This is a genomic window from Alphaproteobacteria bacterium LSUCC0396 (genome assembly GCA_041228345.1).
GTDB lineage: Bacteria > Pseudomonadota > Alphaproteobacteria > Puniceispirillales > Puniceispirillaceae > UBA3439.
Map to the genome: position 1 here is coordinate 1814045 of CP166131.1, position 57671 is coordinate 1871715.

Sequence of the window (57671 nt, forward strand, 5' to 3'; positions counted from 1 at the left end):
CCGACAGTACCCATGTGATTTTATTCAAATCGACGCCATGTTCGGATTGCAAAAAGCCGCGCGCCCAAACGCCGGTGGTAACGGTATAGCCGCGATTAACGCCAACCCGGCGGCCCATCAAATCCTGTGGTGTCTTGATGCCGGAATTCACATTATAGCGGATTGCCTTATGGTGAAAATCGCGAACTAGAAAAATTGGCAAGGCGGTAAATTTCACACCATGTTCACGTGCGCATAGATAGGTGGTTGCCGCCATTTCACTGATATCGAATTCGAGATTACGCACCATTTTACGAAAGCCATGAACAAGTACCGGCATATCAATAAATTCGAGGTCAAAGCCATTGGGTTTGACGATGCCTTCCTTTAATGCGTGATTATTGCCTTGGGTACGGGTAACAGTTGTGTAGACAGGACGGGACATCTTCAAAACTCCATTTTCAGTGGCTCTAATTGGGGGTCGTTAACAACAATCTGGGTCGCCATCATCAATAAAGGCGGATAATAACCAGCCAACGGGCAAATCACTTTCATTGATTTCGGCGGCCGGTTTGAACATCTGTAACTTATAGCGATTGACGATATTGGTTGCCGGATCGTGCCGCCAAAACAGGATTTGGGTTTCTAAATCAGGAAAGCCAGGCAGCCATCCCCGACGTTCACTGACCAGCACAATATTATCGCTTTCGAGGCTGAAATGGCCGCGGATACAGCGTTCAACCTTTTCCAGCGACTGACCGTCAGTTTTATGATTCAGGCGCAGTCCGAACATGCGTCATTATAGCAGCCTATGGATAAATGTCGCTAGTGTTTGTTCTTTTATTCGGAACTATGTTCTTGAAAAAGGAATGGTGCATTGATAGGTTTTTATGATGTTTTCTTGACCGGTTGCGGGCAATTCAAAATTGTCAGCCGGTCATCTCATTTGTTACCAAGGAGACCTTGCGTTGGCGGAAAAAGTTCAGGCGGCGGTTCGCACCGGCCCGCATAAAACCGAATATCGGGAATATGATATGCCGGATGTGCCCGAGGACGGCGCGCTGCTTAAGATGGAAGTTGCCGGGATCTGTGGTACGGATGTGAAATTCTATGCCAAGCCGCCGATTGAAGAACCGGTGATTATGGGGCATGAAAATATCGGTTATATTGCCAAAGCTGGCAAACAGTTCATGCAACGTAAAGGCGTCAAAGAAGGCGATCTGGTTTTCGTTGAACATTATGTGCCGTGTTTTCAATGCGAATGGTGTCATCAGGGGGATTACCGGCTTTGCATGGGAACCGACTGGCGCAAAAACCCTGATGGGTTGCGTTATGGCTATACTTCGGCAAGTCGTGCGCCGCATCTGTGGGGCGGTTTTGCAGAATATATGTATCTGCCATGGAACGCCGTGTTGCATAAGGTGCCAACCAGGCTTTCGCCTGAGCTTGCCGGCATTGTTACGCCGATGGCCAATGGCATTCAATGGGCGTTGTTTGATTGTGGTGTTGGCTATAATTCCTCGGTTTTGATTCAAGGGCCGGGCCAGCAGGGCCTGTCGCAGGTCATTGCCTGTAAACAGGCCGGCGCGTCGCTGATCATTGTTACCGGAACGGGCAAGGATGTGTACCGGCTTGAGGTTGCCAAGAAACTTGGTGCGGATGTGGTCATTAATGTTGATGCCGAAGACCCGCTTGCCAAGGTTCGCGAGGCAACGGGTGGTCTTGGGGTTGATGTGTCACTTGATTGTACTGCGGGTGCTGGCACCATTCCGGTGCTGTTTGGCCTTGAGGCGTTGCGGCGCAAAGGCGGCACTATGCTGATCCAAGGCGAAACCGCAACATTCCCGAATTTTCCGTTGGCGCAGGTCGCCAATAAATATGTCACGATTAAAGCGGCGCGCGGCCATAACTACCAATCATGCGAACTGGCGCTTCAACAGCTCGCCTCTGATCGCTTTGCGCTTGATTTGATTGCAACGCACCGCTTTGGCCTGAAAGATGTCGATGCGGCAATTAAGGCTGTGGGTGCGAGTGACGGCGTTATTCATGTCTCGCTAATGCCGTGGCAATAGGGCGGCCAGGGGCGGCAGCGTTATGACCCAAGGTCAGCATGATCGGGCAGTGACAGAAAATCCTGTCGTGCCGGTGACGCTGATTACCGGCTTTCTTGGTGCTGGCAAAACCAGCCTGATTAATCATGTATTAGCGGGCGACAATGGTCAAAAATTTGCCGTGATCGTCAATGAATTTGGCGCCATCGGTATCGACCATGATTTGATTGTCAGCAGTACGGAAACCCTGCTCGAACTCAGCAATGGCTGCGTGTGCTGTACCATTCGTGGTGACCTTGTGACAACGTTGCGAGACTTGCTGGCGCGGTCTGAAGATTATGACGGTATCTTTATTGAGACCACCGGTCTTGCCGATCCGGCGCCGGTGATCCAGACCTTTATGTTTGATCAATTATTGGCGTCAAAGGCCTATCTTGACGCGGTTGTGACGGTGATTGACGCGCATCATTTTACCAGTCAGGTCGAGCGGTTCCCCGAGGCCTTGCATCAATTGCTTTATGCTAATGTCGTGATCGTCAATAAAACCGAATCTTGCAGCGCGTCTGCATTGGATGCGCTGACGCAGAATCTGCGGGCGCTTAATGCGCATGCGTTGTTGCATTTTACCGAGAATGCCGCCGTGCCATTTGGCAGCATCACCGGACAGAACGCGTTTGATATGAAACGGCTTATTGATGAGTTTGCCGGTGCGGGGAAAATTGACGCTGGCGATGGGGCTGCTGAACGGCCAGCGCATGATTTTGCGCATGATGATGCAGCAAAATCGCAGGCCAGCGCCCATAACGTTACCAGCCAGTCATTTGCCAGTGCGGCGCCGCTTGATCTGGCGCAACTTGAGGCTTGGCTTAATGGGCTGTTGCAGAAACACGGCCAAGATATTTTGCGGATGAAAGGCATTTTTCAGATTGCTGGCCGCGAAGAAAAACTCGTTTTTCAGGCCGTTCATATGATGTCGGATGCGCGCTGGGTTGATGTTTGGGCACCCGGTGAACTGCGGCAATCGCGGCTTGTGATTATCGGGCAACAGCTTGATCAGCTGGCGTTAGCGGATTTTGATTTGGGCTTGCTGGTGACACAAAACAGATAGCGTGTTGAACGCAGATAGCGCGTTAAATAGACCGACAATAGATTAACTGGGAGATGAAGATGAGCGTAGTTATTCAAAATATCAAACGGGCAGCGGCAGATACAGTTGCCGAACTTGGCCGGTATGGCGTTGCCACAATTCATGAGGCGCAGGATCGCACTGGCCTGATGGCGCCCTATATGCGGCCCATTTGGACCGGTGCGCATATCAGCGGCACTGCCGTCACAGTCAGTGTGCCGCCTTGTGACAATTGGATGATCCATGTTGCGATCGAACAGTGCCAGCCGGGCGATATTATGGTGATTGCGCCGACGTCTTTTTCGGATGCTGGCTATTTTGGTGATTTGCTTGGGGCGTCGTTAAAGGCGCATGGGGTCAGCGGCGTTGTGCTTGATGCTGGCTGCCGCGATATTGCCGTTTTGCGAGAAGCAGGATTTCCTGTCTGGTCAAAGGCGATTTCAGCGCAAGGGACGGTCAAGGAAACCTTGGGCGATGTGAATATTCCGATTGTTTGTGCTAGTCAGATCGTTCATCCGGGCGATGTGATTGTCGCCGATGATGATGGAATTGTTGTGGTGCCACGATTGCAGGCTGACGAAATTGCCAAAAAATCAGCTGCGCGTGAAGCCCGCGAAGATCAGATCAGAGCCAGATATGACGCCGGCGAGCTGGGCATTGATATCAATAATATGCGGCCGCGCCTTGCCGAAAAGGGGCTTGTTTATAAAGACATGGAATAGGTGCTTGGCTGTTTTCGGGGGCTAGAAACGCCAGCTCAGCAAGCCGGTGAGTTCTGGCCCCAGATCAAGCCAGTCAAGCGCAGTCTTTGTATCAACACCAAGCGCTGCCGCGCCAAATATTGACAAGATAATCCCGACGATCACCATCGGATCCAACCGCTCATCCTTGCGGTTTAGCATCGCATTGAACAAAAGCCGGAAGATCGCCGAGAGCCGCTGAATTGGCACAACCACCGATACCGGTGCGACGACCAATGCCATGTAGCGAAACAGCTGGGATAATGCGACCAGAACGCTGGAGAATAGATACCAGTTCAATCCGCTTTTTGGGATTGAGCGCACGACCTTTATCCCGCCAGCCATCATAATAACGCCGATTACCATAACGCTGGCGCAGCCATAAGACACAAATAGAACGCCAATCGCATTACCGAACGGTGCCTCAACCGGCCCTGCGCTACGCAATGCCAACGCAACAAATAGCGGGCTACTGCCATAGCCGAAAGCCGATACCAGCCCCCAGATTAGGCCAGAGCGAAAATTGGGTTCAAAATCTGAACCGGCGCGTTTGCCGGCGTTTTTCTTGCGGCGACTTAACATCACCATTGGGCCAAAAATCACCAGACCGATGCCAACGAAATTTAGGCCGCTGATGCTTTCCTGCAGGAACAAGACTGCCAGTACCAGCGCAACAATAACGCTTAATTGCTGGATCGGAGTTGATAGCGTGCCGCCCAGCGCCTGTGTGGCGTGGTAATTGCCAAACCGGCCAATGACAAAATGGATAATGCCAGCAACACCTGCCCAAAGCCAAGTGCTGGCCGGCCAGCCCGGCATCGCATCAAAGCCGCCAAAAAACAATGCCAGCGCGGCAAATAATGGCACGCCTGATGGCACGGTAATCGCCATGCCCTGAAGCGGGCTGGAGCTGGTCACCGCGCGGCGTACAGCGGCGCTTTGCAGGCCAAATAACGCCGCCGATGCCAGCGCAAGAAGTGCGCCTAGCATTAGTCGCGGTTCTTGATAAAGTCGGCGACGATTTCAGGTGTCAGCGTCATACCCTCGACATATTCGGGCGCATCTTCGATTTGTTCCAGATCATTCAATCCCGAATGTTTGAAAATACGGTTGATGACTGAAATGAGCCGCGCCGGCCGTTTTGGGTCTGCGTTGAAATGCTGATGGATTGTGTTCGGCGGAACATAAATCAAATCGCCAGCTTCCCACTCAAATTTCTGGATTTTGTCCTGCGGTTTCCAATGGTAGTCATCGGTGATTTCAACATCGCAATCTTGGTGCAAATCATAACCATTGCCTTCGACCACATAAAGACACTCTTCGGCCAGATGGCGATGCTTGCCCGAATGTGACCCGGGCGGGATGATCTGCATATAGGCGTCAACCGTTTCCATGCGGGTGTTCATCTGTTCGTTCAGCAAATGCTTGAGCAGTCCCTGACGCGACATTTCCCATGGCATTTCGTTGGGGTGAACAACTTTTTTCCGACCAGCATTGCGCACTGGCGCCGCCTCGGCATCGTCCAAAAGCTGCTGATAGAGGTTCTTATTTTCCAGCCCATCGAGCCAGACTTTGCTTTCTTTCCAGGCCATTCTAATAGCCCCCTTCCGGATGATTGAAATCTTCTTCTTCTTCACGAACGACAAAGTTCTCACCGCCCGGTGCCGGGTCTGCTGAACGCGGTTCGACTTGTTTTTGGAACAGCATATTCATGAACAGGAACATCGGTTTGGTTTTCAGGACAAGGGCGCGCGCTGGCTTGGTGTCGCTAGCGTTAAAATGCTGATGAACGCAGTTATTGTGGACAATCGCCACGTCACCTGCGGTCCAGTCATAGCGGATACCATCATGGATTTCATAGCCATCGCCATCCAGAATATAAAATGCGGCTTCGTTCACATGGCCATGCTTTTGCGATTTGCCGCCCGGGCCATATTCTTCCAAATGGATGTGAAATAGCTGCGTAACCCCGTCTTTTGGCTGCATGTAATGGCGGGAATAGGCTTGTGGGCCATCAACGAATTTGATTTCCTTCGCCTTTTTGACGCGCGGCATCGACCGCAGCCTCTCCAGCTCTTCGGTCAGGTTATACGCACCTTGGATCGACCTTACAAAAATACGGTCTTTCTGGCTGTGATAGTGACCGGCAGGACTCTCTGCACTGTCGGTTTTGGTCTCATTTGCCGGTTTTTTCTCGTCCATTACGCACCCTTTCAATCAATAAGGCATGATCATAGATAATTTTCTATAGAAGAACAATATTCCTATATGCGGAACTGGAATTTGTTTTCTCGAACAAGCTGGATTAGTATCTTGCTCCGATGTGGCGCCTCGGCTAGGAATGGGCGTTCAATTGTAATCTATCGCGGTTTTGAGGGTTTGAAATGACAGGTAGCACAGAGGTTTTGACCGTTTGTCGTAAAGACGAAGTGGCTGAAGGATCAGTGATCCAAGTGCAAAAGGATGGTCTTGATTTGGCAGTCTATTGTGTCGAATCGGTATTCTATGTCACCGATAATTTATGCACGCATGGTCCGGGCTATATGAATGAGGGTTATTTGGACGGGCATGTGATCGAATGTGATTTCCATAATGGTGCATTTGATATCCGTACCGGCGAGGTGGTGTCGCCGCCATGTATGGTGCCGCTGAAAACCTATGCTGTATTGGATGATGCCGCCGAGGTGAAAATAGCAATTTTGTGATCCGAGGCATCCCGAAAGGGCTAGGCCTTTTATGCGGTGTTTAACCTGATGGTTGGGTTTCGGTCTGGCCTGCCAAGATGTGAGTGATATGGATATTAACGCAGATCAATCATTGGATAAAACCGCCGCCGGGCGAAGCGAGGATCGCCGGTTCATTACCGGCACTGGTCAATATACCGGAGATACGCTTCCGGATAATGTGTTATTTGCCGAATTTTATCGTGCGCCGATCGCCCGTGGCCGGCTTGTCAGGCTGGATTGCGGCGCGGCGCGAACGCATGCGGGTGTTCATGCCGTCTTGACGGCTGATGATGCGGCTGATGATGGGCTGGCGTTTATGCCATGGACAGGCACGCCAAAGCGGGATGATGGCGGTGTTCCAATCCAATCGCAAAAACCGGTTCTAAGTGGCGATTTGATCCGCCATCTTGGCGAGCCGGTGGCGATGGTGATTGCCGAAAGCAAACAGGCGGCCTGTGATGCGGTTGAGATGATCATCGCTGAATTTTCAGGTGATAAAATTGCCGCGCTTGCAACCGATCCCAATCTTGACAGCCCGCTCGTTTGGGATAGCGGCACCGATAATATTGCCGCCATGCACATGGTTGGCGACAAGGCCGCTGTTGACGCCGCATTGGACGCATCGGTGCATGTGACCACGCTAGAATTTGATATATCGCGGATTTTGGCCTGTCCGATGGAGATGCGTAACTCGCTTGGCTATGTTGATGATGCTGGCCGGTCCTGCCTTCGTACCAGCGGCCAGAGCCCGTTTGCGTTGCGCAATGAGGTGGCAAGCTATCTTGGTGCCACCACCGCTGATGTGCATGTGACAACGCCCGATGTGGGCGGTTCTTTTGGGATGAAAGGCGGCCTGTTCCGCGAAGATGCTGCACTTGTCTGGGCGGCGCGGCGTCTTGGGCAACCGGTCTATTGGGCGGCCAGCCGCAGCGAGTCCTTCCTTAGTGATGACCATGCGAGAGGCGTTTGTGGCACGGCGCGCCTTGGGCTTGACGGTGACGGCAATTTCAGTGCCCTTGACGTCGATCTGAATGTCGATGTCGGTGCCTATTTATCGCGGCGCAGCATGGGAATGCTGAATAATCTTGGCGGTATCGCTGGTCAATATCGTACACCCCATATTGCGGCGCAGTTGAAATTCATCCATACCAATACCGTTTCTACGGCGCCTTATCGCGGTTTTGGGCGGCCAGAGGCAACCTATATCATCGAGCGATTGATCGAAAAGGCGGCGCGTGAAACTGGCCGCGATAAAATGGCATTGCGCCTGCAAAATTTGATCACGCCTGATATGATGCCGTACAAGACTGGCCTGACCTTCAATTATGATTGTGGTGATTTTCCGCAGGTGATGACGGCGGCATTGGCGCTGGCTGATTATGACGGCTTTGCCAAGCGTCAGGCAGATTCGGCGGCGCGTGGCCGGCTTCGCGGGATTGGTGCGGCAAATCCGATTGAGGTTGCGGGCGGTCCTTTGCGACAGGTGAAAAAAGATATAGCGCGGATCACCGCCCGTGCAGATGGGTGTATCGTGATCGATCCCGGTCTGATGTCGGTGGGTCAGGGGCACGAAACCGCACTGAAACGAATGGCGCAGGAACGATTGCAAATCGCCGCCAGCCAGATTGTCTATCGGCATGGTGATACCGATCTTTTGGCGTCTGGGCGCGGTAATGGTGGTTCGGCTGCAACTGTGGTTGCCGGTGCGGCGGTCTCGCTTGGGCTTGATCAATTATTGGCTGAAGCAACGGCGCTGGCGGCTGAAATTATGCAATCGCCGGTCAGCTATGCCGATGGGTATTTTACCGCCGGATCGCCAGATACGCCAGACGCTGGGCAAACAATGTCTTGGGCGGAACTGGTTAGTCATAGTAATCAGCTGGGCGGGCTGCGTGTTGATAGCGAGTTTCTGCCGGATGCGCCGACCTATCCAAATGGCTGTCATATTTGTGAGGTTGAAATTGACCCTAAAACCGGCCGTGTTGAGATTGTCGATTATGTTGGGGTCGAGGATGTTGGTACGGTTCTGAACCGCGATCTTGTTGAAGGGCAAATGCAGGGCGGGATTGTGCAAGGCATTGGTCAGGCGCTTGGCGAAATTCTGTATTACGATGTTAGCGGTCAGCTGCTAACCGGTTCGTTCATGGATTACCAAATGCCGATTGCAGCCGATATCCCGTCGATTAGGCTGGCGACAGTGACGGTGCCAACAAAGGTCAATCCACTTGGGGCAAAAGGTGTTGGCGAGGCTGGAACCGTCGGGGCATTGGCGGCGGTTATGAACGCTGTTGAGGATGCGCTGGCAAGTGCGGGTGTGACGCATTTTGAGATGCCTGCCAATCCCTACCGCGTCTGGAACGCACTACAATTGGTGAAATAATTTCCCGAAATCCAAATGCCCCGAAATCAATAGCTCTTCGCCAATCGGGGGATAATCTGCTTGGTTGGGCCAGTGTGGAAAATTTTCTGTGCCGCTATGCGAGACACTGTTCCATCTCGCTTGACCCGCTCCTGTTTTTTAGTCATCTTAAAAATAACAATGAAATTTAAGGAAATCCACAATGCCGCATGATATAGATAACATGGTCCATTGGCACGAGCCAAAGCCTGGTGAAAAAGCCGGTTATGGACGCTTTGACCTGCCAAAATCTGACTATGATCAGTTTATGGAATCCGATGGTATTCCGATTGTAAGAGGTGTTGGTGTTTCCAAAGTGCAGAATTTGCCGCTTGTTGACTGGCCCCGCATGGGCGGTCGTGGCACCTATATCCAGCTGCATGGCACCGAGGGCAAATGGGGCAATTATGTTGTCGAAGTGCCCGCCGCTGGTGCGCTGAATGTTGAAAAACATATTTACGAAGAAATTTATCTTGTTGTGGAAGGGCGTGGCTCGACCGAGGTTTGGCTAGAAGAAAACGGCCCAAAACATGTTTTTGAATGGCAAACCGGATCAATGTTCTCAATTCCGGTCAATGCCTATCATCGGATTGTGAATGCAACATCGTCACCGGCGCTGCTGCTTGGAGGTACAACCGCGCCGAATTTGATGAATCTAATTGGCAATCGTGATTTTATTTTCAATTGCCCTTACGAGTTTACCGACCGATTCTCGCCCGCAGCCGATTTTTACAAGCCGAATGATGATGTCGAGCCAGATCCGATTCGCGGTCTTGCTATGCGCCGCACAAATCTGGTGCCTGATGTGATGAATTGTGATTTGCCGCTTGATAACCGGCGCTCTCCTGGCTGGCGGCGTGTCGAACCGTTCATGACCGGCAATAAATTCTATCTTTGGATTGGTCAGCATGAGACTGGCAAATATTCCAAAGCACACGCCCATTCGTCAGCCGCGGTTTTGGTATGTATCAAAGGGCGCGGCTACACCTATACATGGCCCGAAGAATGCGGTGTCAACCCGTGGCAGGATGGTCATGCTGATAAGGTCAAGCGGGTCGATTATGAACCGGTTGGCTTGGTCAGTGCCGCACCGGGCGGTGCGCGCTGGTATCACCAACATTTTAATGCATCTGATGGGCCGTTCCGCCTCACTGCATGGTTTGGGCCACATCATCCGAGCCTTGTTACCGGCCTGCCGCCGGGAGAAAAACAGATCGACTATACCGGCATGGATGTGAATGAAGGGGGAACCTCAATCCCTTATTGGATGGAAGATCCAAAGCTTCGCAAAGAGTTCGAAGAAATGCTGGCCGAATATGGCCAAGAAAGTCGGATGGATCCATCGCTTTATGAAAAACCAGCTGGCAAATAGCGCTGTCAGTATTGCTATGGGGTTTCAGCGCGATTTTGGAAGAAAGCATTTGCAGCCGTGACGACGAATGAAAATACTGGCGGCCGCGTGTTTTTTTCCAGTGCTGAACGCAGCCTGATTGAGGAAGATGAAATTATCCTCAAGACGGTTGGCGTTGATATCGGCTCGGCGACGTCGCATATCCTGTTTTCCGAGATTTATCTCGAAAGGCTTGATACGCGATATATCGTCTCCAAGCGTGAAATCATCCATCGTTCGGAAATTTTGCTAACGCCCTATAGCCATGAGCAGGATATCGACAAGGACCGGCTTGGGCAGTTTTTCGACAAGCAATTCAAGCTGGCAGGCTTGGCACCTGATGATATTGATACTGGTGCGTTGATTTTAACTGGTGTTGCGGTGCGCCGCCGCAATGCACGCGCCATTGGCGAGCTGTTTGCCGCCCAAAGTGGAAAATTTGTTTCGGTCAGTGCGGGTGACGGGCTTGAGGCCATTATGGCTGGGCATGGTTCGGGTGCGGTCGGGTTAACCGGCGGTGCTGATAATGATCGGTCTATGGTGTTGAATATCGACATTGGTGGCGGCACGACCAAGCTGGCAGCTTGTGGTGGGGGCGAGGTAAAACATTGCTCGGCAATTGATGCAGGTGCCCGGCTTGTGACGTTTGACCAGCAGAATATCATCACGCATATCGAACCTTTTGGGCAAAAATACCTCTTACTGGCAGGGCTTGATCTGCGGGTAGGTGATCCGATTTCAGACAGTCAAAAATCCCTGCTCGCCGATCTTATGGTTGATCAGATTATGGCCGCGATGGCGGGTGATGAGTTGGAGGGGCTGTACCGATTGCCCCCCCTGCCTGCGGGCAATGACTATCGCCAGATTATTTTTTCCGGCGGCGTCTGTGAATATATTGCCAACCCCGAATTGGCGACATTTGGTGATTTGGGGCAGGCCATCGCAAAGAGTATTTCCAGCCGGGTTGCGGCGCTTGATATTCCCTATCAGGCAGCCAATCTTGGCATTCGGGCGACCGTGATTGGCGCGTCGCAATATACGGTTCAGGTCAGTGGCTCGACCATCTATTTCGATCCTGCAGATGTTCTGCCAATTCGCAACGTACCGGTGATCGCGCCTGAATTGACGATTGGTGATGAGATTGACGAGGCAATTGTTAAGGCTGAAATCATCGCGGCGCTGGCGCAGATGAACTTGGCCGATCCGGATCAGCCAGTTGCGCTTGCGGTACCGTGGCAAGGCTCGGCAAGTTTTGCTAGGCTTCAGGGGTTTGCCCGTGCCGTTCTTGGTGGTCTTAGAACAGTCATTGGGCGCGGGCATCCGCTGATACTGGTTGTTCGCGGTGATATTGCGGGTCTGTTGGGAATTCATTTTCGTGTTGAAGAAGGCTTTGCCGGTCCGATCATTTCGATTGATGGAATTGAGGTTTCAAATTTCGATTTCATCGATATCGGTGATGTTATAAGATCAACCGGTTCCGCCCCTGTGGTTATTAAATCTCTCATTTTCCCGTCGGAGTAATGCCATGACCGAATCCAGCCAGATACCCGCTTTAGTCCGGTCACCCCTCGTGCCCGTAGCTCTGTTTGTTATGTCGGGCGGATTTGCGATCTGGAGTAATCAGCTGCCGGAAACTCCACGTATGATGCCGTTTCTTGTTGCGGCAATCACCGCGATATTATGTGTATTCGACTTTTTGGCACGCGGTAACAGCCCTTTTGCGCAAAAGGTTGGGCATTGGCTAGGGGCTGATTTCAGCAACCGAGAAATGAAGCATAATCCAGCGATTGGCGCTGAAGTGGTTATAATATTATGGATGTTCCTGTGTGTTGGTCTAATGATGTTTCTAGGCATCTTACCAAGCATTTTTGTCTTTGTGCTGGTTTATATGCGCTATCAAGGTAAGCAAAGCTGGCGCAATTCCATTTTAGCTAGCATTGGAACCTTGTTATTTGTGGCTACCGTTTTTGAAATCCTGCTCCAATATAGTCTTTATCGCGGCGTGCTTTTTGATTCTAGAGGCTTTGACGCATGGTAGACTGCTTGCTGTAGGACTCGAAATCGGAGGTGCCAATCAAATCTGCATATTTCGCCTGACAGTCAAACAGAGCAACTTTATGTGATATTGAAAACCGATCAAAAACCGCATCAGCGATAATGAACGTATTGATCTGGCGGCTAAACGCATCAACGGCGCTGGCACGAACACACCCAGATGTAGTGCAGCCCACCAAAAACAATCCGTCGCAAGCTTGATTTTGAAACCAAGCCGGAAATTCGGTTTCAAAAAATATGCTGGGTGCGCCTTTGCCAAACACTAAATCTTCAGTGTATGGTGTAAGTTCGGCAATGATCCTATTGCCATCTTTAGTCGCGGAAAATGGCTTTGCGTCTTCAATAGCGCGGCCTGTTTTTGGGCTTTTTCTGCGCAGCCGCATCGCACTGCGCCGACTATAGGCGATGGGCATTTTTGCCAGCCTTGCAGCCGTCAATGCCCTTGAGATTAATGGTACGGCTTGCCAAGCTGATGGCCCACACGCTGTGCGCCGTTCGGTTGCTGCTGTCACAGCATCAATTCCTGGTGAGCCACAGAAATCATATGTCATGTCAATAACAACAAAGGCTGGTCGTTTCGGAAGTTGAAGTTCTTGACCGTAATGGCTTACACGTATGATTTCCACTTCCTGGTCAGACAACAGTGGCTCCCAATGGGAATTAAATTTTTTTTTCATTTTCCTATTTTTTTTCATTAGGTTTTAGAATCATTAAAAAGTAGAGTAACCCTTGGTGCTGGCACTATACAACTTAATTGAAAAAGCTGGCAAAGTAGGGAGGGAAGAATGTCAAATAGAATTATTGCGTCATTGTCGTGCGCAGCCGTAATACTGTTCGGGGCTGGAACCGCGACTGCAGACTGGCCAGAAAAACCAATCAAATTTGTTGTACCTTATAGCACAGGTGGTGGGTTTGATGTCTATGTTCGCGCGGTTGCTCCAGAAATGGAAAAAATTTTGGGTGTTCCGGTTGTTCCGGAGAACATCCCAGGAGCTGGGGGGCAAAAAGGCGCTGCAACTGTTTATAAATCTGAACCAGATGGCTACACGATTGGAATTTTCAATGTTCCAGGCCTGACGGTTCCGCCACTTCTTGGCAAAAAGGTTGCTTACGATCTAGACCAGATAACTTGGTTGGGCAATCTCGCAAAAGACACCTACTCAATAGCGGTCAAGGCAGACTCGCCAATCAACAGTTTGAAGGACCTTTGCTCACTCGGGCGCCCAGCAAAATTTTCTGATACTGGACCAGCATCTACATCTTCTGTAACGGCAAAAATATCGATGTCCTTGATTGACTGTCCCATGACTAACGTCACAGGTTACAAAGGCTCAAGCCAAACCATTGTAGCTGCAATGCGAGGTGAAGTTGATGCTACTCTAAAACCAATTGGTTCGCTCCAGAAATACGTAAAATCTGGAGACATGAAATTTATCGTCACATATGAGAATAAACCTTCCATTAAGGGTGTCTCATCGTCGAGGGAGCTTGGACACAATGAATTCGAAAAGTTGACGCTTTATCGGATTGTAGGAGGTCCTCCTGGATTGCCCAAAGATGTAGCTGACAAACTTGCAGACGCTCTTTTAAAAGCTGCAAACTCAGACGCAGTGAAAGAATGGTCGGCAAAATCAAAAAAGCCACTTGACCCAATTGGTGGAGCTGAAGCCAGCGTGCTGATGAGAGACCTTTCTGACTTTTATTCTAAATATAAAACAATATTAGCAGAGTAAAAAAATCAGATTTGCGGGAAGAGCATATTGTTCTTCCCCTGTTTTGTTTTTCCAATAGATTTGGCATTCTCAGATGGGCTTTGACATTTTTTTTCATGCCTTACTTGGCGTTATAACAAGCGGTTCCTTTGTTTTCGTTTTGATTGGCGTGTTACTCGGGCTTTGCTTTGGGATTATCCCCGGCCTTGGCGGCACCACTGCTCTGGCACTATTGATCCCAATAACTTTTAGTATGGACTCACTTGATGCCATGTATCTTGCTGGTGGGGTCATGGGTGCCACTTCTTTTGGCGGTTCAATTACAGCAATCCTTTTAAACACTCCCGGGACCGCACCGAATGCTGCGACAACATTTGATGGTTACCCGCTTGCCCAGCAGGGTAGGGCGGGAGAAGCAATTGGTGCATCGGCGACGGCTTCAGCGATGGGAGGGTTGATTGGTTTAATTACACTGATGTTGTTCATACCTTTAGCTAAAGAAATTGTATTGCTTTTTGGCCCAGTTGAATTTTTGTTACTAACAATACTGGGCTTGGTGGCTATTGCGGTTTCGTCTCGTGGCAAATTGCTGCGAGGTTTGATAGCGGGTGGTTTTGGGCTGCTATTAGCATTTGTTGGAGTAGATACTGTTTCAGGGCACACCAGATTTACACTAGAAACCGATTATCTCTGGGATGGAATACCGCTAGTGCCAACACTTACCGGTCTTTTTGCAATTAGCCAGATGATAGAGCTTTCTTTGAAAGGTGGTTCTGTTGTTACGGAGAGGGTTAATGTCGGTAATTTAACAGGTTTATGGAAAGGCGTAGTTGCAGTGTTCAAACACTGGACTGTGCTGATTAGAGGGTCATTTATTGGAACCATTATCGGTGCAATTCCAGGCCTCGGTGGTACAGTGGCTTCTTTCATAGCTTATACCTCTACAGTCCAATCTTCTCGTGATCCGTCCAGCTTTGGTAAGGGAAATATTATAGGTGTGATCGCTCCTGAGAGCGCCAACAATGCCAAAGATGGCGGATCGTTGGTGCCAACTGTGGCTTTTGGCATACCTGGAAGTGCTGAAACAGCTGTTTTCCTTGGTATTTTGGTGCTCCATGGCATTGATCCAGGCCCTACCTTGTTACTTGAAAATGAACGAGAGGTTTATGGTTTAATCATAGCTTTAACAATGTCTGCGGTTGGCGCATCATTGATTGGTCTTTTGACGGCAAGATGGCTGGTAAAAATAACGTTTGTGAATGTAAATATATTAGTTCCGTTAGTGGTTACTATTTCCTTAACTGGTGTTTATGTTTTGGAGGGTAAGCCAGGAGACGTAATTTTGGCTCTCGTAATGGGGATAGTCGGTTATTTTATGATTCGTTTCGATTATCCACGCCTTACACTAGTTATTGCTTTGGTGCTTGGAGAAACTGCAGAAAGGTCATTCCATCAGTCACTAATGATTTCGGATAATAATCTTGTTGGCCTAATTATGGAACGGCCGCAGGCGATCATATTAGTGCTTGCAACCCTGCTGACATTACTGTTGCCGGCGTTGCGCAAGCGCGGCAAAAAAACCGCCTGATCACTGAAATGGGCCTCGCCGTTACCGCCCGTTACTATAGCGGCAGGCCAACATAGTTTTCGGCCATCATCAAACGCCCGGCTGGTGAGGCGGTGATGTAATCCAGCTCTGCCTCTTTCATTTTCTGCTCAAATGGGTCGGCATTAAAGCGGTGCGTAAGGTTGGTCAGGTACCAACTAAAACGTTCGGTTTTCCAGACGCGCGCCAGCGCTTGTTGTGAGTAATGCGGCAATGCTGCGATATCATTATCTGCAAAGAAACTCTCAATTGCCTGATGCAAATAATAGATATCGGAGAAGGCAAGGTTTAAGCCTTTGGCGCCAGTTGGCGGTACCACATGGGCGGCGTCACCAGCCAGAAGCAAACGTCCAAACTGCATGGGCTCGGCGACAAAGCTCCTTAAAGGGGCGATGGATTTTTCCAGTGACGGGCCGGTGATCAGCTGCTCGGCAGTTTCGGCAGGCAGGCGGCGGCGCAATTCGTCCCAGAAAGCCTCGTCACTCCACCGGTTGATATGATCGGTTGGATCGCATTGGATATAATAGCGCGACCGGGTCATTGACCGCATCGAGCAAAGGGCAAAGCCGCGCTTATTATTGGCGTAAATCACCTCGGTTGAAACTGGCGGCGTATCAGCCAGCAGGCCAAGCCAGCCAAATGGATAGGCCTGCCCATAAGTGGTGATTGCGCTCTTGGGAATACTGGCACGGCAAACGCCGTGATAACCATCACATCCAGCAATAAGATCACAAGCGATCTCGATAGCCTCGCCGTTATGGATAAAGCGAATAAATGGCCGGTCACGGTCAAAATCATTAATCTGGACATTTTCAGCTGAATAGATGGTCAGGCTGCCGCCTGTGGCACGAAGATTACAAAGATCGAGGGTGACCTCGGTCTGGCCATAGGCGGTCACGACCTTGCCATTGGTGGTCGTACCAAGCGGCACCGAAACCAGCCGGTCATCAAAGGCGATATTCACCGCGTGATGCGCGATACCCTCGGCGGCAAGCCGCGCCCCAGCCCCTGCACTGGTCAGCAGATCAACCGAGGTCTGTTCCAGAATACCAGCCCGAATCCGGGCTAGTACATAATCCTTGGTCTGTCGTTCGAGGATGATATTGTCTATCCTGGCACGATCAAGCAGACAGCCAAGCAGCAATCCGGCGGGGCCTGCCCCAACAATGACGACCTGTGTCTGTTTTACCACAACCGATTTCCATTCACCGTAATTGGCAGGGTTAGACCTGTTTGCCTAGCCCCGGTTTCGACAATCAATCCCGTTGAATTCGCCGAGGTCGTCAAGCGTATCGACATAGGTAAAACCGGCGGCGGCTAGGGCAGGGCGCATATTATAAAGATCAATGCCAAGTTCACCTGCGGCTAGTTTTTCCCGCTTGCTATCCTCGTTTGCAATCCGCTCATTCGCCTTGATCAGCACGTCATCGGCCTGTTTGCGGCTTATAACGCAAACGCCATCATCATCGCCGACAATCACATCACCCGGAAAGACCAGCTGGCCAGCGCACACAATTGGCACATTTACCGCACCGGGGGTGTTTTTAACGGTGCCTTTTGACGAGATTGCCCGCGACCAGACGGGAAAATCCATCGCCTTCAAATCGGCGGCATCGCGTGTTCCCCCATCAATCACCAGCCCCAGAACACCGCGCGCCCGCGCCGAAGTTGCCAGCAGGTCACCAAAGAAACCATCTGTATTATCGGTTGTGCAGGCCACCACCAAAATATCGCCCGGCTGGCACATTTCAATCGCCACGTGAATCATCCAATTATCACCGGGCTGGGCCAACACAGTGACCGCCGTGCCGCCAATCCGGGCGCCGGGATAGACCGGCCGGATATAGGGTTTAAAAAGGCCAATCCGGCCTTGCGCTTCATGCACGGTTGAAACACCAGCATTGCCAAGCCCGATGGCGGTTGCGGCATCGGCGCGCGTGATATTACGAACCGCGACTGTTTTCATTATCTTATCCTTATTTTCGGGTTATTGGGTCATTGCCCGTTCAATTTCATGCATGACCTTCATCGCTGGCAGGCCCTGTGCAAGGCTTGAATTAGGTTCGCGTCCATCGGCAATCGCCGCAATAAATTCACGGTCAATCAACTCGATTCCGTTCATTGACACATCAACCGCTGACACATCAATCTGCTGGCCCTTGCCGTCATAAAGATCATCATAGCTGGCGACATAGGTGCCCTTGTCACATATATAGCGAAAATAGCTGCCAAGTGGCCCGTCATTATTAAATGATAAGGACAAGGTGCAAAGCTTGCCGGTTGAGGTTTTCATGATGATTGCCATATCCATGGCGATGCCAAGCTCAGGGTGCTTTGGTCCCTGAACAGCGTGAACTTCGCTAACCGGCTCGCCAGTCTGATATAAAAACAGATCAATCGTATGACAGGCATGATGCCATAACAAGTGATCCGTCCATGATCGTGGCTCGCCCTTGGCGTTCATATTGGTGCGGCGAAAGAAATAGGTTTGCACATCCATTTGCTGGATCGACAGCGCCCCTTTGCTAATTTCATTATGTACCCACTGGTGCGATGGGTTAAACCGGCGTACATGGCCAACCATGCCAACAAGGCCGGTTTCGGCCTGTTTTGCCACCAGTCCTTCGGAATCAGCCAAATTGTCAGCCATCGGAATTTCGACCAGAACATGTTTGCCTGCCGCCATCGCTTTGATGCCCTGCTCGGCATGGAGCTGGGTTGGGGTGGCCAGAATTATTGCATCAACCCGGTCACTGGCGATAAAGGTGTCATAATCATCAAAACGTAATGGCACATCGAATCTATCAGCAACGCCAGTGGCCTTTTCAATGGTGGTGGCCATAACGGCAGTAATGTCTACATCGCTAATCGCCCTTAACGCTTCGAGATGTTTGATACCAAACGCGCCATTTGCGCCGGCAACGCCGAGCCTTATTTTACTCATCTTATCGGTACTTCCTTAGTCAGTATTTTCCAGAATGATGGCACCATAAGCAGTCGCGGAAACGGGGATATGATAGAAACGGTAGATCTCATTGACATTGTCATTCAACGCGCCGCGCATCACGTTCCACATGATCATTTCGATGCCTTCACAACCGGCTTCGCGAATAAAATCAGTATGGGTGAGGCGCGTATTGGCCGCGGGATCAGAGACCAGATTATTCATAAAGGCGGTGTCAAATTCAGGGTTCAGCACGCCAGCACGTTCCCCGCCCAGCTGATGCGACATCCCGCCCGTACCCCAAATGCCAACGCTCAGATCTTCGGGAAAGCTCTCAACGGCGCGGCGGATGGCTTGGCCGAGCTTGTAACAGCGAAGCGGTGTTGGTTGCGGATATTGGATAACATTGACACAGAGCGGGATTACCTTGGTCGGCCAGACATCGGGCTGATCATAGGCAACTGACAGCGGCACGGTCAGGCCGTGATCGACCTCTAGACTGCCAGCGACCGCCATGTCAAATTCGTTCAGAATAAGGTTTTCAGTGATGTGCCATGCAAGCTCGGGATGCCCCATGACCATTGGCACTTGACGCGGCCCCCAGCCTTCATCAGCGGGCATGAACTCCTCGGCAACACCCATCGTAAAGGTCGAATAATTATCCAACGAATAGGATGTGGCATGGTCGTTGTAAACGATGATTGTCACATCTGGGATATTATCCTTGTGCCACGCGCGAACCGGTTCTAGCCCCTTGAATAGTGGCTGCCAATACGGCTCGCCGGTTTTGCCATTATCCATAGCGGCGCCAAGGCCGGGCACGTGTGATGTGCCCATGCCAGCAATAATCCTAGCCATTCTGCTGCTCCTTCTTGCTGCGGTTGCCATCAATCGGGCGGCCGCCAGCCATCATCATCGCTTGAAATTCGTCAAAACTCATTGCCGGTTGCGCCATCTTGCCATACATCACCTGCGGCGGCTGCTTATCATGGCTAACAAGCTTAAAAGCATAATAGACATTTGCCCCAAGTTGCAGCATTCGCAGATATTCCCGATCCAATACCGCTTGGCGTTGTTCTTCGGTCAATTTGTAGGTTTGCAGATAGGCTGTCTCATCAGCCGCAAAGGCCGCGCGCGCTTCGGATTTGTTTAACGACATCAGAAACATATTTAGATGATAGCCTTTTCGGTAATTGCGGCTATCCAGCACATAGGTGCCTGGCACATCATCATAATCCCGTACCGTCATCTAAATACTCCTTGAGATGTTATCGCCAAAATGAGGCAATTTGCCGTCACCTAAAAGGTTACCCCAGCAACTATGCTGGCACAACAAACCATTACATTTGATAATAAATTAGAATAAACGGACAGCATTTGCTGTCCACCTGATTGCGTTGGCACGGCGTTTTTGGGTGGCGGCCTTGGGTGGCGTTTTTTGGCCCGTAACCTAGGGTTGGCGTCAGGCTATTTGCGTTTTTCCTGACGCGCAACTTCGGCTTCACGACCAATGTTTGACTCGATCACAACATCGACGAGAAACGGTTTTCCGGCCCGAACGGCTGCGACCGCTTGTTGCATTGCAGCCACAAGATCGTCACGGGTCTCAACCGGCCCAATGGCCTCGACCCCTAGCCCTTTTGCCAGCTGGGCAATATCAGGCGTCGGGTCATCGATACGTTGGCCAACCCAGCGATTTTCAACATTTCGATCACGTTTCTCGGCAACTTTCTGCTGATGAATTTCGTCGTTAAAATAAGAACGATTATTGGCAATAACCATCAGGGCGGGAATCTCATATTTGGCCGCTGTCCATAATGCATTAATGCTCATCAACGCATCGCCATCCCCCAGAATACCGACGGTCAAGCGTGGGCTTTGGTGATTTGCCAGCGCTGCACCAATGACCAGCCCGGGCCCGCTGCCGATACCGCCGCCGCCATCCTTGCCAAGATAATCAAGCGGGTGCTTCATCGGCCAGAGATCAAACGGCCAGCCGCGCGCCAACGCCGCAAACGTAACCAGATCATCACCAGTGGCATTCTTTAGTGCAACGGCGACATCCCGCAATGATAATGCCCCTTCGCCCGCTACTGGTGCGTCGCCCGCAACAGGGTCAGGCAATACCGGCATTGGTCGCTGGCTCGTTGCTGCTAACAAATCTGCAACTGCCAGATCGGCATCACCGACCAGTTCGACATCAATTGCCGGCAAGGTGAAATGTTCTTTGCCCCATCCATTATGCAACGTTACATCCTGTCCGGCGTGAATGATGGTGATATCAGGCTGGCTGGTGCCAAAAGCCTGTTGCAAAAGCCCGCCAAGATCAATCCAGCCGATACTAAGAATAAGATCAGCCTGCTGTAATATTTCACGGTGTGATGGCGGTAATTTATTGAATGGTGCCCCAACATGAAGTGGATGGTCAGTCGGAACCATGACGCCGGATTTCAAATCGCTCATCATCCGCGCGCCCAGCTTTTCTGCCAGTGCAACGCGCTGGGTCATTGCTGCATCATTGCGGGCCCCGCGCCCGTAGAGGATTACAATATTTGATGCGCCGGCTAGCCGTTCTGCTGCTGCCGTAATCGCATTACCGGCAGGTCTTGCAGGTTCTGGTGGTTGCGCTCGATCAAGCACTGGCATGCTGAAATTGTCACGAACGGCTTCTTCTTGAATGGCGGCGTCAAGACAGACATAGACTGGTGCGCATGGTGTCATATTGGTCATCTTCCATGCGCGGCTGAGTGATTCGGGGATCGCCTCGATCGACGCCGGCTGATCATCCCATTTGGTGAAATTACGGACCAGCGCACCTTGATCCTGTGCAGTATGCAGCCAGTCAACCCACGGCCGGCGCAATGCTGCATCGACCGGGCCGGTAGCACCAAGAACAAGCATTGGCGCCCGATCTGCATAGGCGTTAAAAATCGCCATCGTCCCGTGCATCAGGCCAACATTTGAATGGAGCGCAACTGCCATGGCTTTGCCGGTGGCTTTGGCATAACCATGCGCAATTGAAACAGCATATTCCTCATGAAGGCACATAAGCATCTGCGGCGTTTCATTGCCGAGATAATTGACCAAACTGTCATGTAATCCGCGATAACTGGCCCCCGGATTCAGCGCGATATAGGGAATATCGAGCTGGCGCAGCATTTCAGCGGCCACGTCGGATCCCCAGCCAAGTCTTTGGTCGGGGGTGCCTGCTGGCAATTCGCGTTTGATCGGTGAGGATGCGCCTCTGCTAGGGGGGGGTGAAGATGACATTTGGAACGACTCCAGAACAAAAGGGGCATGACCCCAAGCAAAATAAATAAGGCCAGCGGAGGCAGGCAAAGCGAAAAATTTCAGTAACTAACGTCGCGCAAACGCGCGTGTTTTTGACAGGTCAAGATTAGGTTGCTTGTGCGGTTTATGTCAAAGAAAAGCTGCGCGGATTTTGTCGTTCCTTGTGCGGCCGTTACTTTATCTCGGCGCGTGAGTCCGGATCTCGGCGCGTCAGTCCGGTCCTGATAAAACTAGGGGTGTCACTGCTTTTGTTGCTTGGTTTTGACGCATCGCTGGCGTAACCTTTGCATCTTTCTAAAGGGCCCGTTAGGTCGGAACGGCCGAAGGCAATGCGAGTTATCTCGATAAAATCTTCCCGCCACTCCATCATATCCCATAGGATATGACTTTACCCTTCGGTCTTTGTCACCGGCAGATGGCAGTCGCCATTTTGTTGAATTTCGGAACTGTATTTTTGAGGTATTTATGTCAGAGCTAAAACTATCCATCGCAACAACTGATTATGACCATTTCCGCGATTTCCGCCTTGGTGAAGTGCGGGCGCAAGGCATTGACCATAACTGGCTCAACCTTGGCCATCATGAGTGTTTTGCGAGATTCACTGCCAATCGTGAATTTGATGTTGCCGAGCTGTCCTTTGCCAAATTCTCGGCGCAGGTGACCCGCCCGGATAGTGATGTTATTGGCCTACCGGTCATTTGTTCTCGGCTGTTCCGCTTTAGTTCATTTTATGTCAATAAAAACAGTAAAATCAAAACGATTGCCGACTTGAAAGGGAAACGCGTGGGATCGCCGGAATGGGCACATTCTGCGGCCGTTTATATGCGTGGCTGGATGCATAACGAGATGGGCGTAAAGCTGAATGATGTTCATTGGGTGCAGGCTGGTGCCAATGCTGCCGGACGCAAAGAAAAGGTCGAGTTAAGCCTGCCTGAAGGTGTCGAGCTGACGCGGATCAATGATAAATCGCTCAGTGAGCTTTTGGCCTCAGGCGAGATTGATTGCGCGATCATTGCCCGCCCACCAACCTGTTTTCTTGAGGGGCATCCAGATGTTGAGCGGCTGTTTCCTGACTATATCGAAATGGAAGAGGATTATTACCAGCGCACTAAGGTTTGGCCGATTATGCATATCATTGCCATGCGGCGGCAGATTTTGGATGAAAACCCTTGGGTCGCGCGGAACTTGCTGAATGCGTTTCAGGAGTCCAAGCGGCGCAGTCTTGAGCGGCTTCTTGATCCGGCGGTTTCGCGCTATCCGGTGCCGTGGCTGGCGACCTATGCGCGCAAGATGCGGGACATGTTTGATGGCGATCTTTTCCCTTATGGCATCGAAGAAAATCGCCCGACATGGGAACAAATGGCGCTTTATACCTATCAGCAGGGCATCGCGCATCGTCAATTTACCCCCGAAGATATTTTTCCCAAGGGCATCATGACTGACGTTGTGATCTGATCGTATCATATCAACAAAAGGCGATTGAAGACGAGGTGACATGATGAGTGAAACTCCAAAATCTGCGGGGCCGGTTGCGCCTGAATTGCTGGCCGATCTTGCGGCGGCAAGCCGAATTCTTGCCGCGCGTGGTGTGGTTGATGGCTTTGGTCATGTGTCGATGCGCCACCCACACTCGCCCGACCGGTTTTTGATGTCAAAATCAATTGCGCCGGCACTGGTGGTTCCTGATGACATCATTGAATATGACCTAAATAGCGAGCCGTGTAACGCCAATGGACGTGGCAGTTTTCTTGAAAGGTTCATTCATGGTGAAATCTATAAGGCACGCCCCGATATCAATTCAGTGGTTCATAGCCATTCGCCATCGGTAATCCCGTTTGGGCTGGTGCCAACCGATATGAAGGCAATGTTCCACAATGCTGCTTTCTTGGCGGCGGGCGTTCCGGTTTTTGATATTGCCGACAAATTTGGCGATACGGATATGCTGGTTTGCGACTGTGTGAAGGGTGAGGCCTTGGCCGAAGTTTTAAAGGACAAGGATGTTGCATTGATGCGGGCGCATGGGTCTGTCGCTTGTGGGCCGACGCTGCAAACGGCGGTGTTTCGTGCGGTCTATACCGAAGTGAATGCCCGAATTCAGCATTTTGCGCAGGCACTAAGCAGCGATGGCAATCTGGCGGCATTGACTAAAACCGAAGGCCAGCTTGCAGATGTGCCGAACCAGACCGCAGGTATGCGCGCATGGCATCTTTGGCGCGCTGAGGTTCGCAACGAGGTTAATTGGTAAATTGGAGTCGATAAATGGATGATCTAGAGCAGAAAAAACAACAGCTTGCCGATTGTATTCGGATGCTGGAATCGTCTGATATTATTGACTATAACGGCCATGCCAGCTTTCGCGGTGATGGTGAAACCCTGCATATCAATATTGGATCATGCCAGCGCAGCCAGCTTCGTGCCAAGGATATCTGCCGGATTGATTTTGCGGGCAATTTGCTTGCGGGTGATGGCAACCCGCCGCTGGAATTTCATCTTCATGCCGGCATTTATCGGGCGCGTCCAGAGGTGAATGCCATTGTCCACGCGCACCCGAAATGGTCTACCTTCCTGACTATGGTCGGCGTTGATTATCTGCCGGTATTTGCCCAAGGCTCGCTGGTATATCCGGTGCCGGTACTAGACACACCAGACTCAATTAATAATCCGGAAATGTCGGATCGGTTAAATCAAATTCTTGGCGACCGGCCCGCCGCCTTGATGAAATCTCATGGCGCGGTGACGGTTGGCGCCAGCATTACCGAGGCGTTTGTGCTGATCAATTATCTTGAAGAAAACGCGCATCGTCAGCATATGGCGATGCAGATCGGCAAGCCGTATTGCTTTAGTGATGATGAAATGGCGCTGTGCCGGGGCAAGCTATGGAATGCCAAGCTGTTTCAGCGCACTTGGGATCACTTCTATGCCAAATTGCCATCATAATGCGAGGGCATGTGATCGGTAAGTGACCACGGCGTTTTAAGGAAAGGAAATCAGGTGTCAAATATCCATAGGTCAAAAAAAGACGGTTTTCTGCTGGCAGGGGTCATGGGCTGGCCGGTGCTTCATTCGCGCTCGCCGCTAATGCATAATTACTGGTTCAGCCAACAGAATCTTCGCGGCAGCTATGTACCGTTGGAAATCAAGCCGGGGTCTGTCGGCGCGGCGCTTCGGGCGATGGCACCGCTGGGATTTTCTGGCTGTAACCTGACGATCCCGCACAAGCTAGAGGCGATGGATATTGTTGATGAGCTAGACGATGTTGCCAAAAAGATTGGGGCGATTAGCTGTGTGGTGGTTCGGGAAGACCAATCGCTTTTTGGGACGAATAATGACTGGCTTGGTTTTATTGGAAACATAAAACAGCAGGTTCCTGATTGGCGTGCAGATACTGGGCCGGTGGTTGTGCTGGGCGCCGGCGGTGGTGCGCGGGCGATCTGTTATGCGCTGTTGTCCGAAGGCGCAACTGAAATCCGGCTGGTAAACCGGACCAAGGCGCATGCCGAAATCATCGCCAGTGAATTTGGCGGACCAATAGAAACATTGCCGTGGGATCTGCGCCAAGATGCGCTTGATGGTGCAGCGATGCTGGTCAACACCACCAGTCAGGGTATGGTTGGTATGGCTGAATTAGATTTGACCTTGGATGCGCTGCCGACCGCGGCATTGGTAAGTGATATTATCTATACGCCGCTGGAAACAAGATTGCTGGCGGCGGCGCGCCAACGCGGTAACATGACGATAAACGGGCTTGGAATGTTGTTGCATCAAGGCAAACCGGCGTGGCGTATGTGGTTCGATGTCGAGCCTGAGGTAACCGATGAGTTACGCCAAAAGATGGAGGCAAGTATCCGCGGTGACGAATAATCTGGGGCAAGGCAAGATGGATTATGCAGCGCTTGCGAGGCAATTGATCCGCCCGGTTGAAGAGGCTGGTCAGGTTATTATGGATATCTACCGCCGCCGGCCAACAATCGATATCAAGGCTGATGGCAGCCCCGTCACTGAGGCGGATAAGGCGGCTGAAGCGATTCTGTTGCCGGCAATCGCTGCTGCGGCCCCATCAATCCAGATCGTGTCCGAAGAAAACCCGATGAGCCATGACTCTGCTGCGGGGGATCAGTTCTTTCTTGTTGATCCGCTTGATGGCACCAAGGAATTTATCAAAACTGATGCCAATGGCGCCTTTACCGTCAATATCGGTTTCATTGAAGGCGGCGTTCCGGTGATGGGTGTTGTTTATGCGCCAGCATTGGGCCGGTTATTTTTTGGTAGTGCCGATGCCGGCGCGTTTGAAATTTCGTCCGGTAATTGTCGGCCAATTGAGGTTCGAAAACCAGACCCTGCGGCGATTGTTGCGGTCGCCAGCGCATCGCACCGTGACGCGGCGACAAACCGCTGGCTGGAAGATCGGGGCATTAAACAGACTGTTTCAATTGGGTCATCGTTGAAATTCTGTCTGGTTGCGGCGGGTGAGGCAGATGTCTATCCGCGCTATGGGCCAACTATGGAATGGGATACGGCAGCCGGTGATGCTGTGCTGCGCGCCGCCGGTGGCACTGTTGTCGGTGATGATGGCACGCCCTTCTGCTATGGTAAAAGCGGTTATCGCAATGACGCGTTCTTTGCCTTTGGCGGTGGCTGATCGGCTAGACCGAGAATTGCTCAATCGTTCCTTGATGGAACAGCTCATCGACTGAAACGCGCCGCGCTGATAGGCCCTGCCGGTGATGGTGATCGAGGAAATTATCCAAGACCTTACGGTTTGCCTCAACCCCGTTTGACCAGTAATCCTGCCCCAGAAGCGCCTGTGCAGACTCGATATGTTCGGCCAAAAACGGAATTGTCGCGTGCGATGCAGCCGTATCTAGAAGCATATTAACCGCCATATTCTTTGACAGATTAAATGCTTTATAAAGGGCGCCGGGCAGCCAGGGGTGGGCCTTGGCTAGGGTTTTGCGAACGCCAAGTAGATGCATGATCGGGAAAATACCAGTGCGTTTGTAATAATCGGTCGCGGTGCTGACCAAATCGGGAAACAGGCGGACAATATCAGGGTTTCCAGCATCATAACATGGCGGGTTGCGGGGCCCAATAAAGCCATCAAGATCACCAGCAACCAGCATTTCATCAAGCGATTTGCCCTTTGGTGCCGGTTCGATGGAGACATCAGCGGGAAGTTGAAGTTTGATTTTTTCCGGCCGGTCAGGCGTCCCAACACCGCCGCGAATCCAGTGAATATCGGATGGCTTGACGCCGTAATCATCTTCAAGAAGGCCGCGGGCCCATACATTGGCGGTTAGCTGGTATTCGGCAATGCCAATGCGTTTGCCGCGAAGATCGGCAGGCTCATTAATGCCTTTGCCTTTACGGATATAGATTGATGAATGGCGAAAAGAGCGTGACATAAAGACAGGAATGGCAATGTAATGGCCGCTATCCTGAGCGGTGCTGACTGTGTAAGAGCTGAATGATAGCTCGCAAATATCAAAATCCTGATTACGAAAGGCGCGGAAAAAGATTTCTTCAGGCGACAATTTCATAAAGATTGGATCAACGCCGTCAATTTGCACATCACCATCAAAAAGGGCGCGGTTACGATCATAATTGCCGACAGCAATAGACAAATTAAGATTGGCCATAATATCTCCAGAAATGTCCGGCGGATCACCGGCAGGCACGCTAGCGCGCAACAGAAGTCAGCTGTTTAAATTAGCCGTATTCCCGCGGTCGTCAAGGTTGAACTCCGCCGCAAAATAATGACGCATATTTCGCTCGCTATACCGCCAGCGGCTTTGGCAAAGAAACATTCATTGCGGGGTACGTCGATTTGAGGGGCGGGATTTGCCCGTTGTCGTTTTATATATCTAAAGATTTTTCCCGCAGATTTAAAACTCACTAAGGAATTTCGTTCTTCTATTGATTGTTCTGCATCACCGCATATTCTATTGCGCGAGAGATGCGAAAGCGTGAATAAATGACGAAAGCCTGATTTAAGCATTTCCCCATCTGATGGGTTACGTCACCCCCTCATGAACAAGGGCGTCTAGAGATATTGTCGCCAGATTGGTATTGCTATGAGTGAATATTTACACCCCGTTACCGGTATGAAAAGCTGCATGGCGCCCGATCCGGATACGCGAACACCGGCGTTTATTACGCCAAAGGGTGCTTGCGACAGTCATTGTCATGTTTTTGGCCCGCATGAGGTTTTTCCCTATCACCCGAAATCGACCTATCATCCGCCCGATGGCCCAAAGGAAAGTCTGGCCGCTCTTCATGCCAAGCTGGGCATTGATCGTGCGGTCATTGTGCAGGCAAGCTGTCATGGCCCTGATAACCGTGCGATGCTTGATGCGATTGCGGGCCGGCCCGATGATTATCGCGGCGTCTGTATTGCCAATGACAGTTTTTCCGACGAGGATTTTGCCGATCTTGATGCTGGCGGGGTGCGCGGCATCCGGTTTAATTTTGTAACCCATCTTGGTGGCACGCCTGATTTGGCGATGATGCAGCGGGTATTAAACCGGATAAAGCCGCTTGGTTGGCATCTGGTGATCCATGTAAACGCCGAGGATATTCTGAATTTCAAGGATTTCTTCCTGCAGTTTGATATGAATATAATTGTTGATCATATGGGCCGAGTGCCAACAGCCGACGGCGTGCATCAACCAGCTTTCAAGATTTTAAAATCCTTTCTTGAGCGCGAGAATTGGTGGGTGAAAATTTGTGGGTCTGAACGTATTTCATCAGCGGGGCCGCCATTTTATGATGCGGTTCCCTATGCTCAGGAACTTGTCGAAATTGCCCCCGACCGTGTTTTATGGGGAACCGACTGGCCGCATCCAAACATCAAGCGCCATATGCCAAATGATGGTGATTTGTTGGATCTGGTGCCGTTATTGGCGCGTGATGCAGCATTACAGAAAAAAATTCTGGTGGATAATCCAGCCCGGCTTTACGGATTTACGCCGGTCGAATGAGGGCGATATCAGCCGAAATGAAACAAGCTTTTTGCCGCGGCGTTTTTTTCATTTTGGCTCTTGGTTTCGTGCATTTGTTGTCCTAGGCTAGCAACTTGCTTACGTCTTAGGTCAGCGGACATGACCAATATTTCGATATTTTTATGAGGGAAGATTTAACGATGATTATTGATTGTCATGGCCATTACACAACAACGCCGCCACAGGTCGAGGCCTATCGTAACGAGCAGCGGGCATTATTGGCAAAGGACCCAAACCATCTTTTTACAAAAGGCGATGTGAAGATTTCGGATGATGAAATTCGCGAATCAATCGCCAATAATCAGCTTAAATTGCAACAGGATCGCGGCACTGATCTGACGATATTTTCGCCGCGGGCTAGCTGGATGGGGCATGACCTTGGCAATGCCAGCACGTCGCAAGCATGGACCGAACTATGTAATGATCTGATCCGGCGCGTCTGTGACCTGTTTCCAGATAATTTTGTTCCGGTTTGCCAATTGCCGCAAAGCCCCGAGACCTCACTTGAAAACAGCATTGCCGAACTGTCGCGCTGTGTCGAGGAAATGGGCTTTATCGGTTGTAATCTGAACCCTGATCCATCTGGTGGTTTTTGGAAGGATCCGCGCCTTGGTGACCGCTACTGGTATCCGTTTTATGAAAAACTGATCGAACTGGATGTACCGGCTATGATCCATGTGTCGGGGGCGTGCCAGCATTCGCTTGACACGACGTCCAGCTATTATCTTGGGGCTGATACAACCGCCTTTACCCAGCTGTTATTTTCTGACGTCTTCACCGATTTCCCTGAATTAAAGCTGATTATCCCGCATGGCGGCGGTGCTGTTCCCTATCATTGGGGTAGGTTCCGCGGGATTGCACAGGATCGTGGCCTTGGTGATCTGGATGAGCGGGTGCTTGGGAATCTTTATTTCGACACTTGCGTTTATCACCAGCGCGGTATTGATCTATTGCTGGATGTTATCCCGACAAAAAATATTCTGTTCGCCTCAGAAATGATTGGTGCGGTTCGCGGTATTGACCCCAGAACTGACCATCACTACGACGATACCAAGCGCTATATCGACGGAAATAAGGCGCTGGATGCGGCGGCAAAGCAGGCTATTTTTGAGGGTAATGCAAGGCGCGTCTTCAGCCGGCTCCAAATCTGATCAAAGGGTTTTGATCATAAATAGCTCAAAGCCTGATCTGATCAGGCTTTGAAATAATGCGCCTCAAGCTGCCTGCAAATCTCGTGATAGATTGGCAAATGCAGTTCTTGAATACGGGCGACATTATCCGACGGCACGTCAATCAGCACATCACATAATGGTGCCAACTGGCCGCCACCAGCACCGGTTAGCCCGATCACCGCCATGTCTTTGGCGCGGGCCGCCTTGGCCGCAAGCAGAATATTGCGCGAATTTCCGGAAGTGGATATCGCCAGTAAAACGTCACCAGCTTTGCCCAATGCCCAAACCTGTTGGGCAAAAATCAAACTGCCATCAAGGTCATTGGCAATTGCCGTTATCAGCGCGCTGTGGCTGACCAGCGACAATGCGGGCAATCCATATTGCAGCTTATCCGCAAGAAGGGCGGCATCATCACCGCTGACGGCGGCCAGTTTATTCTTGTCATCGGCTGTTAAGGGGCGGCGACGGCAAAACCCCTTCATCAATTCGCCGACGATATGTTCGCAATCTGCCGCACTGCCCCCATTGCCGCAAATCAGCAAAGTGCCGCCAGCATCATAGCTCGCAATCAGCTTTTCAACCGCTGCTTTCAGGCTGTCATGCTGGCTATTGCCGTTATTTAGATCCGGCTGCTGCATCAGGCGCTCCCTTATTTGCTGGCGTATATTTTTGGTATCGTGATTGTGCCGTGCCCCATTATTGAGGGGCGCGCCGAAAATCACAAATGATAAAATGGCTGCCCTAGAGGGCGTGATTATCGATCAGGCGTGTTGACCCCAGCCAGACGGCCGCAAAAATCCGGCTATGGGGGGCAGCGGAGCGGCAAATCTGCAAATCATCCGCACGGCGAAGGTCAAAATAATCAATCTTACCAAAACCGGCTTCTGCGAGGCGGTTTCTCGCTGTTTCCAGCGCCGCCTCAATTGGCGCGCCGCCATTGATCTGGTTGGCCGTCGCCTGCATTTCAGCATAGAGCAATGGTGCCAGCTTGCGATCAGCCGGGCTTAGATACTGGTTGCGGGATGAGAGCGCCAGACCATCTGCTTCACGGATTGTCGGATGCGCCAGAATTTGAACTGGTAAATCCAGATCCCGAACCATCTGCCGAATTACCGTAAGCTGCTGAAAATCCTTTTCACCAAAAATTGCAAAATCGGCGGGGATATGGGTAAAGAGTTTTAAGACCACTGTGGCAACGCCGGTAAAAAAATGTGGCCTTGCCGCACCTTCCATTGGGTTTGCAACCCCGCCCGGCACAATGCTGGTTGCATGACCATCATCATACATAGTGGCCGGCGCATAAATCGCATCACAGCCACCACTATCCTTGATTGCTGCACAATCACGATCAAGGGTGCGCGGATATTGGTCGAAATCCTCGCCAGCGCCAAATTGGGTAGGATTTACATAGATGCTGACAATGACACGCGATGCGGTTTGCCGCGCCTTTGCGATTAGCGCAAGATGGCCGGAATGGATACTGCCCATCGTTGGCACAAGACAGACCGTTTCACCTGCCTTTTGCCATTTTATTGTGGCGGCGGTGATGTCAGTTTTGTGATGTAGAATATTCATCCAGATACCGTGTTGTTATCAGGGTTTTTTCGGCCAGAAAAGGTGATCCTTGGTTGGAAAGCTGCCATCAATGACCGCGGCGCGATAGCCAATTGCAGCGGCGCTTATATCATCTTGAAGATTGGCAAATTTGCGCACGAATTTTGGTGTAAAGGCATCATAAAGGCCAAGCACATCTTCGGTTACGAGAATTTGTCCGTCACAGGCTGCCGAGGCACCAATACCAATGGTTGGCACCTTGCATCCCATCGCAATCGACGCGGCCACCGGTTCGATGATCCCCTCCATAACGATGCCAAAAACACCAGCCTCGACGAGAGCATCAGCATCTTTATGAAGCTGGCTAGCTTCTTCCTCGCTGCGACCGGTAATGCGAAACGCTGCCCCTGCGACAGCGTGCTGTGGCAGCAGGCCGATGTGACCAAGCACCGGAATGCCCGAATCCACAAGGCATTTAACATGCGGAGCAAGATCAGTACCGCCTTCCAGCTTGACCGCGTCAGCCCCGGTTTTTGCCATAATTTTGCTCGCGCTTGCCAATGCCTGTGCCGGGCTGTTTTCATAGCTACCAGCAGGCAGGTCAATCACCACAAGCGATGATTTGCGCCGCCGCATGACGGCCTCACCATGCCGGATCATCATATCAAGATCAGCATTTTGCGTTGTGTCCATGCCGTAGATCACCATCGCCACAGAGTCACCAACAAGAAGCATATCACAATGCGGGTCAAGTGCATGCGCCATCGGGGCGCTATAGGCGGTGAGGCAAACGATCTTACGCTGGCCCTTTAGAGCCATAAAATCAGCAATTTGAGGTTTTTCAGGCATGGCGGTCGGTCTCGTTACAGGCGGCATGCGTAATATATCGCCAAAAGCGTCCAAGGAAGGGACAGATAAGTGGGACGAACCCAAAGCAAAATAACGCGAAACAACTAGCATATATTTGCCGGACGGGCGATAGCTTTTTAAAAGATACTGGACACGGCTAGCCGCTTGACCTGTCTATTGTCGATGCCTAGCATTAGCCCTCTATTATCGTCTTGATGCGCTTAATCCAGCGCTGCCTTTTTATTGTTTTTTTTTCGAGGATAACAATGACCCGACCAACAATCATCATGGCGGCACCGAACGGCGCACGCAAAGTGAAAACTGATCATCCCGCGGTGCCGGTAACGATTGACGAAACTATTGCCACTGCCAAGGAATGCCATGCAGCTGGTGCTAGTATTCTTCATGCTCATGTGCGTGATGATGCGGGCAAACATCTGCTTGATGTGGCGCGCTATCGCAAATTGCTAGATGGTTTGCGCCAAGAGGTGCCGGAAATGCTGGTGCAGATTACCACCGAAGCGGTGGGTATCTATACGCCGGATCAGCAGGCCGATCTGGTATTTGCGCTAAAGCCTGATTTTGTCTCGGTCGGGTTTCGTGAAATGATTGGCGATAATGGCGCGGCGGCGCGTGCGCTGGCCACAAATTTCTATCATTCAAGCCTTGCCGAGCAGATCTGTGTTCAGCATATCCTATATGATATTGATGATCTGGTTCGGTTCCGTGCGGCGATGGCTGACGGTATTTTGCCAGATGCGCGCCCGCACGTGCTTTTGGTATTGGGCCGTTATAGTGGGAATTTCCAGTCTGATCCGGCCGAGATGAAGCCATTTATCGCTGATGGGCTGCCGGATATGGCAAGCTGGTCAATCTGTGCCTTTGGTCACCGTGAATTTGATGTGATGACAGATGCGATTGCGAATGGCGGTCATTGTCGGGTCGGGTTTGAAAACAACCTTTATTTAAAGGATGGCAGCCTTGCGCCAAGCAATGCCGATCTGGTGCGCCAGCTGGCCGAAACCTGTCAGCCAGCCAGCCGCGCCGAGACCTTGGCACTATTCGCACTCTAACGGCTATTTCTGTATCAGCTGATTATTCCGCCGCCTGCTGTTCCCAAAACTCCATTGGCGGGCACGCACAAATCAATGCTCGGTCGCCAAGGGCGTTATCAACACGGTTTACCGGCGGCCAGTATTTATTGGCCTGAAAATTGCCGTCGGGGTCACCCGCTTGCCTGCGGCTGTAAGGATGCGTCCAATCATCGGCCATAATGTCGTCGGCGGTATGTGGTGCATTAACCAGCGGATTATCATCACGGGGCCATGTGCCATCGGCAACGGCGCGGATTTCCGCAGCAATGGCAATCATCGCATCACAAAACCGGTCAATTTCGGCAAGTGATTCAGACTCGGTTGGTTCAATCATCAACGTGCCAGCAACTGGAAATGACATGGTTGGAGCATGAAATCCATAGTCAATCAGCCGTTTGGCGATGTCTTCATTGCTAATGCCGGTGGCATCCTGAATTTTGCGGATATCAATGATACATTCATGTGCAACGCGGCCATGGCGGCCGGTATATAGCAATGGATAGCTATCATGCAGCCGTTTGGCGATATAATTGGCCGATAGAATGGCTGTTGCGGTGGCGTCGATCAGCCCATCTGGCCCCATCATGCGGATATAGGCATAGGTAATCGGCAAAATACCTGCCGAGCCAAATGTGGTGGCACTGACCGCACCGACCCCATCAAGTGGTGATCCGGGCAGGAATGGTGCCAAATGCGCTGCAACCCCGATCGGGCCAATGCCCGGGCCACCGCCACCATGCGGGATACAAAAGGTTTTATGCAGGTTCAGATGGCTGACATCCGCACCAAATTCCGGTGGCGCGCAATGGCCGACAAGCGCATTTAGGTTTGCACCATCGACATAAACCTGCCCACCAGCGGCATGGATGATCGCACAAACATCGGCAATTGCCTCTTCAAACACGCCATGGGTTGACGGATAGGTCACCATCAAAGCGGCAAGATTTTCTTCATATTGGGCGGCCTTGGCACGCAGATCATCAAGATCAACATCCCCCGACGCATCACATTTCACCACAACAACTTTCATGCCGGCCATCGCCGCTGAGGCTGGATTGGTGCCATGTGCGGATGACGGGATCAGGCAGATATTGCGGTGATGATCACCGCGCGACTGATGATAGCGTGAAATCGCCAGCAACCCGGCAAATTCGCCCTGCGCGCCGGAATTTGGCTGCAATGACATCGCGGCATAGCCGGTGCATTGGCATAGCATCTCTTCCAGCCGTTCGATCATTTCGCGATAGCCAACGGTCTGATCATCCGGTGCAAAAGGATGGATATTGGCAAATTCTGGCCATGTAACGGGCATCATTTCAGCGGTGGCGTTCAGCTTCATCGTGCAAGACCCAAGCGGAATCATGCACCGGTCTAGCGCCAGATCACGATCTGATAACCGGCGCATATAGCGCAGCATTTCAGTTTCTGAACGGTAGCTGTGAAATACCTCATGCGTTAGAAACTGGCTTGTCCGGCCAAGCTCGGCAGGTAGGCTGTTTATCTGATCATCGCCAACATGGCCGCCAAGTGCAGTAATAATTGCCGCCAAAGCTGCATCATCAATGGTTTCATCAAAACTTGCGGCTATGGCGCCATCAAGCGGGCGCAGGTTAAACCCGGCAGCAACGGCCGCAGCCATCAATTCATCGCGGTCCCCTGCCGCCTCTATGACCACAGTGTCAAAGAATGCCTGATGCCGCAGATTGCGGCCCGCACTGAGCATGGCGGCAGCAAAGCGGCGCGCCTGACGGTTGCTATGCGCAGCAATATTCTGCAGTCCTTCCGGCCCGTGCCAGATCGCATAAAAACTCGCCATAATCGCCAGCAATGCCTGTGCTGTGCAAATATTCGAAGTGGCCTTTTCGCGGCGAATATGCTGTTCACGCGTTTGCAGGGCGAGCCGATAGGCGGGCCTGCCACGTGCGTCGCGTGAGACCCCGACCAGGCGGCCCGGGATCGAGCGTTGCAATGGCTGGCTACAGGCAAAATAGGCTGCATGAGGTCCGCCAAACCCAAAAGGAACGCCAAAGCGCTGGGTGCTGCCAACCACAATATCGGCGCCCATTTCACCCGGCGGGGTCAGCAGGGCTAAGGCTAATAAATCGGCAGAGACAACGGCAAGCCCACCGCCATCATGGATCGCGTCAATATCGCCGCTGAGGTCACGGATTGCGCCGGTACTGCCGGGATAGCTTAAGAGGCCGCCAAAGCAATCGGCAGCAACCGGCCCGTCGATAGCCGTGATGTCAATGATGATGCCAAGTGGCGCGGCGCGGGTTTTCAAAATCGCAATGGTTTGTGGGTGCGTGTCAGGGTCAACGATAAAACGGTTGCCTTTGGGTTTATGCATCCGGTGCGCTAGTGCCATCCCCTCGGCAGCAGCGGTGGCCTCATCAAGCAGTGATCCATTGGCAATATCCATCCCGGTCAGATCCATAACCATTGTCTGAAAATTCAAAATGGCTTCGAGCCGCCCTTGCGATATCTCCGGCTGGTAGGGCGTATAGGCCGTATACCATGCCGGGTTTTCCAGAATATTACGCTGGATTACTGGCGGCGTATGGCAATTGTAATAGCCCATCCCGATCAACGAGGTTTTGATTTGATTCTTGCTGGCAAGCTCCTTTAATTCGGCCAGAATTTCATGCTCCGATAATGCCGGTTGCAACGTCATTTTGCTCTGGCGCCGGATGTTTTCGGGAATCACTGTATCCAGCAATTCGGTCAATGACGAGACATTGACGGTATCAAGCATGGTGTCAATATCAGCATCATCAAGGCCGATGTGACGGCTGGAAAAGGCAGCTTGCGGTGGGGGAAGTGATAACATGATGCATCCTTTCAAAAAAAATAGCCGGCATAAAAAAACGTGAGCCAGAAAAATATGAGCCAGAAAAATATGAGCCAGAATTAAGAGGCGGCGTTCCCATAAATGCCAGTTCGCGGCGATTAACAGTAAGCGGCTCAATTACAGCGTTTGCCAGCGCAGTGATTATGCGGCGCAGCGATTATGCGTCGCTGTTTAGTCAATCAATGCGTTATAAGCGTCCTCATCCATCAGTGATTCGAGGTCGCCAACATCGCTGATCTTGATTTTGAACAGCCAGTTTTGCATGGCGTTTTCAGGCGTGATTGCGGTCAGATCATCCAGCAATGCGCTGTTCACCTCGGTGATATCACCGGCGGCAGGGCTGTATATGTCTGATGCCGCCTTCACGGATTCGAACACCGCCACCGCATCGCCCTTGCTGACGCTGGTGCCTGTATCGGGCAGTTCGACAAAGACGATATCGCCTAATTGTTCAACCGCATGGGGCGAAATGCCAACTGTGCAGATGTCATCATCTAGCTTGGCCCATTCGTGATCTTCAGAAAATTTCAACATGATTTGCCTCCTTGTGGCTGGGATGGGTATTTAACCGCGAAAATAACGATGTGGAACGAGTGGCAAATCAGCCACGGTCATTGGTGCTTCACTGCCCCTCGTAGCGGCAGTGATGATGGTGCCAGTGTCGGCAAGTCCGGCATCAACCAGACCAAGCGCGGCTGGCCGGTCAAGGCTTGGCGAAAAGCCGCCAGATGTAACGACGCCGACCTCAACACCGTCATTCAACAGGATGGTACCGTCACGCACCGGCCGTGCGCCGGCTGCCAAGAGGCCAACAAGGCACCGCTGTGGCCCCTTGGTGAACTCGTCAAGAATGACACTGGCGCCGGGAAAATCGGCTGCCTCGCGCCGTTTTTTAGACAGCGCGAATTTCAGTCCGGCCATTGTCGGGGTAATGGTTTCGTCCAATTCATGCCCCCAAAGCGGCAGACCAGCCTCAAGCCGCAGCGTGTCACGTGCGCCAAGACCGGCAAGTGTGACCTTACCCGTTGCCATGAATGTCTCGGCGACCTCGACGGCCGTGCTAGCCGGCATTGAAATTTCAAAGCCATCCTCGCCGGTATAGCCTGATCGCGTTATTACAAGCGGGATTGAGTGAAGCTCAAATCGCCGGATATCCATAAAGCGAAAGCCGTCCAGATCAAGGCCGAGGCTGCTTAGCACCGCGCCAGCTTGGGGGCCTTGCAGGGCCAGCAGGGCTTTATCGTGATGCACGTTTATTTTGGTATTGGCCGATTTGGGCTCGGCGTCTAGATTCTGGCGCAAATGATCAATATCATGCTGCGCCCGACCCGCATTGACGACAAGGTGAAGATTGCCGTCGAGGCGTGCCACCATCAGGTCATCAAGCACACCGCCCGTATCATTTAAAAACAGTGAATAGCGCACCCGCCCTTCGGCAACCGCGCCAATATCGGTTGGTGTTAACCTCTCAAAAAAGGCGTCTGCACCTGACCCTGATAATTCGATCTGAACCATGTGCGACACGTCAAACAACCCGGCGCCATTGCGAGTCGCAAGATGTTCGGCCTTAATACCATGCGCATATTGAACAGGCATATTCCAGCCGGCAAACGGCACCATTCTGGCCCCGTTGGCACAGTGAAAATCGTAAAGTGGGGTTTGTTTTATATCCACTGTTCTAATCCCTTGCTCGCGCGTTAAAAAGATGAATACCGTTCTATGGTATTCGCCCCTTCTGTCGCGGAACCTGAGAGATTAGCTGTTTCCGATCAATGGTCATATTGACCTAATCGGCTGATCATCTGATCCTTTTGTCACTTCCGACTAGATCAAAAAATCACCAGTTTTCCCCTTCGGTGGACACTGCCGTGTCGCTTTCCAGAGTGCTCACATGAAAGTGTACTTTTACCTGAGAGTTTCTGGGGGTTTGCTCCTTCGGTGTTGCTGTCACCGCGTCGCTGCGGCAAGCAATCTCTCCCCTCTCATGTATCGAGCAAAATCACGCTAACGCATTTTATATTTTTCAGCAAGTCGGATGAATTTCAGGGTGCTCAAAGCCCAAAAAGGGGGCGTTTGTTGCGGTGATTTATCCAAAAAGGTTTTAAAAACACACTTGAGAATGTTCTTACCTATGCTCATATAAAAAAAGCAATCAAATGCCCGTGCCCCTATGTTGTTCGAAGAGTGAAGCTTTGCTATGCCTGATTCCTGTCCAATTTGGAGCCTGAGTGACCTCTATGATGGCGTCGAGGCGCCAGCATTACAAACCGATATTGCGGCTTGCCGTGAGGCGGCTAGCACGCTGGCGAAAGACTGGCAGGGCAAGATTGGCACAATTTCAGCTGCGCAATTGGCCGACGTGATTATCGCTTATGAGGCGGTGCTTGAACGGCTTGGCAAAGTGCAGAGCCATGCGCAGCTATTATTTGCTGCGAATATGAATGATCCGGCGATTGCCAAACACCATCAGTCGATTCGGGAAGTTGGTGCACAAATTGGCGCGTCGCTTTTGTTTGTCGAACTCGAGCTTGCGCGCCTTGATGACGGCTATATTCAGACATTATTGGGCGATGCGGCGCTTGGCCGGTTTGCGCCATGGTTGCGGCGGGTTCGTGCGATGGCTCCTTACCAGCTATCGGATGAGGCCGAAAAAATGATCGCCGAACGGGCACCAACTGGCGCCGGTGCGTGGGTGCGGCTGTTTGACGAGACAACAACGGCGATGCGATTTGCCTTTCAGGGCGGCGAAGTGACCGAAGCTGAAATTCTGGATTCGCTATCCAGCCCAGATGCGGCCAAACGCAAAGAGGCCGGTCACTCATTGTCCGCCACCTTAAAAGACCATCAACGCCTATTATCGCTGGTGATCAATACCATCACCAAGGACAAGCAGATCGAGGATGGCTGGCGCGGTTTTTCGCGGCCGGTATCATCGCGCAATCTGGCAAATGACGTTGATGATGTGGTTGTTGATGCGCTGGTGCAGGCGGTCAATGACCGTAATGCTGATTTATCGCATCGCTATTACAGTCTCAAGGCTGGCTGGATGGGTAAAAAACAGATCGACTGGTGGGATCGGAACGCGCCCCTGCCGGGCGATGATGACCGGCATTATGACTGGAGCGATGCCACGCAAATTGTGCTGGATGCCTTTCGCGGGTTCGATCCGGAAATGGCCGAGATTGCAACGCCATTTTTTACGCAGAACTGGATTGATGCGGCACCGCGGGCTGGCAAGACATCAGGCGCGTTCTCGCATCCGGTTGTGCCATCGGCGCACCCATATATTCTGATGAATTTTGCCGGAAAATCCCGTGATGTGATGACGTTGGCGCATGAGATGGGGCACGGCATTCATCAGGTGATGGCAGCTGATCAAGGCTATCTTATGTCAGATACCCCGCTAACGCTTGCCGAAACCGCATCGGTGTTTGCCGAAATGCTGGCTTTCCGCCAGCTTGTCGATAGCCAAAGCGATCCCAAAGCGCGGCGGCTTTTGCTGGCTGGTAAGGTCGAGGATATGCTGAACACAGTTGTCCGGCAGATTGCGTTTCATAATTTTGAAACCGCGTTACATCATGCCCGTACCAAAGCCGAATTGACGGCGGAAGAGATTTCCGACATTTGGATGGAAACCCAGCGCGCCGCCCTTGGGCCAGCGATCAAAACCGGCGATGATTACCGGCCGATTTGGGGCTATGTTCCCCATTTCATTCATACGCCATTTTATGTCTATGCCTATGCGTTTGGTGATTGTCTGGTCAATGCGCTTTGGCAGAAATATCAATTGGCACAGGCCAGTAATGACGGCGGTGTGTTTATCCGGAATTACAAGCATTTGTTAAAGGCGGGCGGCACCGAGCGTTATGATGTGGCGCTTCAGCGGTTTGATCTTGATGCCAGTAAGCCAGAGTTTTGGTCGCTTGGGCTGGATATGATTAGCGGGATGATTGACGAATTGGAAGGGCTGGCATAGTGGCGGGAAATAGCACGCGGGACGCGGCAAGTACGCGCCAATTTGGTGGCCGTATTCGCCGATATGCAAAAGTAACCACGACAATGGGCGGGCTGGCGGCGCGGGTTGCCGGTGAACGCTATCTTGGGTGGGATATTGATCGCAGCAAACACGCGGCTGATCTGCGAGAGGCGCTTGGCGGGCTGAAAGGTCCGATCATGAAAGTGGCGCAGATCCTATCAACGATTCCCGATGCGTTACCCCCGGAATATGCCGAAGAGCTGGCCGGGTTACAGGCTGATGCGCCGTCAATGGGCTGGCTGTTTACCAAACGCCGGATGGCGGCCGAACTAGGGCCGGAATGGCAGCAGAGATTCGCCAGCTTTAGCCGGGAAGCAGTATCAGCGGCGTCATTGGGGCAGGTGCATCAGGCGGTGGCTATTGATGGCGCGCCGCTGGCGGTTAAATTGCAATATCCCGATATGCATTCAGCCATCGAAGCTGATCTCAAACAGCTGAAACTATTGTTCCAGATTTATGAGCGTTATGATTCGGCCATTTCAACATCAGATATTTATGATGAATTGTCTGAACGTCTTTTAGAAGAGCTGGATTACCGGCGTGAAGCGATGAACATGCAGCTTTACCGTCATATGCTTGCAAATGAGGCAAAAGTACAGGTGCCCACCCATATCGCCGAATTATCGACCGACCGGCTTTTGACAATGAACTGGCTCGAAGGCCAGCGGCTCATGGCGTTTCTTGAGACCAATCCCGATCAGGAAACACGGAATGAAATTGCCAAAACAATGTTTCGCGTCTGGTATGTGCCGTTTTATTATTATGGTGTGATCCATGGCGACCCGCATTTGGGCAATTATTCGATCGCCAAGGACCATAGTATCAATCTGATGGATTTTGGCTCAATCCGCCTGTTCCGGCCGCAATTTGTCGCTGGTGTTATCGAGCTTTATAAGGCACTCCGCGACAATAACCGCGATCAGGCGGTTGATGCCTATGGGCGCTGGGGATTTGTCGGGCTGGATAATGAAGCGATTGATGTATTGAATATGTGGGCCGAATTCATCTATGCGCCGCTTCTTGAAAACCGGGTTCGCCCGATTCAGCAAATGCGTGGTGGTCAGGCCGGACGTGACCTTGCAGGCAAGGTTCATACCGAATTGAAACGTATTGGCGGCATTAAACCGCCGCGTGAATTTGTGCTGACCGATCGGGCGGCTGTCGGGCTTGGTTCAGTGTTCATGCATCTTGGTGCCGAGGTGAATTGGCATGAATTGTTCCATGAATTGATTGATGATTTCTCGGTAGACGCATTGGCTGAACGGCAACGTAGCGCCGCCGCCGAGGTTGGCCTGCCAGACAGTCTGATTGCCGCTAACCATAGTGAAGCCAACGCCTGAGCGCGTGATGGTGCGTTAGCCATGAAACGATGTATGGTCAAACACTGCATCGCAAAAAAGACACAAGTAAGCGGCGGCCAATAATGGCGGCGTCACGCAAATGCGTGCATTTTGCGTGCTGTTCAGATGATCAACGGCGAATTAGCTGCTCGAGATAAGCGTTAAAAGCTGGTCGAGTGACGCCTTGGCATCACCATAGAACATGCGCGTGTTTTCCTTGAAAAACAGCGGATTTTCGATGCCCGAATATCCGGTGCCTTGGCCCCGCTTCGACACAAATACCTGCTTTGCTTTCCAGCATTCCAGAACCGGCATACCGGCGATTGGGCTGTTGGGGTCATCTTGTGCTGCTGGGTTTACAATATCGTTCGAGCCAATCACGATGGCAACGTCGGTGCTTGGGAAATCATCATTGATTTCATCCATCTCGAGGACGATGTCATATGGCACTTTTGCTTCTGCAAGCAGCACATTCATATGCCCCGGAAGCCGGCCAGCAACAGGATGGATTGCAAAGCGCACGGTCTTGCCCTTTGCCCGAAGCCGTCTGGTGAGTTCGGCAACATTTTGCTGGGCCTGCGCCACCGCCATGCCATAACCTGGAATGATAACGATGCTTTCGGCATCGTCGAGGGCAGCGGCAACGCCGTCAGCATCAATGGCGATCTGCTCGCCTTCAACTTCCATTTGCGGGCCAGCCGTGCCGCCAAATCCGCCAAGGATAACGCTGACGAATGAGCGGTTCATCGCCTTACACATGATATAGGACAGGATCGCGCCTGACGAGCCAACCAGCGCACCAACAACGATCAACAAATCATTGCCAAGGCTAAAGCCAATCGCCGCGGCCGCCCACCCTGAATATGAATTCAGCATTGATACAACCACCGGCATATCGGCGCCGCCGATGCCCATGATCAAATGATAGCCGATGAATAGCGCCAAGACCGTCAGAATGACCAGCGGCAATAACGCGCCAGATGTCAGATACCAAACAAGACAGGCCAAAGATGATACGGCCGCGGTGGCGTTCAATAGGTGTCCACCGGGAAGTTTGGTTGCAGCTGATGTGACTTTGCCAGATAATTTACCATAGGCAATAACCGAGCCGGTAAAGGTGACGGCACCAATCCAGATACCAAGCGATGCCTCAACCCGTAAAATATTGATCTCGGCGCCAGATTTCTTTGCCAGCAATGCAGCAAAGCCCTCAAGTGCCTTCTTTGCCATGTCATCCATCGTCATGACGTTGGCAAGCTCGAAATGCGCGTTAAACCCGACAAAGACAGCGGCCAGACCAACCAATGCGTGCATACCAGCAACCAGCTCTGGCATCTGGGTCATTTCAACCTTCGATGCCAGTTGATAGCCGATAAGTCCGCCAATAGCGACCAATACAGCGGTTAGCTGCCATAAGCCAGCACCAGGCCCAATGACGGTCGCCAAGACCGCCAGCCCCATGCCAAAAATACCATACCATACTGCGCGCTTTGCACTTTCCTGACCGGATAGCCCGCCAAGTGACAGAATGAACAAAATTGCAGCGACAACATAAACAGCTGTGGTGAAGCCTAAATCCATCGTTCTGGCCTCCTTAAGATTTCTGGAACATGGCAAGCATGCGACGTGTTACGAGGAAGCCGCCGAAAATATTAATGCCGGCAAAAAATACGGAAATTGCTGCAAGTACGGTCACCAAAAAGCTGCTTGAGCCGATCTGCAAGATAGCGCCAAGAATGATAATCGATGAAATCGCATTCGTAACAGCCATCAACGGTGTGTGCAGTGAGTGGCTGACGTTCCAGATGACCTGGAACCCGACAAATACCGATAGGACAAAGACGATGAAATGCTGCATGAAGCTGGCGGGTGCATAAGCCCCAACCGCCAGCAACAACGCGCCACCAATGGTCAAAAGCAAAACCTGATTTTTGGTCGTTTGCTTGAACGCCGCAATTTCATCAGCGCGGATTTGCTCGGCAGTACGCTCGGGCACTTTTTCCTTTGGCTTGGCGGCAATCGCTTGAACTTTTGGTGCAGGTGGCGGGAATGTAACTGACCCATCATATGTTACTGTCGCACCGCGGATAACATCATCTTCCATATTATGAACAGTCTGACCGTTCTTTTCGGGTGTCAGATCTGCCATCATATGGCGAATATTTGTTGCATAAAGGGTCGAGGATTGCGCGGCCATACGGCTTGGAAAATCGGTGTAACCGACAATGGTAACGCCGTTCTCGGTAATGACTTTCTCATTCGGAACGGTCAGATCGCAATTGCCGCCCCGCTCGGCCGCCAAATCAACAATGACCGATCCGGGTTTCATGGCCGCGACCATATCGGCCAGCCATAGCTTTGGTGCGTCTCTGCCCGGAATCAGCGCCGTGGTGATAACAATATCAATCTCAGGCGCTAATTCGCGAAACTTTTCCAACTGCTTTTCACGAAACTCAGGGCTTGATGGCGCTGCATACCCGCCGGTCGCGGCGCCGTCCTGCTGTGCCTCTTCAAAATCAAGATAGACAAACTCGGCGCCCATCGACTCGATCTGTTCGGCAACTTCAGGCCGTACATCAAACGCATAGGTAATCGCGCCAAGCGAAGTTGCTGTCCCGATCGCGGCCAAGCCTGCAACGCCGGCACCAACAATCAGCACCTTTGCTGGCGGAACTTTGCCAGCGGCAGTGATCTGTCCGGTGAAAAAGCGGCCGAAATTATTACCAGCCTCGATCACCGAGCGGTATCCGGCAATGTTTGCCATTGATGATAGCGCGTCCATTTTCTGTGCGCGGCTGATTCTTGGAACCATATCCATTGCGATGACATTGGCGTTATGTTTCGCGATCAAAGCCATCTGGTCTGTGTTTTGCGCTGGATAAAAGAACGATATTAGCAGCTTGCCCTTCGTCAGCAGCTTAACCTCGGCTGCTTCTGGCGGCCGTACCTTGGTAATGATGTCAGCAGTCTTCCACAGGTCTTCGGCGGTTTTGGCAATTTTGACGCCCGCCTTTTCATAGGCCGCATCAGAAAATCCGGCATCGACACCAGCCCCTGACTGCACAAGACAATCATATCCAAGCTTTTGCAATTGTGTGGCACTGTCGGGCGTCATGGCGACGCGCTTTTCATCAACAGCTATTTCCTTCGGAGCACCAATTATCATCTTGTAGGTTCCATCATGCACATAAAAAAGTCGTTTAGCCTCATTGTTTTGGCCGATTGGTTGTGACTATGCAAGCCAAAACCAAGACAAGCCAGAACCGAAGCTTTCCTGATTGCCGACAGGGCTTGGCTGCCTGCTACATATGAAAAAACCGCCAACTGGTTGGCGGCTTTTATGTTGTAGGACCTAACCAAGCTCTGCTTGGTCTAGTAGCCCTCGCGTTCCAAACGTTTGCGCATTAATTTGCGCACCCGACGGGTTGACTCGGCAGCCTCGCGCGCGCGGCGCTCGGATGGCTTTTCATAGGACCGGCGATTTTTCATTTCGCGGAACACACCTTCGCGCTGCATTTTCTTTTTCAGAACACGCAGTGCCTGGTCAACATTATTGTCTCTAACGGTGACGTACACGTCTTTCACATCCCTTCTAAAGATTGCTGATAATCCGTTTTGAGTAGGCGCGTTGTTTATCATAGCCGATCATAAGTTGCAAACATTAAACCACCATCTTTCGTCGCCGGGCTGGCAATGCGCCGCAATATACCTATATAATGCTGAGGTATGATGCGAAGGCGATCTCGAAACGAGCCTTATATGATAAAAGGCAAGGCGGGGGCTTATATCGGGGGCTTATATCGGGGAATTGTCTCTAATATCGCAGCGTTTGGCGTAAACCTCTTATCCAAAGGAAATTCAAGGAAACCATCCATGCAAGATGATTATTTCCAGCCTAATCCTTATGCTGTTGCGATTTTGCGTGCATCAATGCTGCATGTGCCATTTGACGGATGGGGTGAGGCAGCGCTGCTTGCTGGTGCCGCCGATTCGGGATATGAGCCCGATGCTGTTCATGCGGCGTTCCCGCGCGGCGCGATTGACGCAATCGCCCTTCATTCCCGTCTTGCTGATCACGCAATGGTTGAGGCGTTTATGGCGCTTCCGCAACGCCCTGATAAGGTGCATTTGACGATCCGTGCATTGGTGCTTTTGCGGCTTGAGATCGCCCAGCCGGAAAAGGATGCGGTCCGTCGCGCGCTTAGTATATTGGCAATGCCAGTCAATGCGAAATTATCGGCCACACTATTATATGAAACAGTCGATGCGATGTGGCGCGCTGCAGGCCAGCGTGATACCAGCTTTTCTTTCTATACAAAACGGGGGTCTTTGGCCGCCGTTTATAGTGCCACCATGTTGGCCTGGCTGGCAGATAATAGCGGTAATATAGACGGGACGGTTGCGTTTCTTGATCGGCGACTTGCCGATATTGCTCGCATCCCCAAAATTACCAAACCGGTGCGCACAATGATGGCGGCTGGTGAGCGTTTTGCCAGCGGCATAATCCAAGGTTTGGGTCGGCGGCATTCGCGCTAGCCCGTTATCCACCGTAACTCGTCAGTATCAGAGTATTCGTTCACTAGATTTTAGCCCCTCAACAGGAGCCGTCATAACCCTGCCAGCGAGATGCTTGAGCATGTTTTGCTGCATTGGACATTGGGCAGAAAATCGGTATAACGCGGTAAGATGTGCGGGGTGAGCCGCGATCAGATTTGTCGATCATCATCACCGGATGGTGATTACCAAAAGGAGCCTCTATGCCGATTAGAGTACCTGATAATTTGCCGGCGCTCGAAGAGCTGCATGCCGAATCGGTTGATATCATGCCGCAGCATCAGGCGGTTAGTCAGGATATCCGGCCATTAAGGTTGCTTTTGCTCAATCTGATGCCGAAAAAACGCGATACTGAAATCCAGTTTGCCCGTTTGTTTGGGAATTCGCCGTTGCAGGTTGAAATGATCCTGATGACCACCGCTAGCTATACGCCGCGCAATACCGAGCCCGGCTATTTGCGCCGGTTTTATCGCCAGCTGGATGATGTGCGTGACGACTATTTTGACGCTTTGATCGTAACTGGTGCGCCGGTTGAAACCCTGCCTTTTGAAGAGGTGACCTATTGGCCGGAATTGACCGAAATCATGGAATGGTCGCGCACGCACTGTTTCCGCCGGCTTGGCATTTGCTGGGGGGCACAGGCATTGTTGTGGCATTTTCATCACGTGCCGAAATATGAGCTTGGCGCAAAACTTTTCGGCATTTTCGAACATGGGCTAAGCGATGTTTCGGGCCGGTTGATGAATGGCTTTACCGATAGATTTCCAATGCCGGCATCGCGTTATACGATGAACCGCAGTGAAGATCTGGCGGCGGCTGGTCTGGATGTTCTGGCCGAAGGCGGTGCGTGTGGTGCGGGAATGGTGCGTGATCCGGCAACGGGTGATCTGTTCTTGTTTAACCATCTTGAATATGACGCTACAACGCTTGGCGATGAGTATCAGCGCGATGTCGCTGCTGGTCTGAATACGGCCTTGCCGCAGAACTATTATCCGCAGGATGATCCATCACAGCCGCCGATTAATAACTGGCGGCCCTTCGCCTTTTTGCTGATGGCAAACTGGATTAATGATCTCTATCAGGCAACACCGTTTGACCTGACTAGTCTTGGCAAAAAATAATTAACTTGTCCGGTTTACGCCGGGTCCTTGATCTGCCGGTTTGTATGGCCCATTTTGCGGCCGGTTTTGGCCTCGGCCTTACCATAGAGATGCAGATGCAGGCCCTCGGTTTTGGCCAGCGCATCAAGCCGGGTCATATCCTCGCCGAGTAAATTATCCATCTGCCATTGTCCATAGCACTTGGTGCTGCCAAGCGGCATCCCAGCAACGGCGCGGATCAATTGGGTAAATTGCGAGCTGGCGCAACCTTCGATTGTCCAGTGAAACGAATTATGCGGCCGCGGGGCGATTTCATTGAAAAGCAAGCGGTTATCTTTGGTAATAAAGGTTTCCAACGCCAAAAGACCGGTAACATTCAATGCCTCGGCCAGTTTTCGCACGGCATTTTGACCCGCGGCGACAATGGCATCAGGCAAATTGGCAGGGGCCACCGATGTTGCCAGGATACCGTTTTTATGGTCATTCAGGCTGGCCGGAAAAAGGGAAATACTAGTATCGGCGGCGCGCGCGACAAGAAAACTGGCCTCGGCGGTAAACGCAACCATTTCTTCGAGGATTGCATCATCAGTGCCAAGTGCGGCAAATGCGGCGTCTAAATTATCACCTTGCCGGAGCCGGATTTGCCCTTTGCCGTCATAGCCAAGCTGACACGTCTTCAACACCCCATCACCATTGAGTTCGGCCATTGCATCCGCAAGATCAGCAGCAGTGGTAATTTGCCAAAAGGCGGGTGTTTCAATTCCAAGATCGCGCGCCAATGTCTTTTCTCGGATGCGATGCTGTGCGGTATGGAGAGCCGCTTCGCCCGGGCTGGCAAGGCAATGTTTGGCCAGAAACGTCATTGTGCTGGCGGGTACATTTTCAAATTCGCTCGTGACAGCATCAATTTGGCTAGCAAATACGGCAAGCGCGTCCAAATCATCATAGGCCGCCTCGGTGAAATTATGCGCGATGTCACCGGCCGGACTGTCTTTTGCATCGGGGGCATAAACATGCGTACGAAACCCCAGTTGGCTAGCCGCAATTACGAGCATCCGGCCAAGCTGTCCACTACCAAGAATTCCAATGGTTTTTTGCGGCGTATAGATCAATGGATTATTCCGGCGCTTCGGCGACATTATTGGTCTGGTGCTGACGCCATTCGACTAGCTTGTTGCCAAGCACCGGATCGGATAATGCCAGTATCTGCACTGCCAGCAGGGCGGCGTTTTTCGCGCCGGCAACGCCGATGGCGAGGGTGCCAACAGGAACCCCAGCCGGCATTTGCACAATTGATAGCAGCGAGTCCATGCCTTTCAACGAGGCGGATTCAATCGGCACGCCAAGCACCGGAAGATGAGTATGGGCGGCAATCATCCCGGGCAAGTGCGCCGCACCGCCAGCACCAGCAATGATCACGCCAAAGCCATTTTCATGGGCGGTTTCGGCAAAACCGGCAAGGCGGGTCGGGGTTCGGTGCGCGGAAATGATTTTGACCTCATGCGCCGCGTCAAATTCAGCCAGAATATCAGCCGCTGCCTTCATCGTCGGCCAGTCCGATTGGCTGCCCATACAAATGGCAATGCGGGGGGAAGAGGGTTTAGCGGTCATAAAAGTCTCAATTCAAATCTTGGAATATCCGGAATGGAATTAATGATACGATAGCGGTATTTGGAGGCGGGTAGATGCCCCCGTCGCTAGCTTGCGCGATTTATCCCCCTCAGGCAATGATATCCGGCAAAATCCGGCTTCGTAATCGTGCCATCTCGTCCTTTAATACAAGCTTCCGTTTTTTAAGCCGTTGCAGTTTTAGCTGATCAAAAGGCAAAACCTCGCCAAGCCGTTCAATCACCGAGTCAAGATCACGATGTTCGCTTTCCATCGCTGCAATCTGATGCTGGATATGGCGTTGCATATCTTCGGTGTCTTGGTCCACATACCGCTCCTTCGCGTCATGTGCGGGGTTTGCTGCCTATGGCAATTCCGACATATTTGAGACCTGCTCTTCGGTCTGGGTCGACCCACCAGCCTTTTCAATCGCGGCGTCCAGATCATCCTGCCGGCAAAGGCCCAGCATGGCTGGATGTTTTGCGGTGATATTGGCGATATTCCAATGCGACCGATCACGAATTTTCGCAATGGTTTCCTTGGTTGTGCCAATCAGTTTGATGATCTGTGAATCTTTCAATTCTGAATGGTGTTTGACCAGCCACATGATCGCATCGGGTTTATCGCCGCGCCGTGCAACTGGAACGTAACGCGGGCCCTTTGTACGCCGATTCGGTGTTGGCAGATTTGACGTTGCTAGCACCAGAACAGCCGTTTGATCAGCCTCGCAACGGTCAAGTTCTTGGCGGGTAAGCTGACCGTTCAAAATCGGGTCATAGCCTTGAATACCAACGCCGGCTTCGCCATCGGCAATTGACTGAACCTCTAGCGGATGAAGGTTGCAAAAGGCACCAATCTGGTCAAAAGACAACGCGGTGTTATCAATCAGCCATACGGCAGTTGCTTTCGGCATTAATAATTGTGTCATATGTCTTACCTATTGCCGCCCTAGCCGGCGCCGCGATAGACATGGGCTAGCCAGGTGCGTTTCATTCATTGTGATTAAGTGAAAACGTCGCCGTATTATAGGCGTGATTGCACAATATTGCAAAGCCTGCCTTCCCCGAAGCCAATAAAAAGTGCAAATTGACAGCAAAACAACCTCAAAACCGGCGTTAAATTCGAGGAGCAGGTAATGGATGATGAATTGGATCGGTTGAAACCAGCTGGATTGCCAGCTGATATGCAGCGTTGGAATATCGAAGATTTAGACGCTTATGTTGCGGCAATGAAGGCCGAGATCGCGCATGTTAAAACGCTGATTGATGAAAAGACAAAAATCCAGTCAGCGGCGGATGCCCTTTTTGGCGGCGGTAGCTAGCCTTTCATGATACGCGAGTAATTATGCTTTCGCCGGGCGCGGCAATGGCAGCATCCAATCGGGCAAGGCCAGTTCAGCCGCCTCGCCATTAACGCTCAGGCGATTATGTGCTTCATCGTCCAGGACAAGGTGAATGTCACTTAGCTTTAACAATGCCAAGCAAATCGAAGATGGGAGATCAGGTGAAGACTGGCTGTCACCACTCTGGCCATCATGATTCTGGCTGTTATTATTGGGCGTGGCAGATGCTGGGATGGTGTATGGCGCTGAAGTTTTGCTGTTGCCGATGGATTTTTCGTTCACAATGATCTCACTATCAACCGGTGGCGGCGCCCCCCATACAATCAGCGGTACAAGGCGGCGTTTTACGAGGCCGCGATAGTGTGTTCGGGCGGTTACCTCCTGCCCGACATAACAGCCCTTGTCGAAATCAACCGCGCCAAGCCGGTCGAGTCCGGCCTCAAGCATCAATGCCCGTTCCGGGGTTAGATCAACCGGTCCTTCGGGAATGGCGGCGGCAATTCGTTTGGTGTGCCAGTGATCAATCCTGCCGCTTTTGGCTGGCAAATCACGCGCCTCGACAAGGCAATGGGTGCCAAGGCTGGAACTGCGCGGGTCGGGGCAGGCCATAATTGGGTTGATGCTGCCCAAAACCCCATCCATATCCGGCGTTGGCACGCCCGGTATTAGCAGCAGCCTGATATCAGGTTCAACCGCCAGATCAATTGGACGCCGCAGTCGATAGCGGCGAAGCCGGGTAAACAGATCATCGCGCCGCGTCGCATCACTTCGCAACAGAAACCGGCTCTTGCCAAGCCGGTAAACCATCATGTCGATCAATACGCGCCCTTGCGGGGTTAGCAACGCACTAGGGCGGCACGCGCCTACTGCCAGCGTTTCAACATTTGCCGTGATGATGGATTGCAAAAAGGCACAAGCCTCATCACCGGCCACCGTGATAAAACCGGTGTCGGGATGACAAATCAGGGCGTCTTCAGGCGTCGGTGTCATTGATTTCGCTCGTTTGAAAATGGCGTTAAGGCATTTACTCGATGATGGTCACTTTGCCATGATAGGGGGCGATATAAAAGCGTCGTTTACTCGCCCAAAAACAGCGTTTTTCATCGGGCCAGATTTCTCGGTAGCTCGGCGTATCGGTGAAGTAATATGTCTGTGAGCAGCCAAAATAACGAACCGTGAACAGCTTGTCACCAAGGCTCAATTTGCCCCGATCGGTTCGCGAAATGCGGATTGCTGGCAGGCTAGATGAAAAACACTGCCCCTTTTTGTTGCTGCGGCAGGCGGTTTCAGTCGAGCCAAGCATCCTGATATACCGCAATCTACCCTCTGCAAGCTGAAAGCCCTCATCATCAAACATCTTGCATTCATCGTCCGGGGCGCGTTGCCGCTGGGCGAATTCACAACTAAACCAAAAACCGGGCCAGTCGTCGCCATCAACGGTAAAGCTCTTGGTGGCGGCAGATGCCGAATGCGGCGGCAACAGACCGGTAACAAGCGCGGCAATGATGATTAGGCGACGAAAATCCATAACGTCTATCATTCACAAAGGTTTTCGATAATGCAAGACAAGCATCGCCATGAGCTGAGCACCACCCGCAAGCGCAATATTCATCCCCAAAACCGCGCCAAGCCCAAGACCTGCATCAATCATCCACCCCATTAACATTGGCGATAGGGCTGAGGCAAATACTGCAACCGGCAAAAGCATCGCTTTGATCTCGCCCATATAGCGAGTGCCATAAACCTCGGCTGTCAGGGCGGCGTTGGTTGCGTGCGGCATACCGATTGCCAAGCCAAACAGAATGAAAAATAGCGGCACGCCAATCTCAGCCGACCCCAACCATAAGGCAAGACAGGCAAGGCTGTTCGGCAAAAGCGTATGCGGCGCAACGAGGCGTGCCGAAAACCGGTCGATCAATTGACCAATGCTTAAGCTGCCGATAACAGCAAAAAGCGCATAAAGCGCGTAGCTTGCTGTCCATGTGGATAAGGCAACGCCTTTTGCCTCGGCTAAATAAATCTGGTGAAATAACAGACCGGTCAGAACAAAGGATGGCACTGCCGCCAGCCATATAAACGCCAGCCAGAAAGCCGGATCGCGAATAACCTCGGTGCGGCGCCACTGCTTTTTTTGGGGTTGAGCGTGGTCAGAGCCGGATAGGCCGGCACCGGATGCAGAATTATCAGACGAATTGACGCCAAGCCCTTCAAGGCCCTCGCCATCCTGCAAGCCGGTGCGCTGTGTAAGGTAACGCAGGAACGGCGCAAGGGTTATAAAAGCGATAGCCGGCAGGCCAATCCAGAGGCTGCGCCAGTCGAAAAAAGCCAGAAGTGCGACAATGCTTGCCGGGCCGATTGACTCGCTAAGCGTGTGGCCAAGCTGAGCAATCGAAATAGCCCGCCCGCGCGCGGCGAAATAGCGCCGTGCCATTGCCGTTGTGTAAACATGTGTCATCATGCCCTGGCCGAACATGCGCAGTAGATACAGCCCCCCGACCAGCATCCAGATTGATGAAATCTGGCTGAACATGATCGCCGCACAACACAGGCCGGTCAGGATGAGAAAGGCTAGTTTTTCGAGCCGCATCGTATCAGCAAGCTTGCCAAGCCAGATCAGGCTGATTGCACTGGCGGTAGTTGCGGCTGCATAATAGCTGCCAAAACCACCGTGACTTAGGTCAAGCGTGTCTCGGATTTGGGACGAAAATAGCGAAATGAAAAATGTTTGCCCCAATGATGACCAAAAAGCCATCAACAGCCCAAAAAGCAAAAACCGCCATTCGGTTATAACAAATTCGCGGTTGCCGATTTGGCGTTTTGGCGAGGGTGATAAAAGTGATGTCGGAGTGGGCGTCATGCCGCAGTTCAGCATGATGATGCGGCGCTGACAAGCGGCAAGATCATTTGCCTCTGCTATGATTAATTATATGGTTCGGGAATGGTTCGCTGGGGACTAATTATTTTTGTGTTAAAACTTGAAATAATATTCAGATGCTCCCACATCAATTGCATACCAGTGATCCTGAAATCGAGTGACAGACCGACCGGTGTGCCGGTGCCTGCTGGGCTGTGCAATGGCGAAAATATTTTGGGAGTGGGCCGACTTTAGGCTGACCTGACTGTGCGCGAAGGCACGCTGTCTTTGGCGCCGCCGCAAAGGGGGCCGGGTATGCTCGGGGGCTGGGTATAAATGTGAATATTTACTAATATTAAGATTATCTGTCGGGGGATTGATGTGATGCAAAGTGATAAATTTACCGCATTGGTGCGTAATGCCATTGGCGCGGCGCAATCGGCGGCTTTGGCGGCTAATCATCAGAAATTAACGCCTGAGCATGTTCTGTCAGCGCTGCTCAGCGACAATAATATGACGGTCAAAATGCTGTTGGCAAAATCTGGTGCGGATAGCGTGTCATTGTCGGTGCAGGTCAAATCCGCATTGGATAAATTACCGCAAGTTACCGGCAGCGGTGCCGGTCAGCTGCAGCTTGATGCTGATCTGGCGCGTATATTTGCCGCTGTCGAAAGCGAGGCTAAGGCGCGCCATGACCAGTTCATTGCGGTTGATCTTTTGCTTCTTGCGATGGCGAAATCAACCGGTTCGGTTGGCAAAATTCTGAAAAAAGCCGGGGTTGAACCGGCGCCGCTATCGGCCGCGATTGACGAGATGCGAAAAGGGCGCACCGCCGATAGTGATGCTGCCGAAGATAGTTATGACGCGCTATCACGATACACCAGAGACCTGACCGAGGCGGCCCGCAATGGCAAGCTTGACCCGGTGATCGGACGCGACGCCGAAGTGCGGCGTACGATCCAGATTTTGGCGCGCAGAACAAAGAATAATCCGGTTCTGATCGGCCAGCCCGGTGTCGGAAAAACCGCCATTGCCGAGGGGCTGGCACAGCGTATTATCAATGCTGACGTGCCAGAGGCGCTGGCAAATAAGACCTTGCTGTCGCTGGATATGGGCGCGCTGGTTGCCGGTGCCAAATATCGCGGCGAGTTTGAGGAACGGTTGAAATCCGTTTTAAAAGAGGTGCAGGATCGCGACGGTGAGATCATTTTGTTTATCGACGAAATGCACCAGCTGGTGGGTGCTGGCAAAACTGATGGTGCGATGGATGCGTCAAATTTGCTAAAGCCGGCATTGGCGCGGGGTGAGCTGCGTTGTATCGGGGCAACGACGCTGGATGAATATCGGCAATATGTCGAAAAAGACGCGGCGCTTACGCGGCGGTTTCAGCCGGTGTTTGTTGATGAGCCATCGGTTGACGATACTATCTTTGTGCTGCGCGGGCTGAAGGAAAAATATGAGCTTCATCACGGTGTGCGCATAACCGATGAGGCGCTGGTGGCGGCGGCGCGTCTGTCACATCGCTATATTAATGAGCGGTTTTTGCCCGATAAGGCGATTGACGTTATGGATGAAGCGGCCAGTCACTTGCGGATTGAGGCAGATAGCAAACCTGCCGATCTTGACCGGACGGATCGCCAGATTATGCAGCTGAAAATCGAGCAGGCGGCCTTGCAAAAGGATGTGCATAAGCCCGATCTGAAACGGCTGGAGGCGATTGCAAAAGAGCTCGGTATGCTTGAACAGCAGTCTGAAATGCTGGGGGCGGCGTGGAATGCGATGAAGGCCAAAACAGCTGAGGTGGTTAGCCTGCAACAGGCCATTGAAGATGCGCGCCATGCGCTTGATGTGGCTCAGCGGCACGGTGACCTTGAGGCTGCGGCCGAATTGACCTATGGAAAATTACCGGCTCTAACCCAGCAATTGGCGGCGGCCGAGGCGGCGGTTTCGGCGTCTGAATTGCTGCATGAAGAGGTCACCAGCCAGCATATTGCATCAGTGATCAGCAACTGGACCGGAATTCCGGTTGATAAGATGCTGGAGGGTGAGCGCGATAAATTGCTGGCAATGGAAAGCTATATCGGTAAACGCATTATTGGACAGGCGGACGCGGTTCGTGCGGTTGCGAATGCAACACGGCGCGCGCGCGCTGGCCTTGCTGACCCAAATCAGCCGATGGGCAGTTTCTTGATGCTTGGGCCAACCGGTGTTGGCAAAACCGAGCTGGCGAAAGCGCTTGCCGAGTTTCTGTTTGATGATGACACGGCAATATTGCGTATTGATATGTCCGAATATATGGAAAAACACGCGGTCGCACGTCTGATCGGTGCCCCGCCGGGCTATGTTGGCTATGAAGAAGGCGGCGCCCTAACCGAGGCGGTGCGGCGGCGGCCTTATCAGGTGGTGCTGTTTGACGAGATTGAAAAGGCGCATCCTGATCTTTTCAATATCTTGCTGCAGGTGCTGGATGAAGGCCGTTTGACCGATGGCAAGGGGCGTCATGTCGATTTCCGAAATACCATGATTCTGCTGACGTCTAACATTGGTGCTGACCATCTTTTGGCGCTTGATGATGACGCGCCAGCCGAGGCGGCGCGGGATGAGATCATGGCCGAAATGCGAGGGATGTTCCGGCCGGAGTTTTTGAACCGGCTTGATGAAGTTTTGCTGTTTCGGCGGTTATCACGCGATGATATGGGGGCGATTGTTTCCATCCAGATGGCGCGGCTGCAAAAGCGGCTCGACGAGCGCGGGATAAAACTTGTGCTTGATGAGGTGGCACAGAACTGGCTGGCAATGAAAGGTTATGATCCACAATTTGGCGCGCGTCCACTGCAACGGGTGATCCAAACAAAGGTGCAAAACCCGCTTGCCGAAGCCTTGCTGGATGGCAGTTTCGACGATGGTGATGTGGTTGCCGTTGGGGTGGATAACGCCAGCGACCGGCTGGTTTTCAAGTGCACCACAAGACGGGCCGATGCCGGATAACCGCGCCGGTTATCTGCAAAATCTGAACTTTATTGACAATAATATAGCGGCGGTGAGACGGTTGCGACAATACTGATGAACAGATGCACAGGCGCATCTTTGTTGTTAAGGGTTGTTGTCATGAAGCATCTGGTTTTTGGTCTGCTGATATCGTCTTTGTCACTTTTACCCTTGGCGGCATCTGCCGATCATCCGCCAAAACGACTATTGAGAAATTTTATGGCCTTCAGCCAGCTTGGTGAAACTGGCAAGCTGGCTGAATTTGATGTGAATGTCGCGGTCTATGGCGCGCGTCCGTCAGCTGCCGTTACGGTGGTGCCAAATGCAGCTTTGGATCAGATTTTTGCCGATAAATTTAACCTTGCCGCGATTGTTTTAAAGGGTGATGAGGTTGTTTATGAGCGATATAACAGCGAAAAAAACATTGATAGCAACACCCTGTTGATGGGGATGTCGATGAGCAAGACTGCGGCGGCTGCCGCGGTTGGTGCGCTGTTATGTGACGGCAAGATAAAGTCACTTGATGATAAAGCTGGCGCCTATTCCAGTTTTTTAAAAACGATCCCCCATGGTGATGTCTCGATCAAGAATATCCTGCAAATGAACAGCGGCGTTAGTCCAATTGGCCGGTCTGACGAAAAGCGTTTTAACCGAAAGGCGCGGGGCGTTGCAAAATTTGCCAGGGCGGCTGATGTTCGTGGTGCTTTGGCTTTCTATAAAGTGGCTGCCCGCACAGCCGGTCAGGAGGTGAACTATCATTCATCGGACACGCTGGCATTGTCGGTTCTGGTTGAGGATATTGCCGGCAAACCGTTAAGTGATGTCTTTCATCAGCACATATTCCAGAAATTCACCGGTGATGGCTATATGCATTGGACAGCTGATCAATCTGGCACCACAGTTACGTTTTCAGACCTTGTGATGACAGCAAAAGATTGGGCGCGTTTTGGCCGGTTTATCATGACTGAAAGGCGCAATAATACCTGCCTTGGCGCGTTTTTTAGCGAGGGGATGCAAAATGCGGTAGCCACCCCAAAGCCGGATAGGAAATATGGCTATCAGTCATGGGTTTATCAGGTGGGTGGTCAGCCGGCCTTTGTTTTTCAGGGGCATGGTGGCCAGTTTCTTGTGCTGAACGATGCCAATGATACGGTGCTTTTGACACTGTCATTTAACGAGTCATACGCCGCTGGCAATTTGTTCAAGGATATTGCCCGATTTGCCGAAAAGCTGGATTAACCGCTTAACCGCCAGTAACAAGTGCCGATTGGCACCTAAAATTCGTGGTGTATTCAGGCCGTATTGTTTTCAGG

General features: G+C 51.8%; 54 protein-coding genes and 1 riboswitch (1 of these 55 cut by a window edge). Of the genes, 25 read left to right on the forward strand and 29 right to left on the reverse strand.

Annotated features, from left to right (window positions below):
• Positions 1 to 424, reverse strand: partial view of an ABC transporter substrate-binding protein gene (locus tag AB8881_08745; GenBank protein ID XDZ62635.1) — the beginning only. Its footprint begins 521 nt before the window's first position; only the first 424 of its 945 coding nucleotides appear in the window; its start codon is at positions 422 to 424; its stop codon lies off the left edge, out of view.
• A gap of 39 nt (positions 425 to 463) precedes the next feature.
• On the reverse strand, positions 464 to 772 hold the full coding sequence (locus tag AB8881_08750) for a hypothetical protein (GenBank protein XDZ62636.1): 309 nt from the start codon (positions 770 to 772) through the stop codon (positions 464 to 466).
• A gap of 175 nt (positions 773 to 947) precedes the next feature.
• On the opposite strand from AB8881_08750, the gene AB8881_08755 reads away from it, so the two are divergent.
• From AB8881_08755 to AB8881_08765, 3 genes are read left to right on the forward strand one after another with little or no spacing between them, the layout of a single operon-like run.
• Positions 948 to 2051 (forward strand): zinc-binding dehydrogenase, encoded by a 1104-nt coding sequence (locus AB8881_08755; protein ID XDZ62637.1) that lies wholly within the window; start codon positions 948 to 950, stop codon positions 2049 to 2051.
• 22 nt (positions 2052 to 2073) lie between these two features.
• A complete protein-coding gene (locus AB8881_08760; GenBank protein ID XDZ62638.1) occupies positions 2074 to 3138 on the forward strand; it encodes a GTP-binding protein in 1065 nt (354 codons plus the stop codon).
• A gap of 59 nt (positions 3139 to 3197) precedes the next feature.
• Positions 3198 to 3878 (forward strand): 4-carboxy-4-hydroxy-2-oxoadipate aldolase/oxaloacetate decarboxylase, encoded by a 681-nt coding sequence (locus AB8881_08765; GenBank protein ID XDZ62639.1) that lies wholly within the window; start codon positions 3198 to 3200, stop codon positions 3876 to 3878.
• Positions 3879 to 3899: 21 nt separating this feature from the next.
• On the opposite strand, the gene AB8881_08770 is transcribed toward AB8881_08765, so the two are convergent.
• Genes AB8881_08770 through AB8881_08780 form a run of 3 tightly spaced genes read right to left on the reverse strand, consistent with a single transcriptional unit; the run spans position 3900 to position 6098 of the window.
• Complete coding sequence (locus AB8881_08770; GenBank protein XDZ62640.1) at positions 3900 to 4886, reverse strand: EamA family transporter; 987 nt, start codon at positions 4884 to 4886, stop codon at positions 3900 to 3902.
• Positions 4886 to 5488: a cupin domain-containing protein gene (locus AB8881_08775; protein XDZ62641.1), complete on the reverse strand. Its 603-nt coding sequence runs from the start codon at positions 5486 to 5488 to the stop codon at positions 4886 to 4888. The genes AB8881_08770 and AB8881_08775 overlap by 1 nt, the downstream gene beginning before the upstream one ends.
• 1 nt (position 5489) lies before the next feature.
• Positions 5490 to 6098 (reverse strand): cupin domain-containing protein, encoded by a 609-nt coding sequence (locus AB8881_08780; protein ID XDZ62642.1) that lies wholly within the window; start codon positions 6096 to 6098, stop codon positions 5490 to 5492.
• A gap of 182 nt (positions 6099 to 6280) precedes the next feature.
• On the opposite strand from AB8881_08780, the gene AB8881_08785 reads away from it, so the two are divergent.
• The 5 genes from AB8881_08785 to AB8881_08805 all read left to right on the forward strand — a co-directional run bounded on the left by AB8881_08785 (position 6281) and on the right by AB8881_08805 (position 12448).
• Complete coding sequence (locus AB8881_08785; protein ID XDZ62643.1) at positions 6281 to 6601, forward strand: non-heme iron oxygenase ferredoxin subunit; 321 nt, start codon at positions 6281 to 6283, stop codon at positions 6599 to 6601.
• An 88-nt stretch (positions 6602 to 6689) separates the two neighbouring features.
• A complete protein-coding gene (locus AB8881_08790) occupies positions 6690 to 9002 on the forward strand; it encodes a xanthine dehydrogenase family protein molybdopterin-binding subunit (protein ID XDZ62644.1) in 2313 nt (770 codons plus the stop codon).
• A 181-nt stretch (positions 9003 to 9183) separates the two neighbouring features.
• Complete coding sequence (locus AB8881_08795) at positions 9184 to 10392, forward strand: cupin (protein ID XDZ62645.1); 1209 nt, start codon at positions 9184 to 9186, stop codon at positions 10390 to 10392.
• 57 nt (positions 10393 to 10449) lie between these two features.
• Positions 10450 to 11931, forward strand: a complete 1482-nt coding sequence (locus tag AB8881_08800) for an ethanolamine ammonia-lyase reactivating factor EutA (protein ID XDZ62646.1) — start codon at positions 10450 to 10452, stop codon at positions 11929 to 11931.
• Positions 11932 to 11935: 4 nt separating this feature from the next.
• Entirely contained in the window at positions 11936 to 12448 is a 513-nt protein-coding gene (locus tag AB8881_08805) for a tripartite tricarboxylate transporter TctB family protein (GenBank protein ID XDZ62647.1), read from the forward strand.
• Here AB8881_08805 and AB8881_08810 read toward each other — a convergent pair.
• Positions 12426 to 13106 carry an isochorismatase family protein gene (locus AB8881_08810; GenBank protein ID XDZ62648.1) on the reverse strand — a complete coding sequence of 227 codons (681 nt, stop codon included), beginning with the start codon at positions 13104 to 13106 and terminating at the stop codon, positions 12426 to 12428. The two genes, AB8881_08805 and AB8881_08810, sit on opposite strands and share 23 nt — an antisense overlap.
• 144 nt (positions 13107 to 13250) lie before the next feature.
• Between AB8881_08810 and AB8881_08815 the strand changes: the two genes are divergently transcribed.
• Entirely contained in the window at positions 13251 to 14198 is a 948-nt protein-coding gene (locus AB8881_08815) for a Bug family tripartite tricarboxylate transporter substrate binding protein (protein ID XDZ62649.1), read from the forward strand.
• A gap of 73 nt (positions 14199 to 14271) precedes the next feature.
• Positions 14272 to 15765, forward strand: coding sequence for a tripartite tricarboxylate transporter permease (locus AB8881_08820; GenBank protein XDZ62650.1), 1494 nt, complete (start codon positions 14272 to 14274; stop codon positions 15763 to 15765).
• A 34-nt stretch (positions 15766 to 15799) separates the two neighbouring features.
• Here AB8881_08820 and pobA read toward each other — a convergent pair whose 3' ends face one another.
• The 6 genes from pobA to AB8881_08850 form a co-directional block, all read right to left on the reverse strand.
• Positions 15800 to 16975 carry a 4-hydroxybenzoate 3-monooxygenase gene (gene pobA / locus AB8881_08825; GenBank protein XDZ62651.1) on the reverse strand — a complete coding sequence of 392 codons (1176 nt, stop codon included), beginning with the start codon at positions 16973 to 16975 and terminating at the stop codon, positions 15800 to 15802.
• A 45-nt stretch (positions 16976 to 17020) separates the two neighbouring features.
• Positions 17021 to 17749: a 4-carboxy-4-hydroxy-2-oxoadipate aldolase/oxaloacetate decarboxylase gene (locus AB8881_08830; protein ID XDZ62652.1), complete on the reverse strand. Its 729-nt coding sequence runs from the start codon at positions 17747 to 17749 to the stop codon at positions 17021 to 17023.
• Positions 17750 to 17770: 21 nt separating this feature from the next.
• A complete protein-coding gene (locus AB8881_08835) occupies positions 17771 to 18727 on the reverse strand; it encodes a Gfo/Idh/MocA family oxidoreductase (GenBank protein XDZ62653.1) in 957 nt (318 codons plus the stop codon).
• 15 nt (positions 18728 to 18742) lie between these two features.
• The gene (locus AB8881_08840) at positions 18743 to 19585 is read right to left on the reverse strand and encodes a class III extradiol dioxygenase subunit beta (GenBank protein ID XDZ62654.1); all 843 of its coding nucleotides are present in this window, start codon (positions 19583 to 19585) and stop codon (positions 18743 to 18745) included.
• Positions 19578 to 19976 (reverse strand): protocatechuate 4,5-dioxygenase subunit alpha, encoded by a 399-nt coding sequence (ligA, locus tag AB8881_08845; protein XDZ62655.1) that lies wholly within the window; start codon positions 19974 to 19976, stop codon positions 19578 to 19580. Before ligA ends, AB8881_08840 begins: the two co-directional genes overlap by 8 nt.
• A 218-nt stretch (positions 19977 to 20194) precedes the next feature.
• Positions 20195 to 21997: a thiamine pyrophosphate-binding protein gene (locus AB8881_08850; protein ID XDZ62656.1), complete on the reverse strand. Its 1803-nt coding sequence runs from the start codon at positions 21995 to 21997 to the stop codon at positions 20195 to 20197.
• 486 nt (positions 21998 to 22483) lie between these two features.
• On the opposite strand from AB8881_08850, the gene AB8881_08855 reads away from it, so the two are divergent.
• Genes AB8881_08855 through cysQ form a run of 5 tightly spaced genes read left to right on the forward strand, consistent with a single transcriptional unit; the run spans position 22484 to position 26657 of the window.
• Positions 22484 to 23473, forward strand: coding sequence for an ABC transporter substrate-binding protein (locus tag AB8881_08855; protein ID XDZ62657.1), 990 nt, complete (start codon positions 22484 to 22486; stop codon positions 23471 to 23473).
• A gap of 40 nt (positions 23474 to 23513) precedes the next feature.
• Positions 23514 to 24263 carry a class II aldolase/adducin family protein gene (locus AB8881_08860; GenBank protein XDZ62658.1) on the forward strand — a complete coding sequence of 250 codons (750 nt, stop codon included), beginning with the start codon at positions 23514 to 23516 and terminating at the stop codon, positions 24261 to 24263.
• Positions 24264 to 24277: 14 nt separating this feature from the next.
• Positions 24278 to 24955 carry a class II aldolase/adducin family protein gene (locus AB8881_08865; GenBank protein ID XDZ62659.1) on the forward strand — a complete coding sequence of 226 codons (678 nt, stop codon included), beginning with the start codon at positions 24278 to 24280 and terminating at the stop codon, positions 24953 to 24955.
• A gap of 54 nt (positions 24956 to 25009) precedes the next feature.
• The gene (locus tag AB8881_08870) at positions 25010 to 25879 is read left to right on the forward strand and encodes a shikimate dehydrogenase (GenBank protein ID XDZ62660.1); all 870 of its coding nucleotides are present in this window, start codon (positions 25010 to 25012) and stop codon (positions 25877 to 25879) included.
• A gap of 16 nt (positions 25880 to 25895) precedes the next feature.
• Complete coding sequence (cysQ, locus tag AB8881_08875) at positions 25896 to 26657, forward strand: 3'(2'),5'-bisphosphate nucleotidase CysQ (protein XDZ64539.1); 762 nt, start codon at positions 25896 to 25898, stop codon at positions 26655 to 26657.
• A gap of 4 nt (positions 26658 to 26661) precedes the next feature.
• Here cysQ and AB8881_08880 read toward each other — a convergent pair whose 3' ends face one another.
• Positions 26662 to 27654: an ABC transporter substrate-binding protein gene (locus AB8881_08880; protein XDZ62661.1), complete on the reverse strand. Its 993-nt coding sequence runs from the start codon at positions 27652 to 27654 to the stop codon at positions 26662 to 26664.
• A gap of 435 nt (positions 27655 to 28089) precedes the next feature.
• Between AB8881_08880 and AB8881_08885 the strand changes: the two genes are divergently transcribed.
• Both AB8881_08885 and AB8881_08890 read left to right on the forward strand, forming a co-directional pair.
• Positions 28090 to 28995, forward strand: a complete 906-nt coding sequence (locus AB8881_08885) for an amidohydrolase (GenBank protein XDZ62662.1) — start codon at positions 28090 to 28092, stop codon at positions 28993 to 28995.
• 161 nt (positions 28996 to 29156) lie between these two features.
• Positions 29157 to 30167, forward strand: coding sequence for an amidohydrolase family protein (locus tag AB8881_08890; protein XDZ62663.1), 1011 nt, complete (start codon positions 29157 to 29159; stop codon positions 30165 to 30167).
• A gap of 41 nt (positions 30168 to 30208) precedes the next feature.
• On the opposite strand, the gene AB8881_08895 is transcribed toward AB8881_08890, so the two are convergent.
• The 3 genes from AB8881_08895 to panB all read right to left on the reverse strand — a co-directional run bounded on the left by AB8881_08895 (position 30209) and on the right by panB (position 32591).
• Entirely contained in the window at positions 30209 to 30826 is a 618-nt protein-coding gene (locus tag AB8881_08895; protein XDZ62664.1) for an SIS domain-containing protein, read from the reverse strand.
• Between the two features lie 103 nt (positions 30827 to 30929).
• Positions 30930 to 31763 (reverse strand): pantoate--beta-alanine ligase, encoded by an 834-nt coding sequence (panC, locus tag AB8881_08900; protein XDZ62665.1) that lies wholly within the window; start codon positions 31761 to 31763, stop codon positions 30930 to 30932.
• Positions 31764 to 31781: 18 nt separating this feature from the next.
• On the reverse strand, positions 31782 to 32591 hold the full coding sequence (panB, locus tag AB8881_08905; GenBank protein XDZ62666.1) for a 3-methyl-2-oxobutanoate hydroxymethyltransferase: 810 nt from the start codon (positions 32589 to 32591) through the stop codon (positions 31782 to 31784).
• 266 nt (positions 32592 to 32857) lie between these two features.
• Between panB and AB8881_08910 the strand changes: the two genes are divergently transcribed.
• Positions 32858 to 33664, forward strand: coding sequence for a 3-keto-5-aminohexanoate cleavage protein (locus tag AB8881_08910; GenBank protein XDZ62667.1), 807 nt, complete (start codon positions 32858 to 32860; stop codon positions 33662 to 33664).
• 22 nt (positions 33665 to 33686) lie between these two features.
• Here the strand turns inward: AB8881_08910 and gcvP are convergent, their stop codons facing one another.
• From gcvP to gcvT, 3 genes are all read right to left on the reverse strand, one after another.
• The gene (gene gcvP / locus AB8881_08915; protein ID XDZ62668.1) at positions 33687 to 36515 is read right to left on the reverse strand and encodes an aminomethyl-transferring glycine dehydrogenase; all 2829 of its coding nucleotides are present in this window, start codon (positions 36513 to 36515) and stop codon (positions 33687 to 33689) included.
• Positions 36516 to 36707: 192 nt separating this feature from the next.
• Positions 36708 to 37070, reverse strand: coding sequence for a glycine cleavage system protein GcvH (gene gcvH / locus AB8881_08920; GenBank protein XDZ62669.1), 363 nt, complete (start codon positions 37068 to 37070; stop codon positions 36708 to 36710).
• 30 nt (positions 37071 to 37100) lie between these two features.
• Positions 37101 to 38210, reverse strand: coding sequence for a glycine cleavage system aminomethyltransferase GcvT (gcvT, locus tag AB8881_08925; protein ID XDZ62670.1), 1110 nt, complete (start codon positions 38208 to 38210; stop codon positions 37101 to 37103).
• A gap of 213 nt (positions 38211 to 38423) precedes the next feature.
• Positions 38424 to 38526, reverse strand: a riboswitch (glycine riboswitch).
• 207 nt (positions 38527 to 38733) lie between these two features.
• Here gcvT and AB8881_08930 point away from each other — a divergent pair.
• Together AB8881_08930 and AB8881_08935 are read left to right on the forward strand one after the other, a co-directional pair.
• A complete protein-coding gene (locus AB8881_08930) occupies positions 38734 to 40512 on the forward strand; it encodes a M3 family oligoendopeptidase (protein ID XDZ62671.1) in 1779 nt (592 codons plus the stop codon).
• Between the two features lie 83 nt (positions 40513 to 40595).
• Complete coding sequence (locus tag AB8881_08935; GenBank protein ID XDZ64540.1) at positions 40596 to 41912, forward strand: ABC1 kinase family protein; 1317 nt, start codon at positions 40596 to 40598, stop codon at positions 41910 to 41912.
• Positions 41913 to 42053: 141 nt separating this feature from the next.
• Here AB8881_08935 and AB8881_08940 read toward each other — a convergent pair whose 3' ends face one another.
• From AB8881_08940 to rpsU, 3 genes are all read right to left on the reverse strand, one after another.
• A complete protein-coding gene (locus AB8881_08940; protein ID XDZ62672.1) occupies positions 42054 to 43493 on the reverse strand; it encodes an NAD(P)(+) transhydrogenase (Re/Si-specific) subunit beta in 1440 nt (479 codons plus the stop codon).
• Between the two features lie 13 nt (positions 43494 to 43506).
• Positions 43507 to 45078 (reverse strand): Re/Si-specific NAD(P)(+) transhydrogenase subunit alpha, encoded by a 1572-nt coding sequence (locus AB8881_08945; GenBank protein ID XDZ62673.1) that lies wholly within the window; start codon positions 45076 to 45078, stop codon positions 43507 to 43509.
• Between the two features lie 206 nt (positions 45079 to 45284).
• Positions 45285 to 45488 (reverse strand): 30S ribosomal protein S21, encoded by a 204-nt coding sequence (gene rpsU / locus AB8881_08950; GenBank protein XDZ64541.1) that lies wholly within the window; start codon positions 45486 to 45488, stop codon positions 45285 to 45287.
• 297 nt (positions 45489 to 45785) lie between these two features.
• On the opposite strand from rpsU, the gene AB8881_08955 reads away from it, so the two are divergent.
• Positions 45786 to 46448 carry a COQ9 family protein gene (locus AB8881_08955; GenBank protein XDZ62674.1) on the forward strand — a complete coding sequence of 221 codons (663 nt, stop codon included), beginning with the start codon at positions 45786 to 45788 and terminating at the stop codon, positions 46446 to 46448.
• Between the two features lie 221 nt (positions 46449 to 46669).
• A complete protein-coding gene (gene metA, locus AB8881_08960; protein ID XDZ62675.1) occupies positions 46670 to 47587 on the forward strand; it encodes a homoserine O-succinyltransferase in 918 nt (305 codons plus the stop codon).
• 14 nt (positions 47588 to 47601) lie between these two features.
• Here metA and AB8881_08965 read toward each other — a convergent pair whose 3' ends face one another.
• The 4 genes from AB8881_08965 to AB8881_08980 all read right to left on the reverse strand — a co-directional run bounded on the left by AB8881_08965 (position 47602) and on the right by AB8881_08980 (position 50102).
• Positions 47602 to 48705 carry a 5-(carboxyamino)imidazole ribonucleotide synthase gene (locus AB8881_08965; GenBank protein XDZ62676.1) on the reverse strand — a complete coding sequence of 368 codons (1104 nt, stop codon included), beginning with the start codon at positions 48703 to 48705 and terminating at the stop codon, positions 47602 to 47604.
• Positions 48683 to 49177 carry a 5-(carboxyamino)imidazole ribonucleotide mutase gene (purE, locus tag AB8881_08970; protein ID XDZ62677.1) on the reverse strand — a complete coding sequence of 165 codons (495 nt, stop codon included), beginning with the start codon at positions 49175 to 49177 and terminating at the stop codon, positions 48683 to 48685. Before purE ends, AB8881_08965 begins: the two co-directional genes overlap by 23 nt.
• Positions 49178 to 49286: 109 nt before the next feature.
• A complete protein-coding gene (locus AB8881_08975) occupies positions 49287 to 49481 on the reverse strand; it encodes a YdcH family protein (GenBank protein ID XDZ64542.1) in 195 nt (64 codons plus the stop codon).
• Between the two features lie 57 nt (positions 49482 to 49538).
• Positions 49539 to 50102 carry a DUF1013 domain-containing protein gene (locus AB8881_08980; protein ID XDZ62678.1) on the reverse strand — a complete coding sequence of 188 codons (564 nt, stop codon included), beginning with the start codon at positions 50100 to 50102 and terminating at the stop codon, positions 49539 to 49541.
• 207 nt (positions 50103 to 50309) lie between these two features.
• On the opposite strand from AB8881_08980, the gene AB8881_08985 reads away from it, so the two are divergent.
• The gene (locus AB8881_08985; GenBank protein ID XDZ62679.1) at positions 50310 to 50495 is read left to right on the forward strand and encodes a DUF1192 domain-containing protein; all 186 of its coding nucleotides are present in this window, start codon (positions 50310 to 50312) and stop codon (positions 50493 to 50495) included.
• 21 nt (positions 50496 to 50516) lie between these two features.
• On the opposite strand, the gene AB8881_08990 is transcribed toward AB8881_08985, so the two are convergent.
• Genes AB8881_08990 through AB8881_09000 form a run of 3 tightly spaced genes read right to left on the reverse strand, consistent with a single transcriptional unit; the run spans position 50517 to position 53373 of the window.
• Positions 50517 to 51506: a folate-binding protein YgfZ gene (locus AB8881_08990; protein ID XDZ62680.1), complete on the reverse strand. Its 990-nt coding sequence runs from the start codon at positions 51504 to 51506 to the stop codon at positions 50517 to 50519.
• Between the two features lie 34 nt (positions 51507 to 51540).
• Positions 51541 to 52044 (reverse strand): hypothetical protein, encoded by a 504-nt coding sequence (locus AB8881_08995; GenBank protein XDZ62681.1) that lies wholly within the window; start codon positions 52042 to 52044, stop codon positions 51541 to 51543.
• A gap of 12 nt (positions 52045 to 52056) precedes the next feature.
• Complete coding sequence (locus AB8881_09000) at positions 52057 to 53373, reverse strand: MFS transporter (GenBank protein ID XDZ62682.1); 1317 nt, start codon at positions 53371 to 53373, stop codon at positions 52057 to 52059.
• 381 nt (positions 53374 to 53754) lie between these two features.
• Between AB8881_09000 and clpB the strand changes: the two genes are divergently transcribed.
• Positions 53755 to 56358, forward strand: coding sequence for an ATP-dependent chaperone ClpB (gene clpB / locus AB8881_09005; GenBank protein ID XDZ62683.1), 2604 nt, complete (start codon positions 53755 to 53757; stop codon positions 56356 to 56358).
• Between the two features lie 120 nt (positions 56359 to 56478).
• Positions 56479 to 57597: a serine hydrolase domain-containing protein gene (locus AB8881_09010; protein XDZ62684.1), complete on the forward strand. Its 1119-nt coding sequence runs from the start codon at positions 56479 to 56481 to the stop codon at positions 57595 to 57597.
• Positions 57598 to 57671 lie beyond the last annotated feature (74 nt).

Excerpts from the sequence above, each read along its gene's own strand:
- AB8881_08965 (XDZ62676.1), bottom strand. The coding sequence starts at position 48,705 with ATGTCGCCGAAGCGCCGGAATAATCCATTGATCTATACGCCGCAAAAA.
- AB8881_08750 (XDZ62636.1), bottom strand. The coding sequence starts at position 772 with ATGTTCGGACTGCGCCTGAATCATAAAACTGACGGTCAGTCGCTGGAA.
- AB8881_08940 (XDZ62672.1), bottom strand. The coding sequence starts at position 43,493 with ATGGATTTAGGCTTCACCACAGCTGTTTATGTTGTCGCTGCAATTTTG.
- panC (XDZ62665.1), bottom strand. The coding sequence starts at position 31,763 with ATGAATATTCTACATCACAAAACTGACATCACCGCCGCCACAATAAAA.
- AB8881_08830 (XDZ62652.1), bottom strand. The coding sequence starts at position 17,749 with ATGAAAACAGTCGCGGTTCGTAATATCACGCGCGCCGATGCCGCAACC.
- AB8881_08855 (XDZ62657.1), top strand. The coding sequence starts at position 22,484 with ATGTCAGAGCTAAAACTATCCATCGCAACAACTGATTATGACCATTTC.
- cysQ (XDZ64539.1), top strand. The coding sequence starts at position 25,896 with ATGGATTATGCAGCGCTTGCGAGGCAATTGATCCGCCCGGTTGAAGAG.
- AB8881_08850 (XDZ62656.1), bottom strand. The coding sequence starts at position 21,997 with ATGTCATCTTCACCCCCCCCTAGCAGAGGCGCATCCTCACCGATCAAA.
- AB8881_08835 (XDZ62653.1), bottom strand. The coding sequence starts at position 18,727 with ATGAGTAAAATAAGGCTCGGCGTTGCCGGCGCAAATGGCGCGTTTGGT.
- AB8881_08760 (XDZ62638.1), top strand. The coding sequence starts at position 2,074 with ATGACCCAAGGTCAGCATGATCGGGCAGTGACAGAAAATCCTGTCGTG.
- AB8881_08885 (XDZ62662.1), top strand. The coding sequence starts at position 28,090 with ATGAGTGAATATTTACACCCCGTTACCGGTATGAAAAGCTGCATGGCG.
- AB8881_08780 (XDZ62642.1), bottom strand. The coding sequence starts at position 6,098 with ATGGACGAGAAAAAACCGGCAAATGAGACCAAAACCGACAGTGCAGAG.
- panB (XDZ62666.1), bottom strand. The coding sequence starts at position 32,591 with ATGCCTGAAAAACCTCAAATTGCTGATTTTATGGCTCTAAAGGGCCAG.
- purE (XDZ62677.1), bottom strand. The coding sequence starts at position 49,177 with ATGACCGCTAAACCCTCTTCCCCCCGCATTGCCATTTGTATGGGCAGC.
- gcvP (XDZ62668.1), bottom strand. The coding sequence starts at position 36,515 with ATGTTATCACTTCCCCCACCGCAAGCTGCCTTTTCCAGCCGTCACATC.
- AB8881_08910 (XDZ62667.1), top strand. The coding sequence starts at position 32,858 with ATGACCCGACCAACAATCATCATGGCGGCACCGAACGGCGCACGCAAA.
- metA (XDZ62675.1), top strand. The coding sequence starts at position 46,670 with ATGCCGATTAGAGTACCTGATAATTTGCCGGCGCTCGAAGAGCTGCAT.
- AB8881_08785 (XDZ62643.1), top strand. The coding sequence starts at position 6,281 with ATGACAGGTAGCACAGAGGTTTTGACCGTTTGTCGTAAAGACGAAGTG.
- AB8881_08775 (XDZ62641.1), bottom strand. The coding sequence starts at position 5,488 with ATGGCCTGGAAAGAAAGCAAAGTCTGGCTCGATGGGCTGGAAAATAAG.
- AB8881_09000 (XDZ62682.1), bottom strand. The coding sequence starts at position 53,373 with ATGACGCCCACTCCGACATCACTTTTATCACCCTCGCCAAAACGCCAA.
- AB8881_08765 (XDZ62639.1), top strand. The coding sequence starts at position 3,198 with ATGAGCGTAGTTATTCAAAATATCAAACGGGCAGCGGCAGATACAGTT.
- AB8881_08975 (XDZ64542.1), bottom strand. The coding sequence starts at position 49,481 with ATGCAACGCCATATCCAGCATCAGATTGCAGCGATGGAAAGCGAACAT.
- AB8881_08820 (XDZ62650.1), top strand. The coding sequence starts at position 14,272 with ATGGGCTTTGACATTTTTTTTCATGCCTTACTTGGCGTTATAACAAGC.
- AB8881_08955 (XDZ62674.1), top strand. The coding sequence starts at position 45,786 with ATGCAAGATGATTATTTCCAGCCTAATCCTTATGCTGTTGCGATTTTG.
- gcvH (XDZ62669.1), bottom strand. The coding sequence starts at position 37,070 with ATGTTGAAATTTTCTGAAGATCACGAATGGGCCAAGCTAGATGATGAC.
- AB8881_08840 (XDZ62654.1), bottom strand. The coding sequence starts at position 19,585 with ATGGCTAGGATTATTGCTGGCATGGGCACATCACACGTGCCCGGCCTT.
- AB8881_08930 (XDZ62671.1), top strand. The coding sequence starts at position 38,734 with ATGCCTGATTCCTGTCCAATTTGGAGCCTGAGTGACCTCTATGATGGC.
- ligA (XDZ62655.1), bottom strand. The coding sequence starts at position 19,976 with ATGACGGTACGGGATTATGATGATGTGCCAGGCACCTATGTGCTGGAT.
- AB8881_08865 (XDZ62659.1), top strand. The coding sequence starts at position 24,278 with ATGGATGATCTAGAGCAGAAAAAACAACAGCTTGCCGATTGTATTCGG.
- AB8881_08805 (XDZ62647.1), top strand. The coding sequence starts at position 11,936 with ATGACCGAATCCAGCCAGATACCCGCTTTAGTCCGGTCACCCCTCGTG.
- AB8881_08935 (XDZ64540.1), top strand. The coding sequence starts at position 40,596 with ATGGGCGGGCTGGCGGCGCGGGTTGCCGGTGAACGCTATCTTGGGTGG.
- clpB (XDZ62683.1), top strand. The coding sequence starts at position 53,755 with ATGCAAAGTGATAAATTTACCGCATTGGTGCGTAATGCCATTGGCGCG.
- AB8881_08995 (XDZ62681.1), bottom strand. The coding sequence starts at position 52,044 with ATGGATTTTCGTCGCCTAATCATCATTGCCGCGCTTGTTACCGGTCTG.
- AB8881_08985 (XDZ62679.1), top strand. The coding sequence starts at position 50,310 with ATGGATGATGAATTGGATCGGTTGAAACCAGCTGGATTGCCAGCTGAT.
- AB8881_08795 (XDZ62645.1), top strand. The coding sequence starts at position 9,184 with ATGCCGCATGATATAGATAACATGGTCCATTGGCACGAGCCAAAGCCT.
- AB8881_09010 (XDZ62684.1), top strand. The coding sequence starts at position 56,479 with ATGAAGCATCTGGTTTTTGGTCTGCTGATATCGTCTTTGTCACTTTTA.
- AB8881_08890 (XDZ62663.1), top strand. The coding sequence starts at position 29,157 with ATGATTATTGATTGTCATGGCCATTACACAACAACGCCGCCACAGGTC.
- AB8881_08790 (XDZ62644.1), top strand. The coding sequence starts at position 6,690 with ATGGATATTAACGCAGATCAATCATTGGATAAAACCGCCGCCGGGCGA.
- AB8881_08880 (XDZ62661.1), bottom strand. The coding sequence starts at position 27,654 with ATGGCCAATCTTAATTTGTCTATTGCTGTCGGCAATTATGATCGTAAC.
- AB8881_08770 (XDZ62640.1), bottom strand. The coding sequence starts at position 4,886 with ATGCTAGGCGCACTTCTTGCGCTGGCATCGGCGGCGTTATTTGGCCTG.
- AB8881_08945 (XDZ62673.1), bottom strand. The coding sequence starts at position 45,078 with ATGATAATTGGTGCTCCGAAGGAAATAGCTGTTGATGAAAAGCGCGTC.
- AB8881_08815 (XDZ62649.1), top strand. The coding sequence starts at position 13,251 with ATGTCAAATAGAATTATTGCGTCATTGTCGTGCGCAGCCGTAATACTG.
- AB8881_08980 (XDZ62678.1), bottom strand. The coding sequence starts at position 50,102 with ATGACACAATTATTAATGCCGAAAGCAACTGCCGTATGGCTGATTGAT.
- AB8881_08990 (XDZ62680.1), bottom strand. The coding sequence starts at position 51,506 with ATGACACCGACGCCTGAAGACGCCCTGATTTGTCATCCCGACACCGGT.
- AB8881_08895 (XDZ62664.1), bottom strand. The coding sequence starts at position 30,826 with ATGCAGCAGCCGGATCTAAATAACGGCAATAGCCAGCATGACAGCCTG.
- AB8881_08860 (XDZ62658.1), top strand. The coding sequence starts at position 23,514 with ATGATGAGTGAAACTCCAAAATCTGCGGGGCCGGTTGCGCCTGAATTG.